Below are 56,269 nucleotides of genomic sequence, written 5' to 3'. Positions count from 1 at the left end.
ACAGCCCGGCGCAGGTCGCGAAGGTGCGGGTCGACTCGGCCGACCTGCTGACCGGCTACTACGACGCCGTGCACGAGCAGACGCTCGGAGCCCTGCGTTCCCTGGCCGCGAAGGACCTGGAGCGGGTGGTGGACGAGAACTGGGATCCGCCGGTCACGCTGGGCGTGCGGCTGGTCAGCGTCCTGTCCGACGATCTCCAGCACGTCGGACAGGCCGCCTATGTGCGCGGGCTCGTTCAGAGCGCCGCCGCGTAGCCCGGCAGGACCACGTCCTCGATCAGGGACCTGCGCTCGTCGTACGGGATGAAGGCGCTCTTGAGCGCGTTCACCGTGACCGTGCGCAGGTCCTCGACGGTCCAGCCCGCCTGCTCGACGAGGAGGGACATCTCCCGGGTCATCGTCGTGCCGGAGACCAGGCGGTTGTCGGTGTTGAGGGTGACGCGGAAGCCGAGGTCCTTCAGCGCGGTGATCGGGTGCTCGGCGATCGAAGTGGCGGCACCGGTCTGGAGGTTGGAGGACGGGCACATCTCCAGGGCGATGCGGCGGTCGCGGACCCAGCCGGCCAGGCGGCCCAGCTTGCCGGCGGCGAGGTCGGGGATGTCGTCGGTGATGCGCACGCCGTGGCCGATGCGCTGGGCGCCGCACACCTGGAGGGCCTGGTGGATGCTGGGCAGCCCGTGTGCCTCGCCCGCGTGGATGGTGAACGGCACGTTCTCGCGGCGCAGGTGCTCGAAGGCGTCCAGGTGGTCGGCGGGCGGGAAGCCGTCCTCGGCGCCCGCGATGTCGAAGCCGACGACACCGGCGTCCCGGAAGGCCACGGCGAGGTCGGCGGTGGCGCGGGTGCGGTCGAACATCCGCATCCCGCACAGCAGGGTGCCGACACGGACCGGCGTGCCCGCTGCCGCCGCCCTGGCCATGCCGGCCGCCAGGCCCTCCTGGACGGTCTCGACGACCTCGGCGAGGGTCAGACCGCCGCCGGTCATCAGCTCGGGGGCGTAGCGGACCTCGCCGTAGACGACGCCGTCCGCGGCCAGGTCGAGGACGTACTCCTCGGCGGCGCGCAGCAGGCCCTCGCGGTTCTGCAGCACGGCGAGGGTGTGCTCGAAGGTGGCTATGTAGCGCACCAGGTCGCCGGAGTTGGCGGCCTCGTAGTACCAGGCGGCCAGCTCGTCGGGGTCGGTGGTGGGCAGGGTGTGGCCGACGGACCCGGCCAGCTCCACCACGGTCGCGGGGCGCAGGCCGCCGTCGAGGTGGTCGTGCAGTACCGCCTTGGGGAGGCGGCGGAGGGTCTCGGTGTCTATGCGCGTAGATGACATGTGTGGACGTTCCTCGGCGGGTGGGTGCGGAGTGCGGGGCGGATCAGGGGGCGGCGGGCTGGAGCAGGTCCCAGCGGTTGCCGTACAGGTCCTGGAAGACGGCGACCGAGCCGTAGGGCTCGTGCCGCGGCTCCTCCAGGAAGGTCACGCCCGCGGCCTTCATACGGGCGTGGTCGCGGGCGAAGTCGTCGGTGTACAGGAAGAACCCGACGCGCCCGCCCGTCTGGTCGCCGATCCGGGAGCGCTGCGCCTCGCCCTTGGCGCGGGCCAGCAGCAGGGCGGTGCCCCGCGCCGGCGCACCGGGTTCGACGACGACCCAGCGCGAGCCGTCGGGCCGGGGGGTGTCCTCGGCGAGGCGGAAGCCGAGGGCCTCGGTGTAGAAGCGGATCGCCTCGTCGTAGTCGTCGACGACGAGGGCGACCAGGGCGATGCGTCTCATCGGGCCCTTTCGGGTGGGGCGGGGGCGATTGACCGGTGAGGTTATACGTAAAACGCCATGGACGCCAAGTCTCTCGCGCCCCGTGTCCCCGGACCCCGCGGGTCAGCCCGTCCGGGCGCGGTCGAGTCGCGCCAGTTCCCCGGCGGTGAGGCGCAGGGCACCCGCGGCCACGTTCTCGGTGAGGTGGCCGGGGTTGCCGGTGCCGGGGATGGCGAGGACGTTCGGGCCCTGGTGCAGGGTCCAGGCGATCCGGACCTGGGCGGGGCTCGCGTCGTGGGCCCGGGCGACGGCGCGGACCTCGTCGTCGTGGGCGGTGCCGGCGCCCTGGGGTCCGGCCTCGCCGGCGATGGCGTAGAACGGCACGAAGGCGATGCCCTGCGCACGGCACAGGGCGAGGAGCCCGTCGGTGGCCGGGTCGTGGAAGCCGAGGCCGTAGCGGTTCTGGACGCAGACCACGGGCGCGATGGCCTGGGCCTCGGCGAGGTGGCGGGGCTCGATGTCGGAGAGGCCGAGGTGGCGGATCAGGCCCGCCTCGCGCAGTTCGGCGAGGGCGCCGAAGTGCTCGGCGATCGAATCCTGCCGCATGCGGCGCAGGTTGACGACGTCGAGGTGGTCGCGGCCGAGCTGGCGCAGGTTCTCCTCGACGTGGGCGCGCAGGTCCTCGGGCCGGGCGGAGGTGCCCCACTCGCCCGACCAGTCGCGGTACGGGCCGACCTTGGTGACGATCACCAGGTCGTCGGCGTAGGGCGCCAGCGCGCTGTTGATCAGTTCGTTGGCGGAGCGCAGGGACGAGAAGTAGAAGGCGGCGGTGTCGATGTGGTTGACGCCGAGTTCGACCGCCCGGCGCAGCACGGCGAGGGACCGCTCCCGATCGCTCGGCGTGCCGAGGTGGAAGGCGGCGCTGCCCGTCAGCCGCATCGCACCGAAACCGACGCGGCGGACGGGCAGGTCGCCGAGGTGCCAGGTGCCCGAGGACTCAGCGGTGATCGTTTCCGAGGTCATCGGCGGAGTCTCGCACACTCCCCGGCGGTCAGCAGTAGAGGTTGCCCCCCGGGGAGACGCCGAGGATCTGGCTGAACTGCTGGTACTTGGTGACACGGCTCTGGACCTGCGCGGGGTTCCTGCCGTCGCACTCCATGGAACCGTTGATGGAGCGGATCGTCTGGCCGAAGCCGGCCCCGTTGACCATGGCGTTGTGCGGGGTCATGCTGCCCGGCCCGGACTGGGTGTTCCAGTACCACAGGGCGGTCTTCCAGGCGACGGCCGCGTCGTTCTGCACCAGCCAGGGGTTGTTCAGCAGGTTGATGCCGAGCGCGTCGCCCGCCGCCTTGTAGTTGTAGTTCCAGCTGAGCTGGATCGGTCCGCGCCCGTAGTAGGCCGCCTGGCCCGCCGGACAGCCGTAGGACTTGCTCCAGTCGCAGTAGTGTGGGTAGTTGGCGGTGTCCTGCTCGACGACGTGCACCAGCCCGCCGGTCTCGTGGCTGACGTTGGCGAGGAAGGCAGCCGCCTCCTGCTTCTTGGTGGTGTCGCTGCCGGTGGTGGCGAAGCCGGGGTAGGCGCTGAGCGCGGTGGTCAGACCGCTGTAGGTGTAGAAGGAGTTCCGGCCCGGGAACATCTGGTTGAACTGGGCCTCGGTCACCACGAAGTTGCCGACCGGCGTCTGCGGGCCGCTTTCGCAGGCGTACGGCTCCCAGTACCAGGTGCTGATGATCGGGTCGTAGCCCGGGTTCGCGTGCTCGGCGATGTAGGCCTTGCCGTCCGTGTAGCGGACGATGTCACCGGCGTTGTAGGCCTTTCCGGCCGTCCAGCTCGGATAGCTCGAGCACGCGGCGGCGGAGGCCTCGGTGGCGGGCAGGAACGCGGGCACGGCTGCCGCGAGGGCGAGTGCGGTCACCACGGCGGAGATACGGCGCCTCGACACAGGTCTGCCTCCTTCGGCGGGGCACGGCCGCTCCCGTCCAAGGGCAGGGCGGAGCGGAGCCTTGTGCGCACGTGCCGGTGGGACCGGCCACGGCGTGGGGGCGGCCGTGGTGGGGGGTGTGGAGGCACACTCAACCGCGTTGGTATGTACCAGTCAAGGGTGTAGACCAACCCAACTCCGGTCGGCTCTCGACTGGTTGAGGGCGGGGCGGCCCGCGGCGCCCGCTCCTCCGCGTCCTCGGCACCGGGGCCGCGATCACGAGCGTCACTCCAGGACCACCCCGCCCCACCCGCACGTCGCCCGGGCCCGTCGGCTCGCGGACGTCCTTCTCGCCCCGTCCGCGCGGCGTGCCGCCCGGGACGTCGTGCCCGCGAGCCGCATCGGCGCGAGGTCCGGGGAGTGTCCCTGCCGGTGCCGGGGCGGACGGCGCCGGTGCGTCAGGCGCCTCTCCCCGCACCGGCCTCGCTCCGGACCGCGAGCGGCGACGGAGCGCCGCCGTCCGGCGGCACCTGTGCCGGGTGGCGCCACAGCCCCTGGGCGGCGAGGCGCGGCAGAACGCCCTCGCCGAACCAGTACGCCTCCTCCAGATGCGGGTAACCCGAGAGGACGAACTCGTCGATCCCGAGCGCGTGGTACTCGCGGATCCGTTCGGCGACCTCGTCGTGGCTGCCGACCAGGGCGGTGCCCGCGCCGCCGCGCACCAGGCCGATGCCGGCCCACAGGTTGGGGTGGATCTCCAGGGAGTCCCGGGCGCCGCCGTGCAGGGCGAGCATGCGCCGCTGCCCCTCGGACTCGCTGCGGGCGAGGCCGGTCTGCACGGCCCGTACCGTGTCCGGGTCGAAGCCGTCGAGCAGCCGGTGCGCCTCGGCCCAGGCCTGCTCCGCGGTGTCCCGGGTGATGACGTGCAACCGGACGCCGAAGCGCAGGGTACGGCCTTCCTTCGCGGCCAGCTCCCGCATCCAGGCGATCTTGCCGGCGACCTGCGCGGGCGGCTCGCCCCAGGTGAGGTACACGTCGACGTGCCGGGCGGCGACCTCTCCGGCGACGGGGGAGGAGCCGCCGAAGTACACCTCGGGCACGGGGTCCGGGAGGTGGACGAGCCTCGCGTCCTCGACCCGGAGGTGCTCGCCGTGCAGGTCCACGGTCTTGCCGTCCCACAACTCCCGTACGACATGCAGGAATTCGCCGGTGCGCCGGTAGCGGGCGTCCTTGTCCAGGAAGTCGCCGTACGCCCGCTGCTCGCGGCTCTCGCCGCCCGTGACGACGTTGATCAGCAGCCGTCCGCCGGTCTGCCGCTGGAAGGTGGACGCCATCTGCGCGGCGAGCGTGGGTGAGACGAAGCCGGGGCGGAGGGCGACGAGGAACTTCAGCCGCTGTGTCGCCTGGGAGACCATGGCGGTGGTCAGCCACGCGTCCTCGCACCAGGCGCCGGTGGGCGTGAGCGCGGCGACGAAGCCGAGGTCCTCGGCGGCGCGGGCGATCTGGCTCAGGTAGGCGACCGTAGGCGGCCGGTGGCGCCCGGAGGAGGAAGCCGGGACGCCGTGGCCGCCGCCGACGACATCGCGGCTGTCGCCGCTGGTGGGCAGGAACCAGTGGAAGGTGAGGGGCACGGGGCAGCTCCGTTCGGGGACGTGGTCGCGGAGGGGGCCGGGACGGGAGGCCGGGCCCGGTTCAGGACGGGGCGTCGGTACTCAGCCCGCCGTGGCCAGCACGGGACCGTGGAGGCGGGCGTCGCCCAGGGCCGCCGAGAACTGGTCGACCACGTGGGCGAGGCCCTCCGCGGCGCCCGGCGCGACGGTGAGCGCGCCGTCCTCGTGTGCCGTGATGTCCCGGTCGAGGGTGAACCAGCCCTGCACGATGTGGGCCGCGCCCATGGAGTTCAGTACCGGGCGGAGCGCGTAGTCGATGGCCAGGACATGCGCGGTGGAGCCGCCGGTGGCGAGCGGCAGCACGGTCTTGCCGGTGAGGGCGTGCTGCGGGAGCAGATCGAGGAGCGCCTTCAGGACACCGGAGTAGGACGCCTTGTAGACGGGGGTTCCGACGACGACGCCGTCGGCCCGGGCGAACAGCGCGGCGGCCTCGACGATCGCGGGGTGCCCGAAGTCCGCGCCGAGCAGGGCCTCGGCGGGCAGGCCGCGCACGTCGAGCGGGATCACCTCGTGGCCCTGTGCGGCCAGTCGGACGTCGAGGTGACGCAGCAGCCGGTTGGTGCGGGAGGAGGCGGAGGGGCTGCCGGAGACGGAAAGGACAGTGGCCATGGGTCCTCTTTTCGGGAAGGCGGGGCGCGGCTCTCGTCGGCCGCTTCTCCCGTGCCGCGCGGGCGTGCGAGACATCCGCCGGTGACCAGTGCCTCGCCGGGGACACCGCGTACGGCGGCTTCAACGGACGTGCGCGGTCACCGGGTTCGGGCGGCGGGGGAAGTCGCGCGCACGGGCATGCCGGGCCGGTGCGGCGCGCGGTGGGTGATGAGGTGGCGGCGGCTCGGCGGAATCAGGCCACGACGCGACAGGAGGCGCTGGAGACCCGCGCGAGGTCGACGTGGCGTCGCCGCGTGAGGTCCAGTCCCGTTGTCATGCCGTCGATCGTGGCAGCCGCCTTCGAACACGGTCAAGGAAAACCGAGCCGGTCTCGTATGACGGACCCCGAATTCACACGGGCGTGACAAAGACTCGGATGCGTACGGCGCACCCGCGACCCGGCCCCAGCCGGGGCGCTGTCAGTCCTCGTCGCGGGCCGGAACGACCACCAGGAAGGCGTCGGACGTCAGGTCCATCACGACGGTCGCGGGCTCACCCTCGGCACGGCGGCGTGCCGCGTACTCCTCCGCCGGCCACGACCCGCGCGGCGCCCCCGCCGGAAACCGCTCCGACACCTTCGCGCCCATGACGGCCGCCTTCCCTGTCCCGCACCGTGCCGATCCGCTCCGGTCCACATCTCCGTACCGCTGCGTCTGCCCGCGATCCGCGCGCGCATGTACAGCCCGCCCACCACTACACATAAGGCCCAAATAAGGGCAGAATGGGTGTATGCGGCGCTACCGCACACCGCCTCAGAGGCGGTCGGCCCGGCAAGTCAAAGGAGACGACTCATGGCCAACGTCTCGCACACCAGAGGTGACATCACCAGCCACCCCGACGCTCCGGAAATGCAGGCGCGCTACGCCCGCATGCTCGGTGGTCGGGACGTGGCACTCGTGGACGGCCCGGTCTTCCTGCTCGGCCTCTACTGTGCCGTGTCCCCGTGGATACTCCACTTCACCACCAGCCAGCCCGCGCTCGTGGCCCACAATCTGATCGTGGGAATCGCCATCGGTCTGCTGGCCCTCGGATTCACCCGTGCCCCGGAACGCATGTACGGCCTCAGCTGGGCCATGTGCGCGATCGGAGTATGGATGATCATCTCGCCATGGATCGTCGGCACGAGCCCGGACGCCGGCGTCATCTGGAACAACATCGTCATCGGCGCCCTGGCCCTGATTCTGGGCCTGGTCTGCGCCGGTACGGCGGCGAGGAGCGCCCCGAGGCACTAGGCCCACCGGAAGGGAGCAGCACGGGCCGGTCCCGCCTCCCCGGGCCGGCCCTCTCCCGCGTCCTCTCAGGCCCCGAGTGGCTGAAATGCGAACGGACTGCGCACGCCGGCAGCGGGCATCCGCACTACAGCGGGGATCCGACGAGAAGGGGCGGAGATGGAGATCGACGGAATCATCAGTGCCATTGTCATCGGTATCGTCATCGGCGTCCTGGGCCGACTCGTGGTCCCGGGTCGTCAGCGCATCGGCATCCTGTGGACGATTCTCGTCGGCATCGTGGCCGCGCTGATCGGATCCTGGATCGCCGCGTCGTTCGACGTGGCCGACACCGGCGGCGTCGACTGGGTCGAGTGGCTCATCCAGATCGCCCTGGCGGCGCTCGGTGTGGCGGCACTGGACCGGTCGCGGGCACGCACACGCCGTTGAGGCGCGGGGACCCGGCATGCGTCGTCCACCATGGCTCATCCGGCGAGTGCGGCGCGCCTCCCCGCCGGTGAGGGCGCCCGGGAACACGGCAGCACCGAGGGACGGGTCGAGGACGCCGGGACCGACGAAGCCGGCGCTGCGGCCGAGGACCACGCGCGCCCGGCCGGCCCGGTGTGCGGCGAGGTACCGCTCGTCGTGGTCGGCACGCATCCGCCCCTTGCGGCTGGTCGCCTGCCACGGGCGCCGTCGGCCATCACCGCTCCCCCGGTCTCGCCCGTACGGGGGGCGTGTCGAGCACGACCAGCCGGGCCCCGGACATCTTGCTACGACTGGACCAGTCGTGTGGGTTACGGGCCGTAACCGATGCGAGCGTCAGTAACGCAGGTGGTGACGTTGCCGGTACCGAGTTCGCTCGTGAGCCGGTGCGCCGGGCCACCCCGTCCGACTCGTCGACCGGCAGGGCGACGGTCCCGCGGTCGAGGGAGTCGAGCGTTCGGCCGCCGGCGTGAGCACGGCCGGTGGCGCCCGGGCCGCCAAGGGTGACGCGGCCGTCGTGCGCGTCCAGGAAGCCGTCCTGGCGGCCGTCGAGGCGACCGAGAGGCATAGGCTGCCGGTGAGGATCACGTCGTCGAGGAGGGCCGTACGCCATGGTCGTGAAGCACGCCGAACTGCCGCACCTGCGCCGCTGCGTGGAGCTGGCGGCCGAGGCGCTGGAGGCCGGGGACGAGCCGTTCGGGTCGGTCCTGGTGGGCGCCGACGGCACGGTGCTGGCCGAGGATCACAACCGGGTGGCCTCGGGTGACCGCACCCGGCACCCCGAGTTCGAACTCGCACGCTGGTCCGCCGCCCACCTCACCCCCGAGGAGCGGGCCGCCGCCACGGTGTACACGTCCGGCGAGCACTGCCCGATGTGCGCCGCCGCCCACGCCTGGGTGGGCCTCGGGCGCATCGTGTACATCGCTTCCTCGGAGCAACTCGGCTCCTGGCTCACCGAGTTGGGCGTACCCGCACCGCCCGTACGCACACTGCCGATCCACGAGGTCGCGCCCGGCGTAGCGGTGGAGGGCCCGGTGCCCGAGCTGACGGAGGAGATCCGGGCGCTGCACCACCGCTTCCACGCGCGGCGCGCCTGACACGGTCACCGTCACTGGCGGCGTTCAGGCGTACGGCACGCGTCGGCCCCGCCGGTGACTGACCAGCGGGGCGCGGGCGCCGGGACCGGGTGTCCTGATCAGGCGTCCTGATGGGTGTCCTGGTCAGGCGTCCGTACGCGGACGGAAACGCCGGTAGAGCACGACGCCGCCCAGGACGAGCGCGGCGCCGCCCGCGAGAGCGGGCACTGTCGCGTCCGCACCCGTGTGCGCGAGGGACTCAACCGCCCGCGGTGGTGCCGTGTTCGCGGGCGGTTCCAGCTGTGCGCGCTCGGCGGGGACGGCGGGGGCGGCGGGCCTCGGCGCCGGTTCCCCGGGACGCCGCGGCTCGTCGACGCGGCCACCGGAGGTGTTCGTCGACTCGTTTCCGGTGGCCGCGTTGCCGACGCCGACCACGTTGACACTGTTGCCGCTCACGTTCACCGGGACGTGGACCGGCGCCTGCACGCCGTTGCCGGAGAGCACCCCCGCCGAGTCCGTCTGCCCGCCCTCGGCGACGGCGCCGCCGGACGTGCCGGTGGAGGCGCCCGCCCCCTCGCGCGCCGCACGGGAGCCCCCGGTGTTGGCGCAGCGGTTGCCGACGGCCGGGTTGAGGACCCCGGCCACGTTCACCGTGTTCCCGCACGCGTTCACCGGAACGTCCACCGGGAGCTGGACGGTGTTGCCCGAGAGCAGTCCGGGCGAGCCGGCGGCGGAGCCGTTCGCGGTGGCGCCGTCGGACGCGAACGCCGCGAACGTCGGCAGCGTCACGGCCAGCGCGCCGGAGGCGGCGACAGCGAACACACCGTTTCGGGTAGCCGTTCTCATGAGGTTCCCTGCCTTCCAGACATGGTCGCGGGCGCTCGCCCGCACCGGTTAGAACGCGGGCGCACCATCCGAGTTATGGCTTATCGGCCTTTCACTCCATCGAGTGGCCGGTTTGTCGAACGAGCGGCAAAGCATCCGTATGTGCACCGAAGCCTCCGGGAGGCCGGGAACAGCGCCCGGAGGCGAGGTGTCCGGGGCCCGCTTATGGTGATCGAGGGCGCCGAACACCGGTCCGCGACGGGGCGCCCGGGAGGCATCGATGCTGGCCAAGCTGGTGACTCGGCCCTCGGCCCGGCGTTGCGCGGTGAGCGGAGCGCTCGGGCTGGCCCTGCTGGGCGCGGGGTTGCCCGCCTCGACGGCCGACGACACGGAGCCCGGACTGTCCCGGTTCTACGACCAGAAGATCACATGGTCGGCGTGCGAGGGCATGGACGTGCCGGATGACCTGCAGTGCGGAAAGATCACCGTCCCCCTCGACTACGACCGGCCCAAGGCCGGAACACTCGACCTGGCCCTCGCCCGGTACCGGGCGACCGGTGACTCGCGGGGCTCGGTGCTGCTGAACTTCGGCGGGCCGGGCGGCTCCGGCGTCGGAGAACTCTCCTCCGGCGGCAAGGACTTCATGCACCTGACCAACGGCTACGACGTGGTGACCTTCGATCCCCGCGGCGTCGGCCGGTCCTCGCCGGTCACCTGCGGCCCGGCCACCCTGGACATCGTGGAGGCGACGAACGGGGACGAGGAGATCACCGACCCTCAGGACGTGCTCAGGCACCTGCGGGACGCCGCCGCCGAGTGCGAGAAGCACTCCGGCCCCGTGCTGTCCCACATGGGCACGGTCGACGCGGCGCGCGACATGGACGTGATGCGCCACGCGCTCGGCGACGACCGGCTCAACTACCTCGGCTTCTCCTACGGAACCCGGCTGGGCTCGGTCTACGCGGCCCAGTTCCCCGACAAGGTCGGCCGGATGGTCCTGGACGGCGTGGACACACTGACGGAACCGCTGACCGAGCAGGGGCTGGCCGGCGCGCGGGGGCAGCAGACCGCGCTGGAGAACTTCCTCGGCTGGTGTGTGGGGGACATCGCCTGCCCGTTCGGGCAGGACGTCCGCGACGCCCGTCGCCAGGTCGTGCGGCTCGTCGGCTCGCTCGACGCCGACCCGGTACCGTCGGCCTACGGCGATCCCTTCACCGGAGCGGACATGGTGGGTGCCGTCGGTCAGGCGTTGTACAGCCGGGCTCTGTGGCCCTCGCTGGAGCGGGCGCTCGCGCAGCTGATGGAGGACGGGGACACCAGCGGCCTGGAGGGCTTCGTGTCCGGCGGTGTCACCTTCCCGGTCCGTGCGACCGGGAAGGCACAGAGCCGTGAGGGCACCGGCGGCGGCCTCACCGACCCGGAGGACGTCCCCATGGACAACCTGCCGGCCGCCCTGATGGCGATCAACTGCGCGGACGACCCCGACCGGCCCACCGCCGACCAGGTCGCGGGGTCCCTGGGGCGGCTGCGCGCACGGTACGAGGAGGCCTCCGCGGTCTTCGGCCGGTACCGGCTCACCCAGGTGCTGATGTGCTACGGGCGCCCCAAGGGCACCGACTACATCCGCGAGGACGTGAAGGACCTCGACACCGCGAAGATGCTGCTGGTCGGCACCCGGGGCGACCCGGCCACGCCGTACCGCTGGACCGTGGAGACGGCCGAGCGGCTCGGCCCCTCGGCGGTCGTCCTCGACAACAGGGGCGAGGGACACACCGGCTACGCGTCCTCCGAGTGCGTGCACCGCAAGGTCGACGACTTCCTGCTGTACGGCTCCCTGCCGCCCGACGGCAGTTCCTGCGGGCCCGAGAACGGCGGCGAGGACGACGGGGGCCACTGAGAGCCCCGGACCGCTCCGCATGCCCGATATGCCCATCGGACCTATCGTGCTGACATGGAGCACGATCTGAGTCCCGCCACCCTCGCCGAGCTACGGCGCCCCCGCCCGTATCCGGCCGTGTCCGTGCTGACGCCGACGCACCGCCGCGAACCGGACAACGCCCAGGATTCGGTCCGGCTGCGCAATGTGGTCGCCGAGGCCAAGAAACAGCTGGAGCACGACCCGGCGGTCACCCGGGAACGACGCATGGAGGTGGCCCGGGAGCTCGACCGCGCACTCGCCGAGGTCGACCTGACGTACGCCGAGGAGGGCCTTGCGATCTTCGCCGCGCCGGGTGAGCACCAGGTCTGGACGCTCGCCCGTTCCGTCCCCGAGCGTGTGGTCCTCTCGGACACCTTCCTGACCCGCAACCTGGTCGCCGCGCAGGCCGCCGAGCGCCCGTTCTGGGTGCTGTCGGTCGCCTCCGACCGCGTCACGCTGTGGAGCGGCGGCGCGGGCCGGGTCGTCGAGGAGCGCATCGCGGGCTTTCCGCTCGACCGGCCGGCGGAGGACTTCGACCCCGAACGCCAGGAACAGATCGGCGACGCGCCGAGCACTTTCCGGGACGAGGGCACCCGCAGGTTCCTGCGCGACGCCGACGCCGCGATGGGCAGGGTCCTGCGCACGCATCCCCGGCCGCTGTACATCACCGGCCCCGAGCCCGCGCTGTCGCTGTTCGACGAAGCCGGCACACTCGCCGCGGACGCGGTGCTGGTCCCGCACGGGGGCCTGGCGCGCGGCACCGCCGAGGCGGTGTGGCAGGCGGTGCGGCCGGTGCTCGACGACGAGGCCCGGGGGTCCGTGGAGGCACTGGCCAGGGAGCTGGACGCGGCCCGCGGGCGCAAGGACTTCGCGGCCGGCGTCGACGAGTTGTGGGAGAGCGCCCACACCGGCCGGGTGCGGCTGCTCGCCGTCGAGGAGGGCTTCCGGGTGACCATGCGCGACGACGGCGACCATCTGATCCCGGCGGACAGCGGCGACCTCGACGCCCGCGACGACATCGTGGACGAGATCGTCGAACAGTGCCTGGAGACCGGCGCCGACGTCCGCTTCGTGCCGGACGGCGCGCTCGGGGACGCGAACGGCATCGCGGGAGTACTGCGGTACTGACGGCCGCCGCCATGACCTCCGCCGTCCGCCCGCCGGGAGACCCCCCTTGACGACCGTGAAACCCTGTTCGCGGTACACGTACCCGCCCTCGCGGGTGCGCGGCGGGCGGGAAGGAGCGGGCGGAGCGTGAGCGAACTTCTGGGTGTGGCGGTCCTGGGCGCGGGACACATGGGCGCCGACCACGTACGGCGCCTCGACGGGGTGGTGAGCGGGGCCAGGGTCGCCGCCGTGGCGGACCCCGACGCCGAGCGGGCGAAGGAGGCCGTGGGCGGGATCGGCGGGGTGGTGGTGCACACGGAGGTCGAGGCCGCGCTCGACGCGCCGGGCGTCGAGGCCGTTCTGATCGCCTCGCCCGGTGAGGCGCACGAGGAAGCGCTGCTGGCCGCCTTCGCGCGAGGGCTGCCGGTACTGTGCGAGAAGCCGATGGTGCCGGATTCCGCGGGGGCGCTCCGCGTGGTGGAGGCGGAGGCGCGGCTCGGCCGGAGGCTGGCGCAGATCGGGTTCATGCGGCGCTACGACGCCGAGTACCGGCGGTTGAAGTCCCTGCTGGACGGCGGGCGGCTGGGCCGGCCGCTGATGCTGCACTGCGTCCACCGCAACGTGTCCTCCCCACCGCACTTCACCTCCGCGATGCTGGTCAACAGCTCCGTCTCGCACGAGATCGACGCGGCCCGCTGGCTGCTGGGTCAGGAGCTGACCGCGGTGACCGTGCTGCGGCCCCGACCGTCCGCGGGCGCGCCCGCGGGGCTGTCCGACCCGCAGTTCGTGCTCTTCGAGACCGAGGGCGGTGCCGTCGTCGACGTCGAGGTCTTCGTCAACTGCGGCTTCGGCTACGAGGTCCGCTGCGAGGCCGTCTGCGAGGCGGGCAGCGCCCGGATCGGACAGGCGCACACCATGGTGGTGACGGCGGCGGGCGGTGCCCGGGAGGAGGTGCCGCAGGACTACCTCGTACGGTTCGCGGACGCCTACGACCGCGAGGTGCAGTCCTGGGTCGACGCCACCCGGCGGGGCCGGGTCACCGGCCCGGGCACCTGGGACGGGTACGCCGCCTCCGCCGTCGCCGAGGCCGGCGTCCGGGCCCTGGAGACGGGCGCCCGCACCCCCGTCGACCTGGCGCCCCGGCCGGCCCTCCCCACCTCGTCGTGGAACAAGCGTCCACGGAACACCTGAGCGACGATGTGGCCGGGCCCCGAAGGCCGTCAAGTCGCGTATCTGCCCTAAGACTTGACCGTCGGCGCGGGTACGCGGACCGCGCACCGAGGTCGCTCCCGGAAGACGGTGGCATATGCCAGGAGCACCACCGTAACGGGTGTGGCCGAATCCCTTACAGGGCGTCGCGGGCTGTGCAACAGTCGTAACGGTCCTTCCACCAGCCTCGGTTCCGCCTTGGTCGTACCGTCTGCACATCGGAGTGCGTCATGTCGTCCCCTCTCTCCGCGGACCGCCCGGCCGCCCAGCCGCCAGGACGCGGCTCGGTCGAGGCGCTGATATCGCAGGCGCGGCGGCTGAGGGGCGATGTGGACGCGGTACGGCGGGACAGCCAGGACCACGGCACCGACGCCCGCGGACGCTGGCAGCGTGCTCTCTACGACCTGGCGCTGCACCAGCTCAGCGATCTGGACGAGCACCTGGCGCAACTGCGTGACGGCCCGGCACCCGCTCCGCGGCCCGGTTCGCTGCTCAGCCGGGTCGGCAGCGCGGAGTGGAACCTGCTGACGGACGAGGCCGAGTGGTCCGGCGAGCTCTTCCGGATCCTCGGCCGCGACCCCGCCGCCGCCCCGCTCAGCCTGGACGAACTCCCGTCCCTGGTGCTCACCGAGGACCGGCCCAAGCTGACCGCGATGGTCACGGACTGCCTCGTCGACGCCCGGCCGATCGACGGGGAGTTCCGCGTCGTGCGCCCCGACGGCACCGTAAGGACCGTGCACATGATGGGCGAGCCCGTGCTCGACGCTGACGGCAGTACCGCCTCGATGTGGGCGGTACTGCGGGACGTCAGCGAACTGCGGCGCAGTCAGCGGGTGGTGAGCGAGACCCGTGACTCGCTCCACCGCCATCCGCCGGCCGCGGGCAGTGGGCGACGGGCCGCGGTCGAACCGCGGGAAGCCGTGCCGCCCCCCTGGCACGGCCTCCTGCGGTTCCCGTCCGGGGGACGGCCGGGCCTGGACCTGGCCGTCGGCTACCTGCCGACGACGGCCGACGCCCCCCGGCACGCCTGCTGGTACGACGCATGTCCCCTCCCCGACGACGGGACCCTGCTCGGCGTGGGCGTCCTCACCGGCCCCGACGCCGACATGGCGCAGGGCGCGACGATGGTGATCGGTGCGCTGCGCGGCCTGGCCATGGCCGGGACCCCGCCGGCGCGACTGCCGGGGCGGCTCGCCCACTTACTGGAGGCAGGAGCCCTGCCGTCCCTGAGCGGCGCCCTGTGCTGCGGCTACCGGCCCGGCCCCCGCACCCTGGTCTGGTCGCACACCGCGCACCCCGCCCCGCTGCTGTTCCGCAACGGGACGGGGCGCGGGCTGGACGGGCCGGCCGAGGCGACCCTCGAAATCGGCGACCTGCTGCTCCTGCACACCGGCGGGCTCCTGCCGGACCGACCCGGCCACGGCACGGACGCCACCGCGGACCGCCTCCTCTCCCTGGCGCCCCGCCTGGCCGGGGTGGGCTCGGCACAGGACGGTGTACGGATCGTGACGGGGGAACTCGGCGAACCCGGCACGTCCGGTGGCCGGGACGACGCCTGCGTGCTGGTCGCCCGGGTGATGTCGTAGCAAACGTGGTCGCTGTGAAGAAGGTCGGGGTCGCGGCAGACGATGCCGCCGATGCGGCGGTCGGCCACGTCGGGGGAAACGCACCGCGCGCTACGCCGGGGCGACGCCGCCGCTCCTCCCCCGACCACGGGACGACTTGTCCTTGGGCAGCGCCAGTTCGATCTCCTCCCGCAATTCCTGGATCTTCGGGTAGCCGGCGTACTCGGCGGTGAGCCGGTACATCTGACGCAGCCGGTCCCAGGTGCGCTGGGAGGAGTTGGACCCCATCGACACCAGGGCAAGCCGCGCGTACCGGTCCGCCTGCTCGGGGTCGTCGGCGATGAAGCAGGCCGAGGCCATCGACAGGTAGTCGAAGATCTTCGACCGCTGACGGCCGTCGATCCGCAGGGCGAGCGCCTTCTCCGCGTAGTGCTGCGCGTGCGCGGCGGCCCCCGGCTCGAACTCGGCGAGCGTCCGGTAGGCCAGGGCCTGCATGCCGTACAGGTCCTCCTCCTTGAAGGTCTGCATCCAGTCCGGCGGCGGCACGTCCGCCTTGTCGGAGACGAAGAGGTCCTCGGCGCGGCCCAGGGTGCGGCGCATCGCCTGGCTCTTGCCCATGGAGGCCTGCGCCCAGGCCTCGATGGTGTGGAGCATGGCCCTTGTTCGCGGCAGCACCTCGTCACCGGACCCGGACGTGGCGAGCTTCATCAGGTCCAGCGCCTCGTCGGGGCGGCCGAGGTGGACCATCTGGCGGGCCGCCCGGGAGAGCGCCTCGCCGGCCCGGGGCCGGTCACCGCCCTCGCGCGCGGCATGGGCGGCGATGACGAAGTACTTCTGGGCCGTGGGTTCCAGGCCGACGTCGTGCGACATCCAGCCCGCGAGGACGGCGAGGTTGGCGGCGACGCCCCACAGGCGCCGCTGGAGATGGGGCGGGTGGTGGTAGGCGAGCATGCCACCCACCTCGTTGAGCTGGCCCACCACGGCCTTGCGCTGGAGTCCGCCGCCACGGGCGGCGTCCCAGGCGCGGAACACCTCGACCGAGCGCTCCAGTTCGTCCACTTCCTCCGCCCCGACGGGGGCCGCCTCGTAGCGGTCGAACCCGGCGGGGTCGGCGTGCAGGGGTTGGTGGAGGTCGGGAGCGTCGGCAGCCAGGGCCGGGTCGGTGTGCAGCCAGTCGTACATGGCGCTGCTGAGTGCGGAGCCCGCGGCGAGCGCGGCGCCCGCGCCCACCAAGCCGCGTCGGTTGAGCATGAGGTCCATTCCCGTGAATTCGGTGAGGACCGCCGCGGTCCGCTCGGGCGCCCACGGCACTCCGTCGGGATGTTCCTCGCTCCCGCCGCGTGGCCGTTTCCCCGCACGCCCGTGCCGGACCAGACCGAGGTCCTCGATGGTCACGACACGGCCGAGACGCTCGGTGAACAGAACCGCCAGCACCCGCGGCACCGGATCGCGCGGGATCTCTCCCATGTCGATCCACCGCCGCACCCGCGAGGTGTCGGTCGCCAGCTGGGGGTGGCCCAGGGCCGCCGCCTGCCGGTTGACCAGCCTCGCGAGCTCGCCCTTGGACCAGCCGGCCAGGCCGAACAGGTCCGACAGACGGGTGTTGGGTTCTCCGCTCACGTCAAGCCCCCAGGTTCTCGGCTGAGTTGACAGTAGCCCCGTGCGGGTTGCCGGGCGACTATTCGCCACCGTTCGCCAGGGTGCGCCAGATGGTGTGCCACGGGCGGACGGGTGTCAGGTAGGAAAGCGCCATCCCGACCCGGTTGCCGCGGGGTTACTCCCCAGGGTGGCCCGGGCGGCCGGGCGGGTGGCGCGACGGCTTTCAGAAGGCGTGCCCGTCGGGACGGGCACCGCTCTTCCGGCAGGCACAGCAGGCACACGAAGGGATCTGTCTCGCCCATGTACGCAGCATCGTCCCCCGTGTCCGCTCCGCAGCGTTCGCTTCACCCCCGCCCGGCGGCGGGCGGCGGCCCCTACCTCGCCCCCGCGCGCCCGGCGGCCCCGGTGCTCGGGGCGGGCAGGGCGCGGCGCGGCGCGGGACCCGGCACCCAGCCCCTCAGCGGGCGCATCGACCTCTCCGGCCCTCAGGGCGCGCAACTGCGCACGGCGATCGCCTCCGTGCACCGGATCTGCCCGGAGTTCGCTCCGGTGCAGGTGCTGCGCCGCAACGGTCGGTCCGTGCTCCTGGTCGGTACGACCGGACGCAGCACGGCGGTCGCCAAGTGTTTACTGGACCACTCCCCCGCGTGGGCGGAGCGGATCCGGCACGAGATAGGGGCATACCGCTCGTTCGTCCGGCATCGCCCCCCGGTGCGGGTGCCGAGGCTGATCGCAGCGGATCCGGACAACTGCACGCTGGTGATCGAGCGGATGCCGGGACGGGTGGCGGCATTGCAGCGGCACCCGCTGGAGGCTCCGCCCCGGGCGGACATCAGGGCGGCGCTCGGCGCGATCCGCCGGCTCAACGCCTGGCGCCCGCCGGCCGGCACCTTCGACGCCCCGCTGGACTACGCGGCCCGGATCTCCCGGTATCACGAGCTGGGGCTGCTCACCGACCGTGACCTGGGCGACCTGCAGAAGCTGCTGCACGGCATCGCCCAGAGGGCCGGGCGCCACGGCATGGGCCAGTTCTGCCACGGCGACGCGCTGCTGTCCAACATCCTGATGTCACCGACCGGTCCGGTGCTGGTGGACTGGGAGCACGCGGGCTGGTATCTCCCCGGATACGACCTGGCGACCCTGTGGGCGGTACTCGGGGAGGCCCCGGTGGCGCGCCGCCAGATCAGCCAGATCGCCCAGTCGGACGGGCCGGCCGCGCGCGACGCGTTCCTGGTGAACCTGATGCTCGTGCTGACCCGGGAGATCCGTACGTACGAGACGGCCGTACAGCGTTCGATGCACGACACGGCCCCGACCGCGCCGGTGGCGGCCCACCCGGGTGCCGCGCCGTCCGGCGAGGAGCAGCGGCTGCTGCTGCGGCGGTTGCACGACGACTGCCAGATGGCCCGGCGGGCCGTGCGCGCGGCGGTCGGCACGCGCTGACGGACACGGACGGACAGGACGACGGTCCGCGGTGCACCCTCCAGGGGGCACCGCGGACTTTTGTGTGCCCGGGAGGGGCGCGGGGCCATTGGTGTACGCCACTGACGCCGCGCTGGCCCGTGAGCCGCCGCCACGAAACTCGCCCGACCCCTCACTGACGTGGGAAATCGCCGTGATGACGGCATGATTGACGGATCGTCGGACCGCCGGGTACCACTGACCCACGCTCGGCCCCGCACGTCCCGCCACGCCCGACCGTCACAGGAGGCCGCTTTGCGAGGATCCCCCACCGTGCCCGCGCTGGCCACGGCGGCACTGCTGCTGCCACTGCTCGGCGCGGCGCCGTCCGCCGCCGGACCGGCCGCCGCACCGCCCGCCCCGGACCGCCTCCAGCGGGCGTTCGCCGCCGCGGCGGCGGAGTACCACGTGCCGCAGAGCGTCCTGCTCGGTGTCTCCTACCTCCAGTCCCGGTGGGACGCGCACGACGGTGCGCCGAGCGTGACCGGCGGCTACGGCCCGATGCACCTCACCGACGCCCGCACGGCGCTGGCCGGGGCGTCCCACCACAGCGAGGACACCGAGGACCCGCGCGGCGACGAGGCCCGCGCCCCGCTGCGCCCGGCGCCCGTGGCCGCGCGGCCCACCGACCTGCCGGCCCGGCTGACCACGCTGACGAAGGCGGCCGAGCTGACCGGGCTGAGCCCCGCGGCACTGCGCACCGACCCGGCCGCGAACGTGTCCGGCGGCGCCGCACTGCTCGCCGCCGCCCAGCGGGCCGTGGGCGAGCCGCTCAGCGCGGACCCGGCGGACTGGTACGGGGCGGTGGCCCGCTTCTCGGGCGCGGAGGACTCCGCGACGGCGGCGGCGTACGCGAACGACGTGTACGAGGTGATCCGCGCCGGCCAGCGGCGGACCACGGACGCCGGACAGCGGGTCGCGCTGACCGCCCGCCCCGACGTGGCGCCCGACACCGCGCAATTGGGCCGCACCGGGCTGCGTGCCGCCAGGGCGGACGGTACCGAGTGCCCGACGTCGGTGTCGTGCGAGTGGATCCCGGCGCCGTACGAGGAGTTCGGGGACGGCGACTACGGCAACCACGACCGGGGGAACCGACCCGCTTCCCAGCGCATCCGGTACATCGTCGTGCACGACACGGAGGGCGCCTGGAACGGGGTCCTCAAGATGGTGCAGGACCCGACCTACGTCTCCTGGAACTACACCCTCCGCTCCACCGACGGCCACATCGCCCAGCACGTGAAGGCGAAGGACGTGGCCTGGCACGCGGGCAACTGGTACGTCAACTCGGCGTCCATCGGCCTGGAGCACGAGGGTTTCCTGGCGGAGCCGGACGCCTGGTACACCGAGGCGATGTACCGTTCGTCGGCGCGGCTGGTGAAGTACCTGGCCGGGAAGTACGACATCCCGCTGGACCGGCAGCACATCCTCGGCCACGACAACGTCCCCGGCACGAGCACCGCCACGATCCCGGGCATGCACACCGACCCGGGCCCCTACTGGGACTGGCGGCACTACTTCCAGCTGCTCGGCCGCCCCTTCGAGCCGACCGCCGGCAAGGACGCCGGCCTGGTGACGATCCGCCCCGACTACGCCGCCAACCGCCCGGAGTACACCGGCTGCGAGACGGCGGGCGAGCCGTGCGCGGCGCACGGCTCCGGTGAGGTGCGGCTGTACTCCGACCACGACGTGAACGCGCCGCTGATCAAGGACATCGGCCTGGGCACCACCCCGACGACCGGGGTGAACGACCTGTCCTCCCGGGTCTCCACGGGCCAGCAGTACGCGGTGGCGGACCGGTGGGGCGACTGGACGGCCATCTGGTACCTGGGTCAGAAGGCCTGGTTCCACAACCCGCGGAAGAACCCGGCGGCGGTGCCCGCCTCGGGCCGGGTGATCACACCGCGGAAGGGCCTGGAGAGCGTCCCGGTGTACGGACGCGCCTACCCGGAGAAGGCCGCCTATCCGGCGGGCGTGCCCGCCCAGGCCGTGTCGCCGCTGCCGTACACCCTGCCCGAGGGGCAGAAGTACGTGGTCGGTGAGCAGGTGCCGGGCGAGTACTACTACGCGGTCACCTTCGACGAGGCCTCCCACCGGGTGGTGGTCGGTGAGGACCAGTACTACGAGATCCAGTACGGCCACCGGGTGGCGTACGTGCGCGCCGCCGACGTCACGCTCACGACCGTGAGGTAGCCGCCGGGTCAGCCCTGCTGGAAAAGCTCCGCCGGGAGCGGTTTCAGCAGGGCGTACAGGTCGTCGGTGATGGGGCGGTCCCAGGCGGCGATGGTCACCAGGACGCCGTCGCTGCGGTCGAACTGCACACAGGAGATCCGGCTCTCGGAGAGCTTGAGGCGGCGCACGATCAGCAGGTTGTCGCCCTGCATCACCGGGACGTCCTCGGCGCCGACGACCGTCACCTCCTCGTCGTTCTCCAGGGCCAGCAGCAGTTGGCCCACCTCGAACGGGATCTCTCCCTCGGGGACCTCGCGGGCCGGGGAGCCCGTCGGCAGGTTGCCGATGATCATCGCGGGGCCGCGGCCGCCGAACAGGTCGTAGCGCAGGAAGACGCCCTGGCAGCTGCCGTCGGGCGCGGGCAGCAGTCCGGCGCCCAGGTTCCCGGGCCAGTCGCCCGGGTCCATGGCCAGTACGTCGAAGTCGGGCCCGGCGGGCGTTGCGCTGCGGCGGCGGAGGAACGACATGCCGCCATGGTACGTGGCCGGACGGTCCGAACGGCGTGCGGGCGGGTGCTCGGCCGGCTACGCGGTCCGCTTCCGCCGTTCGTGGTGGCGGGCCACCCGGGCCCGGTTGCCGCAGGACGGCTTGCACCACTCCTGGCGGGGGTGCTCCTTGAGGAAGTAGCGCACGCAGCGCGGTGCGTGGCAGGCCCGCAGCCGCTGCCGGTCGGGGCCCGCCAGGAAGCCGATCACGGCCTGTGCCAGGGCCGCCGTGAGGTCGGGCCCGGCGCCGTGCGCGGGCTCGGAGCGTACGGCGGGTTCGCCGGCGTCGGGCCAGTGCAGGACCGGGACGGTGGGGGTGCGCCCGGCTGCCGCGTTCAGGCGCCGCAGGGCTTCGGGGACGGGCAGCAGGCGGGCGTCGTCGGCGGGACTCGCCTCGCCGGGGCGTACGGCGCGCGCGAAGAGGGTGCGGGCGGCGGCTCGGACCTCGCGGACGGCGGCCAGGGTCTGCTCGTCGGCGGTGAGACGCTCGGCGTCCGGCACGGTGTCGGGGTGGGCCCGGACCCAGGCGCCGAGCCCCGCGAGATCGGCCAGGTCGTCGACGACCCCGCCGCGCCCGTCGTGCCGCACGGTCAGCGCGAGGTCGAGGGCGATCCGGGTGTCCCTGCTGGGCGAGTCCTGCATGGGCCCGATGATAGGCACGACGGTTCACCCGGAGCCCCGGTACGTGATGCCTCCGGCGGCCACGCACACGGGGCCGGTGCTGAGCACGACACCGCCGACCTCCGCGGGCCGGGCCCCGCCCCACACCGGCGCCCCACCCACCGACACCGCACGACGGGTTCTGCCGGAGGCCCGGGACGTCATGCCGCCGGTGGGGAGTACGACGGCGCCGGCCTCGGAGGCTCGGGCCCGCCCTGCGCCGGTGCTCCGTGTGCGGTCGCCGGCTCGGCGGTGCCACCGCGCGTGCGGCGGCCTCACTCCTCCGGCGGAGCCGGTGGTACCACCGCGATCGGGGCCGCCGCGTGCATCAGGACGGCGTGGGTGACCGAGCCCATCATGCGGGCGGGGGCCAGCAGGCGGCGGCGGTGGCGGCCGACGACGACCAGTTCCGCGTCACGGGAGGCCGCGACGAGGTGCCCGGCGGCGTCACCGGGCACGACGTGCGTTTCGGCCCGGACGTCGGGGTGGCGTCCCCGGTAGGGGGCGAGGAAGCCGTCGGCCAGGACCCGGGTCTCGGTCTCGACGGAGACCTCGTCGATCACCAGGGGCATCATCTGGCCCGCGGCGGCCCAGGTCTGCACCGGCCAGGGGTAGGTGGCGACCACCTGGAGCCGGGCGCCGCGCAGGGCGGCCTCGGTGAAGGCGAAGGACAGCGTGGCGTCGTCGGGGCTGTCCACGTGCAGGCCGACGACGACGCGGGGGCCGGGTTCGCCGGGTGCCTCACCGTGGACCTCGCGTCCGGGGCGGGGCACAACGACGACGGGACACTCGGCGTCGCGGGCGGCGGCGAGGCCGTTGGAGCCGAGCAGCAGGCTGGCGAAGCCGCCGCGCCCGCGGGAGCCGAGCACCAGCGACTGGGCGTCGGCGCCCAGTTGCGGCAGCACGGCGCCCGGCACGCCCTCCATGCCGACGTACTCCGTCGCCACCGCGAAGGACCGCCCCGTCAGGTGGGCGCGGACCTGGTCGAGCACCGGGTCGTCGCCCGTGTCCGGCGGGCCCGCGACCAGGACGTCGGCCTGTGCCCAGGCGGCGTACTGCCGCACGTGCACCACCCGCAGCGGTGCCTCGCGCCGGTGCGCGGAGTCGAGGGCCCAGTCCAGCGCGCGCAGGCTGTCGTCCGAACCGTCGACCGCCGCGACGACCGGCAGGATGCTGCTCATGGGTTCCTCACCTCCGGAGTACGACCTTTCCCGTCCTGGCGTCAGCGTCGCTCAGGCGTCGGCCCCGCAGGGGCGCTCTTGGTCGCGTGTCCGGAAAATCGGGCGGAACACCCCCGGTTCGGCCGGACGGACCGGCCAGCACACCCCGGGACCGGTCACCTCCCCGGCCGGTGGGTCACGTGAGGTCGAACTCCCCTTCCCGCGCTCCCGACACGAACGCGCCCCACTCCGCGGGGGTGAAGATCAGGGAGGGGCTCTGCGGGCTGCCGCTGTTCCGCATGGCGATGAACCCCTCGACAAAGGCGATCTGGACATCCCCCAGGCCCCGGCTGCTGGACTGCCACTGCGCGTTGCTGAGATCCAGCTCCGGCTTGTCCCAGCCCGTGAGCGGGCGCTGGTGGGTGGTGCTCTCGGCCACGTCCGTGCTCCTCCCGATTCGTCGTCCGCGGGTCAGCCTAGCGATCGGGTCCGACCGCCGACAGGCCACGTGAGGGGTGCCTTTCGGTGGACCGGCGCCGCGCTTTCCGCAGTCCCCCACGTCAGCACCGGCCCGATGGCCTCGGTTCTGCCCTCCGCCCCGGCCGAGGAAGGCTACGACACGCCGTACGAACCACTGCGGATCGTCCAGCCACGGGATAGTGCCCGGCGCCGGGCTGGACGGCGACCTGGACGAGCGGGAAGGCGTCGGCGCAGCGGCGGGCGAGTTCCGGCCGCGGGCCTCCGTCGAGTTTCCCGGCGGGGACGAGGACCGGGGCGGTGCAGCGGGCGAGGGCGGCACGGGTCGCGGGCGGGTCGCGGGCGCCCTGGGGGTTGCGGTGATCAGCGCGAGGCGGGCCAGGCGTGCCGGGTACCCGGCGGCGTACAGCATGGCGAGGCTGCCGCCGGCCGAGTGGGCGAGGAGGTCCATGTGCCCCGAGGCCGAGGTGGACGCGGAGCGCCTCCACGTCGTCCACGAGCCGGTCGCAGCGGTGCGTCGCCGGATCCGCTGGCACGGCGGAGTCACCGGTGCCCCCGCCGGTCGGCGTCCGCAACGGAGTTGCCGCTGTCACGAACCGGCGAACCGGTCCCGCAGCTCCCGCTTGAGGATCTTGCCGCTGGCGTTGCGGGGCAGCGCGTCCACGAACAGCACCCGTTTGGGCGCCTTGAACGCGGTGAGCTTCTCGCGGGCGTGGGCGATCAGTTCGTCCTCCGTGACCTCCCCGCGCGGGACGACGACCGCCGTGACGGCCTCGATCCACCGCTCGTCGGGCAGACCGACGACGGCGGCCTCGGCGACGGCCTCGTGGGTGTAGAGGGCGTCCTCCACCTGGCGGGAGGCGACCAGTACGCCACCGGAGTTGATGACGTCCTTGACCCGGTCGACGATGGTGAGGTAGCCGTCCGCGTCGCGCACGGCGAGGTCGCCGGAGTGGAACCAGCCGTCGCGGAAGGCCGCTTCGGTCTCCTCGGGCTTGTCCCAGTAGCCCTCGCACAGTTGCGGGGAGCGGTAGACGACTTCGCCGGGGGTGCCGTCGGGCGCGTCCTTGCCGTTCTCGTCGACCACCCGGGCGTCGACGAAGAGGACGGGCCGGCCGCAGGAGTCCATCCGGCCCTCGTGCTCGTCCGGGCCCAGGACGGTGGCGAGGGGGCCGATCTCGCTCTGCCCGAAGCAGTTGTAGAAGGCCAGGTGCGGCAGGCGTGCGCGCAGCCGCTCCAGGACGGGCACCGGCATGATCGACGCCCCGTAGTAGGCCTTGCGCAGGCCGCCGAGGTCGCGGGTGGTGAAGTCGGCTCGGTTCGCGAGGCCGATCCACACCGTCGGGGGCGCGAACAGGCTGTCCACCCGGCCTGCTTCGATCAGGTCGAAGAGCCGGTCGCCGTCGGGTGCGTCGAGGACGGTGTTCGTGGCGCCGACGGCGAGGTAGGGCAGCAGGAAGACGTGCATCTGCGCCGAGTGGTAGAGCGGGAGCGCGTGCACGGGGCGGTCGCCCGCGCCGAGGTCCAGGGCGGTGATGGCGCTCAGGTACTCGTGCACCAGCGCCCGGTGGGTCATCATCGCGCCCTTGGGGAGCGCGGTGGTGCCCGAGGTGTAGAGCAGCTGCGCCAGGTCCTCGCCGCCCGGCTCGGGGCCGTCGTACACGGGCGCCGTGGCCAGCAGGGCGAGCAGCGAGTCGCCGGCGTCGCGCAGGGGCAGTGTGCGGACGCCGCCGGGGAGCCGCGCGGCGAGGCCGGGGTCGGTGAGGACCAGCGTGCTGCCGGACTGGCCGACGATGTAGGCGAGGTCGTCGCCGGTCAGGTTCTGGTTGACCGGGACGTGCACCAGGCCCGCGCGGGCGCAGGCGAGGAAGGCGATCAGGTAGGCGTCGGAGTTGTGCCCGTAGGCGCCGACCCGGTCCCCCGGGGCCAGTCCCCGCGCCAGCAGGACGCTCGCGGCGCGGGAGACCGCCGTGTCGAGCTCCTCGTACGTCCAGGAGCGGTCGCGGTACTCCACCGCGACGCGCGCCGGAGTGCGTCGGGCGCTGCGCCGCAGCACCCCGTCGACCGTGCTGCCGTGTCCGGGCGTCATGACCTGATCCTCGGCCGGTCGATGGGGCGGGTCAAGGCACGTGCGCGCGGGCCCGCGGCGGGCGGCCACGGACCGCGCGCCGTGGGTCGGGCGACCGTACCGGCGACAGCGGACCGACCCGTGCGGCGCCGTGCCGGGCGGGTTCGGGCCGCCACCACCGCAGGACCACCACCCGGGGAGCACCACCGCAGGACCACCGCACGACCAGCACCGCACGACCCATTGACACGACCCGTCACTGACAGGAAAGTTTCACTCCGCACGGCGATCCGGGAAAGATACTTTCAGCTTCGGTGGCGGGGGGGCTCTTCGATGGCCGGACAGACGACGAGCGGATTCACTCGGCGGCAACTGGGCGCCGGCGCCCTGGCGCTGGGCGGTGCCCTGGCCATCGCCCCGTTCGCGGCGGGCCCCGCCGAGGCCGTCGCGGACCAGGGTCGGCGCCCCACTCTCCGGCGCGGCTCCGCCGAGCGTGCCGGACTGCTCGCCGGACATCTGCGGCAGCTCGTCACCGACGCGGAGGCGTTCCTCGGCCCCTCCCCCAGGCACCCGTGGTACGCGGGTGCCGTGCTGCTCGCCGGCCGGGGCGGCACGGTGGCGCTGCACGAGCCGATCGGCATGGCGGTGCGCTACCGGGCCTACGACGAGGAGACCGACACCGGAGTCGAGTTCCCGGCCGGGGAGCAGATTCCGATGGCCGAGGACACGGTGTTCGACCTGGCGTCGATCTCCAAGCTGTTCACCTCGATCCTCGCCGTGCAGCAGCTCGAACGGGGCGCGCTGGAGCTGGCGGCGCCGGTCGCCTCGTACCTGCCGGACTTCGGCCGTGCCGGCAAGCAGGGCGTGACGGTCCGCCACCTGCTGACGCACACCTCGGGGTTCCGGGCGTGGATCCCGCTGTACAGCGCGCCGACCCACGCGGAGAAGGTCCAACTCGTCTTCGACGAGACGCCGGTCAGCCCGCCCGGCACCGCGTACCTCTACTCGGACCTGAACATGATCTCGCTCCAGCTGGTGCTGGAGCAGGTCACGGGCCGCCCCCTGGACGTCCTGCTCCGCGACGAGATCACCGCCCCGCTCGGCCTGGACCGCACCCGCTACAACCCGCCCGCCTCCTGGAGACCGCGGATCGCGGCCACGGAGGACGCGCGCAAGCCGTGGTCCGGTCTCGACCGCGGGCTGGTGTGGGGCGAGGTGCACGACGAGAACGCCTTCAGCCTCGGCGGCGTCGCGGGCCACGCGGGGGTGTTCTCCTGCGCCTGGGACCTGGCGGTGCTCGGCCGTGCGCTGCTCAACGGCGGTTCCTACGGCCGGGCGCGCATCCTGCGGCCGGAGTCGGTGGAGCTGATGTTCACCGACTTCAACACCGACTTCCCCGGCGACGAGCACGGCCTCGGCTTCGAGCTGTACCAGCACTGGTACATGGGCGCCATGGCCACCCCGCGCACGGCCGGGCACACCGGCTTCACGGGTACGTCGCTGGTGCTCGACCCGACGACCGACTCGTTCCTCGTCGTCCTGGGCAACTCCGTCCATCCGGTGCGCGGCTGGCGCTCCGGATCGGCACCCCGGGTCGCGGCCGGCACCGCCATGGCGCGCGCCGTTCCGGTCCGCCCCGCGCACGGGCGCACCGCGTGGTTCTCCGGAACGGCGAGTTCGGCGACGGCGACGCTCACCCTGCCCGCGCTGAACACGTCCGCCGGCGGGGCGCGGCTGGGCTGCGCGCTGTGGTGGGACACCGAGCCCGGGTCGGACGCGCTCGTCCTGGAGGCCACGACCGACGGCGGCGCCACCTGGCGGCCCGTCCCGTTCACGACCACGCGCCGCGGCGAGGCACCGCGGGAGCATCCGGCGGGCTCGGCCACCGGCTGGTCCGGCCGGGTCTGGCACCGGCTGGCGGCGGACCTCCCGGCCGCCCGCGGGCTCACGCTGCGCTGGCGGTACACGACCGACCGGCTGTACGTGGGCCGCGGGGCCTACGTGAACGGGTTGCGCGCCGAGTCGGCCGACGGCGTCCTCTTCCACGACGCGCGCCCCGCGGACGCGGCGCGGATCGAGGCGGTGGGGTGGACGGCGTCGGCCGACTAGGCGGTTGCAGGCGGGTGGGGGCCTCCTGTGCCGCCGGTCCGTGCAGTGCCGCTACCCCTTGAAGACGGCCTTCTGCACCTCGTTCGGCCCGTCGAAGCTGTTCTCCTTGAGACCGTCGAGGCGGCTCACGACCTTGTCGTCGGCCTTGTTCTTGCGGGCGCAGTCGACGAGCGACTTCTTGTCCGCCGGGTAGTCCATGCCGCTGAGCGCCTTCTGCAGGTCGATGGGGCTGAGGTCCGCCATGACAGGCTCCTTGTCGTGCTGGTCGCATGTACGGAATTTCCGTTATGTCGCGGTACCCAGCCCCGTACGACGCATGCGTCCGTCAGTACTCCGTCTGCTCCAGCACCGCCATCGCCGCGTTGTGCCCCGGCACCCCGCTCACCCCTCCCCCACGCACCGCTCCCGCCCCGCACAGCAGGACGTTCGCCCATCCGGTCTCCACGCCCCAGCGGCCGGTGCCCTCCTGGGCGTGGGGCCAGGACAGCTCGCGGTGGAAGATGTTGCCGCCGGGCAGGCGCAGGTCGCGTTCCAGGTCGAGCGGCGACCTGGCCTCGACGCAGGGCCGCCCGTCGGCGTCGGTCGCCAGGCAGTCCGCGAGGGGCTCGGCCAGGTGGGCGTCGAGCTGGGCGAGGGTGGACGCGAGCAGTTCCTCGCGTACCGCGTCGTTGTCCCCGGCGAAGAGGCGGGCGGGCGTGTGCAGGCCGAACAGGGTGAGTGTGTGCATTCCCCGGCCGGCGAGGGCGGGGGCGAGGATCGTGGGGTCGGTCAGCGAGTGGCAGTAGATCTCAGAGGGCGGGGCGGTGGGCAGTTCACCGGCCGCGGCCCGGGCGTGCGCGGTGGCGAGCTGCTCGTATCCCTCCGCGATGTGGAAGGTGCCGGCGAAGGCCTCACGCGGGTCGGCGGCGGGGTCGCGCAGCGCCGGCAGCCGCGTCAGCAGCATGTTGACCTTGAGCTGGGCGCCCTCGGCGGGCGGAGGTGGCGGCGCGCCGGTCAGTGTCGCCAGTTCCCGCGGGGAGGCGTTCACCAGGACGTGTCGCGCGGCGGCGACGCCCTCGCCGTCGGCCGAGCGGTGGGTGACCTCGGCCGTTCGCCCGTCCGTCTCGATCCGCACCGCCTCGTGGCCGGTGGCGAGCACGGCTCCCGCCGCGCGTGCGGCGTCGGCCAGGGCGTCGGTGAGGGCGCCCATGCCGCCGACCGGCACGTCCCAGGCGCCGGTGCCGCCGCCGATCACGTGGTACAGGAAGCAGCGGTTCTGGCTCAGGGACGGGTCGTGGGCGTCGGCGAAGGTGCCGATCAGCGCGTCGGTGAGGGCCACGCCCCGGACCAGGTCGTCCGCGAAGTGCTCCTCGATCGTGACACCGATCGGCTCCTCGAACAGGGCCCGCCAGGCCGCCTCGTCGTCGATCCTGCGGCGCAGCTCCTCCCGGGTGGGCAGCGGCTCGGTGAGGGTCGGGAAGACCCGCTGGGCGACGTGGCCGGTCATGCCGTAGAACCGCTGCCAGGCCGCGTACTCCCGCTGCGAGCCGGTGAGCCGGGCGAACGACTCCCGGGTGCGCCGCTCGTCCCCGCCGACGAGGAGACCGGTGGGCCGGCCGTCCCGTTCGACGGGTGTGTAGGAGGAGACGGTGCGCCCGCGCACCCGGAAGTCCAGGTCCAGGTCGCGCACGATCTTCTTCGGCAACAGACTGACCAGGTACGAGTACCGTGACAGCCGTGCGTCGACGCCGGCGAACGGTCGCGTGGACACGGCCGCGCCCCCGGTGTGGTCCAGCCGTTCCAGCACCAGCACCGAGCGGCCGGCGCGGGCCAGGTAGGCGGCGGCGACCAGGCCGTTGTGGCCGCCGCCGACGATGACGGCGTCGTAGGTGCGGGATGCGGGGGGCGCGGCGGGCGGCATCATGGCTCTTGGTAACACAGTGCGATCCGGGGCGGCCAGCCCACTGCGACGCCCTTCCGGGACCGGTGCCGAGGCCCCGGCCGCCCCGTGACGGACCCCGAGCCCGGCACGGCGTCCGGCGAGCGCGCCGGGCTCCGAGCCCACCGGCGCGGACGCCCGCCCGGACGGCACCCGACGGGGAGCTGAACCCGACCCGACACAAGCTCGGCTCGGCACAGGCCCGACCCGCACCAACTCCTCTCGGCACGGGCCCGTCCCGGCACAAGCTCGGCTCGGCACGGGCCCGACCCGGCACGAACTCCTCTCGGCACAAGCGCGGCTCGGCACGGGCCCGACCCGGCGCAGGCCCGACCCGGCACGGGGCCGCACCTCGCCCCCAGCCCAGCACGAGCGCGGCCCGGCACGGGCCCGGGTCGCGCGGGCCGCACCTCGCCCGCAGCCCGGTACGGGCTCGGCCCGGCCCGGCCCCGGTTCAGCGTGCCGCTGCTCTGCGGAGTACTGCCATCCTGCGGTACAGCTCCACGGCTTCGGCGCCGCGGCCGAGTTGTTCCAGGCAGTGGGCCTCGTCGTCGCGGCTGGCGAGGGTGTCGGGATGATCCGGGCCCAGGACGCGTTCCCGGGCGGCTGCGACCCGGCGGTACTCGGTGAGGGCGGCGGCCCAGCGGCCCAGCCAGCCCAGGCCGACGGCGACCTCGCGGCGGCTGACCAGGGTGTCCGGGTGGTCGCAGCCCAGGACGCGTTCACGGATCGCGCACACCTCGCGGGACTCGGCGAGCGCCTCCGCCCAGCGGCCGAGCCGCCCCAGGTTGACGCCCAGGCCGTGCCGGGCGCGCAGCGTCTCGGGGTGCTCGGGGCCCTGGACGCGGGTGCGGTCGCCGATCAGCTCGTCGTACAGCGTCAGCGCTTCGGCGCTGCGGCCGAGGCGGCCCAGGCTGATGCCGATCTCGTGGCGGGCTGCGAGGGTGTCGGGGTGGTCCGGGCCGAGCGCCCGCTCCCGGGCCTCGGCGACCTCGCGGTAGGTGGCGAGGGCCTCCTGCCAGCGGCCCAGCCGGCCGAGCTCGTAGGCCACCTCGTAACGGGTGACCAGGGTGTCGGGATGGTCGGGCCCGAGTACACGGGCCCGTGCGGCGGCCACCTCTCGGGCCATGCGGTGGGCGTCCTCGGGGCGGCCGAGCCGGCCGAGGTTGAAGGCGAGGTTGTGCCGGCAGCGCAGGGTGTCGGGATGGTCGGCGCCCATCGTGCGCTCGCGGGCGGCGAGGACCGACGCGTAGACCTGGTGGGCGTCGGCGTGCCGGCCCAGCCGGCCCAGGGCGTACGCCATCTCCTGGCGGACGGCCAGCGTGTCGGCGTGGTCGGCGCCGAGCACCCTGATCCTGGCCTCGGCGACGCGCTTGTACGCGCGCAGCGCGTCGGCGGCGTGTCCGGTGCGGCTGAGGGCGAAGGCGGCCTCGTAGCGGCTGGCGAGCGTGTCCGGGTGCTCGGGTCCGAGCAGGCGCTCGCGTTCGTCGGCCACCGCGCGGTGCACCTCCCCCGCCTCCGCCCAGCGGCCGAGCCGTCCCAGGCTCAGCCCCGCGTTGTGCCGCCCGGCCAGCGAGGTGACCGCCTCCGGCTCCGGGCCGGCCCGCTCGTCGGGCGCGGACCCCGCGGCCTCGTCGCCGGAGGGCCGCGGGATCCACGCGCCGCACAGGGCCGCCCCCGGCGCCGGGGGCGTGGAGCGCGGCCCGGTGCCGGTCGCCTTCGGGCCGGTGGTCATGCCGTGGGTCCAGGAGGGCAGCGCGGCCCGCCCCTCGACCGTCCCGGGCGTCCGCGGTCGGGGCGCCGGCACGGTCGGCGCGCACCCCGGTGCCGTGCGGCCGGCGGTGATGCGCCGGACCAGTTCGCGGGCGTCGTCCGGACGCTGCTCGGGCCGCTTGGCCAGCAGGTCCAGGATCATCCGGTCCAGGTACCCGGGCAGCTCGGCGCGGTGGGTGCGCGGCGGCTCGGGCGCGGTGTCACGGTGCCCGACGAGGATCGCCCAGGCGTCGTCGAGGTCGAACGGCGGGACGCCGGTCGCGATCTCGTACAGCACGCAGCCCAGCGAGTACAGGTCGCTGCGCCGGTCGACCTCGTCGCCGCCGATCTGCTCCGGCGACATGTAGTGCGGGGTGCCCATGGCTATGCCGGTGCCGGTCAGACGGGCGGTGAACCCGACGTCGTGGCCGAGCCGGGCGATGCCGAAGTCGCAGATCTTCACGGTGCCGTCGGCGAGCCGCACGATGTTCGCGGGCTTCAGGTCGCGGTGCACGATGCCCTGGTCGTGGGTGTAGGCGAGCGCGGCGGCGACCTGTTCGGCGATGTCGACGACGTCGGCGACCGGCAGCGGGTGGTGCTTGTTGTCCTCCAGCAGCCGGCTCAGGTCGCGACCCTCCAGCAGCTCCATCACCAGGAAGAGCACGCCGTCCCACTCGCCGAAGTCGTGCACGACGGTCACCCCGCGGTGCTGGAGCGCGGCGGCCACCCGCGCCTCGCGCCGGAACCGCTCCCGCAGCACGCGGGTGAAGGCGTGGTCGTCCTGCGCGCCCAGCGGCTTGAGGCACTTGACGGCGACGAGCCGGCCCAGTGATTCGTCCCGCGCCCGCCACACCTCGCCCATGCCGCCGCGTCCGATGCGCTCGAGCAGCCGGTACCGGCCCTGGATCAGCGTGCTGTCCCCCATGACTGCGCCCGCCCCCGTGGTTCTGTCCGCCCTGCCCTCCCCTGCCCGGTCCAGTATGGCGGCCTATGGTCCGAGTTTGTACGGTGCCGGGCGCGCGCCCGGACCGAGCCGTGCCATGGCGCGCAGGATGTGTTTGGGCGGCAGCTGCCAGCGCAGACGTGCGGGAATCGCGCGCAGGAGGGCACCGGTGCCCCGCAGCCGCCGGGTGACGGTGGCGGGTGCGGGGGCCGGTCTGCCGTAGAGCTCGTGCGCGTACGGCGGTAGGGAGGCGTACGCCAGATGTGCCACCCGGCGCCACAGCAACTCGCGTGCCGGGACCAGGAGGGGGTGGACCGGGGGGCGGAGCAGGAAGTCGTCCACCTGGCGTGCCTCGTCGCCCGCGGCCAGCTCGGGCCGTACCCGCGCGAAGTAGGCGGCCAGCTCGGCGCGGTTCGCGGGTACGGCGTCGGGGTCGAGGCCGACCAGGCGGGCGCTGTGCCGGTGTTCGGCGAGGTAGCGGTCGGCGTGGGCGTCCGTGAGCGGGAGTCCGGAGCGGCGCAGGACGTGCAGGTAGGAGTCGATCTCGGCGCAGTGCACCCACAGCAGCAGCCCGGGTTCGTCGACGCCGTACCGCTCCCCCGTCTCGGGGTCCGTCGCCCCGAGCATGCGGTGGATCTTCCGTACCCGGGCGCCGGCCCGCTCGGCGGCCTCGGTGGTGCCGTACGTCGTCGTGCCGACGAAGGCGGCGGTGCGCAGCAGTCTGCCCCAGGCGTCGCTGCGGAAGTCACTGTTCTGCATCACACCGCGCACGGCGCGCGGGTGGAGGGCCTGAAGATACAGCGCGCGGATTCCCGCGACCCACATCATCGGGTCACCGTGCGCCTGCCAGGTCACCGAGCCGGGTCCGAACAACCCCGGATCACCCGTCCGCGTCGCCGTCATACCGGCAGGCTAACGCCCCGCGCCCGGCGGCCCCAGGGCCTCAGCGCAGGGTGGCGAGGAACTCTCCGCAGGCCCGGGCACAGGTGCGGCAGGCCTTCGCGCCCTCCTCGGCGCCCGGGTGCGCGTCGAACACGTGCGCGCTCTCCAGACACACCTGCCGGCACCACTCCAGCTGGACGCGGATCACGGCCTCGTCCACCTGGTTCTGTTCGGACAGCACCCGGCAGGTCGCGTCGCAGACCTCCGCGCACATGATGCCCTGTCGGCGTACGAGCTCCTGGTTCTCGGTCCCGTCCGGGTCCACGAGGCTCGCCCGCAGGGCGCACGCCCGCGCGCACTCGGTGCACGCCTGCGCACAGGCGAAGCGGTCCTCCAGGAAGCGGAACAGTTCCTGCTGGGAAGTCGTCGATGTCACACCGCGCGGGTTGCCCCTGCGGGCGTCGCCAAACCGCCGCACCCTGTGTTCCCAAGGGTTCCGGCCCGTTTTCCGGGTGGGCCGCCGGGCACCCGTGCACTCTCCCGAAGCCGGCGACGGCGACGAGCGCGACGACGCACGGAGGTGCACGACAATGCCCGGACGACAGGAACTGCCGTCGACCCTGGAGCGCTCCCCCAGGGACGCCCAGCGCACCTGGATCAAGGCCCACGACTCGGCCGTGGAGGAGTACGGCGAGGGCGAGCGGGCCCACCGGGTGGCGTACGGGGCGCTGAAGCACAAGTACGAGAAGGTCGGCGACCACTGGGAGCGCAAGGAGGGTGGCCGAAAGGGCCCGTCCGACCCGCAGTCGGGGCGGCCCCGCGGACAGGGCGGACGCAGCGGCGAGGGCGTCGACGAGAAGGCCTCCAAGGAGCACCTGTACGGCCTCGCCCGGGAGCTCGGCGTCGAGGGCCGGTCGCGGATGTCGAAGGCGGAGCTGCTGTCGGCGATCCGGAAGGCCAACCGTTCGCAGACGCGAGCGGCCCGGTCGAGCTGAGCAGGTTGGTGACGCGGTCCGGGGGTACCCGCCGCTCATGACCAACGCATGGATGGACGTGGCCGCGGGCTCGGGCGCGCTCGGCATCGGCCTGATCGTCGCGGCCTTCGTGGTCGTGGCCGTGCTGATCGGCGCGTTCGCGTTCGGTAGCCGGCAAAAGCGCCGGGAGTCGCCGCCACCGCGACCGGAGGAGCAGCCCCGCATGCCCGACGAGGGGCCCGTCCGCGAGGTGAGGGAGCGGCGGGAGCCCGACGAGATGCCCCGGAGCGACGAGCGGACGCTGCCGCACGACATGGGGCACCAGGGCAGCCGTACCGCCTCCGGGCAGGAGCGGCCCCGCTGGGACGAGGGCAGCAGTGGTTCGTTCGGCAGCGGCGGCCCGGGCGGGCGCTGACCCGAGGATGTCGTACAGAGGGAAGTGAGAACGATGGCCGACCCCGCGCGCAACAGCCTGCCGTTGCCCGACTACGACCATCTGCCGATCGGTGGGCTGCAGAGCCGGATCCGGTCGCTGGGCGCGGACGAGGTGGAGGAACTGCTGGCTTACGAGCGGTCGCACGCCGACCGCCGCCCGGCCACGGAGGTGCTGGGGAGCCGGCTGGAGCAGTTGCGGTCCGGTGCGGAGCCGTCCTCGGGGGACCCGGGTGCGGTACGCCCGGAGCAGGGCCGGGGCCGCACGGGCTCCCCCGTGACGCCCGCGACCTCCCCGCAGCCGTCCTCCCCGCCGCCGCACGGCACCCCGGACCAACGGGGCAAGCCGAAGGGTGATCGTACGTAGACGGGGTGTAGTTTCCGGCACGGGTGCCGGGGAACCCATGCGCCGTGCTGTTGAAGAGGACGAGGGCCCGCGCGGGCGCGCGGGCCCGCCACGCGGGCGAACACACCGTCACCTGGGCCGACGGCCGGCTTCCCGTCTCCGAGGGCGGGGGGCTGCTGCGCAAGGCCTTCCCGGAACACTGGTCTTTCCTCCTGGGCGAGATCGCCCTCTACAGCCTCGCCGTACTGCTGTTGACCGGTGTCTGGCTGACCCTGTTCTTCAAGCCCTCGATGACGGAGGTCGTCTACGGCGGCTCCTACGAACCCCTGCTCGGGGTGAGCATGTCGGAGGCGTACCGCTCGACGCTGGACATCAGTTTCGACGTGCGCGGCGGGCTGCTGATCCGGCAGGTGCACCACTGGGCGGCCCTGGTGTTCCTGTCGGCCATCGGGGTGCATCTGCTGCGGATTTTCTTCACCGGGGCGTTCCGCCGACCGCGTGAGGTCAACTGGCTGATCGGCCTGACACTGTTCGTGCTGGCGCTCGCCGAGGGCTTCGCGGGCTACTCGCTCCCCGACGACCTGCTGTCCGGGACGGGGATGCGCATCGCGCAGGGGATCATGCTGTCCATCCCGGTGGTGGGGACGTACGTCAGCATGTTCGCGTTCGGCGGCGAGTATCCCGGCGAGGACCTGATCCCGCGGCTGTACTCGCTGCACATCCTGCTGCTGCCCGGGCTGCTGCTGGCGCTGCTCACGCTCCATCTGATCCTGGTGTTCTACCTGAAGCACACCCAGTGGGCGGGGCGCGGCCGCACCCGGCACAACGCGGTGGGCAAGCCGATGTTCCCGCAGTTCATGACCAACTCCACCGGCCTGTCCTTCATGGTCTTCGGTGTCCTGACGGTGCTCGCGGCGGTGGCGCAGATCAACCCGGTCTGGGCGTACGGCCCCTATCGTCCCGACATCGTCTCCACGGGCTCGCAGCCGGACTGGTACGTCGGCTTCCTGGAGGGGTCGCTGCGGTTGATGCCACCGCTCGAGACGGCGGTGGCGGGCCACACCCTCATGTGGAACGTGCTGGTGCCCGCGGTCCTGCTGCCGGGCGCCCTGTTCGCGGTGCTGTACGCCTACCCGTTCTTCGAACGCTGGGTGACGGGGGACCACGACGAACACCATCTGTGCGACCGGCCGCGGGACAAGCCCGTGCGGACCGGGCTGGGCGTCGCCGCGATCTGCTTCTACGCGGTTCTCCTGCTGGCGGGCGCCAACGACATTCTCGCCTTCACCTTCGACGTCTCGCTGAACCTGTTGACCTGGGTCTTCCGGATCTGTCTGGTGCTGGTGCCGCCGATCGCCTTCCTGGTGACCAAGCGCGTCTGCCTCGCGCTGCAGGAGCGGGACCGGGGGCGGCTGGCCGAGGGCGAGGAGACGGGCGAGCTGCGGCAGACGCTCGCGGGCGGCTACGTGGAGAGCCACGAGCCGCTCGACGCCGAGGAGCGGTACGTGCTGCGCTCGCGGAAGGAGCCCGAGCCGCTCGCGCCGACGGCGCCCGACGCCGACGCACCGCACGTGGGGCGGCTGCGGGCGACGCTCAGCGAGTGGTACTACGGCGACCGGGTCGACGTGGAGGAGACGGGGCCCGAGCCCGAGGCGGAGTCCCCTTCGCGCGAGGTGGAGCGCTGAGCGCCCCGGTCGGCGTACTGGAAGACCAGGCCGAAGACGGAGAGGGCGAGCACGCCGAAGCCGATCAGGGCGAGCCACAGGCCGTAGACGATGCCGAGCGCGAGGACGAGGGCGCCCAGCGCGGCCGTGATGGGCCAGGGGCTGTGCGGGGGGAAGAAGTCCAGCGGGCCCGCGGCGTCCGCGACCTCGGCGTCACCGATGTCCTGTGCCCGCAGGCCGCGCTTGCGGTGCTGCACGCGCAGGAAGAAGGCGACGAGGGAGGCCATGAGGAAGGAGACGGCCAGGGCCACGGTGCCGGCGGGCTCGGCGGAGAACCAGCCGTAGCCGGCCGCGGTGACGGCGAAGAAGGCCGCCACGCCGGTGAACAGACGCGCTTCGGTCCTCACTGCACATGCCTCTGGTCGTGCCGGCTGATGTCGGGGTGGTGCAGGTCGAACGCCGGGGACTCGGAGCGGACCCGGGGCAGTGACGTGAAGTTGTGCCGAGGGGGCGGGCAGGAGGTGGCCCATTCGAGGGAACGGCCGTAGCCCCAGGGGTCGTCGTTCTCGACGCGTGCTCCGTACTGGCGGGTGCGCCACACGTTGTAGAGGAACGGCAGTGTGGACAGGCCGAGCAGGAAGGCGCCGATGGAGCTGATGGTGTTCAGGATGGTGAAGCCGTCCGCGGCCAGGTAGTCGGCGTAACGGCGCGGCATGCCTTCCTCGCCCAGCCAGTGCTGGACGAGGAACGTGGTCTGGAAGCCGACGAAGAGCGTCCAGAAGTGGATCCTGCCCAGGCGTTCGTCGAGCAGTTTTCCGGTGAACTTCGGCCACCAGAAGTAGAAGCCGGCGAACATCGCGAAGACGACCGTGCCGAACAGCACGTAGTGCAGATGGGCGACGATGAAGTACGAGTCCGTCAGATGGAAGTCCAGCGGCGGGGAGGCGATGAGGACACCGCTCATGCCGCCGAGCAGGAACGTCACCAGGAACCCGCACGACCAGAGCATGGGTGTCTCGAAGGACAGCGAACCGTGCAGCATCGTGCCGATCCAGTTGAAGAACTTCACCCCGGTCGGCACGGCGATGAGGAACGACATGAGGGAGAAGAAGGGCAGCAGCACGGCCCCGGTGGCGAACATGTGGTGGGCCCACACCACGGCGGACAGCATCGTGATCGCGATGGTGGCGCCGACCAGGCTGACGTAGCCGAAGATCGGCTTGCGGCTGAAGACCGGGATGATCTCGGAGACGATGCCGAAGAACGGCAGCGCCACGATGTACACCTCGGGGTGGCCGAAGAACCAGAACAGGTGCTGCCACAGAAGCGCCCCGCCGTTCGGGGCGTCGAAGACGTGCGCGCCGAACTTGCGGTCGGCCTCCAGCGCGAACAGGGCGGCGGTGAGCACGGGGAAGGCGGGCAGCACCAGGATGGAGGTGAAGAGCACGTTCCAGGTGAAGATCGGCATTCGGAACATGGTCAGGCCGGGGGCGCGCAGGCACAGGATGGTGGTGATGAAGTTGACAGCGCCGAGCGTGGTCGACACACCGGTGACCACGAGACCCATGGTCCACAGGTCGCCGCCCGCGCCGGGGCTGAACACCGCGCTGTTCAGCGGCGCGTAGGCGAACCAGCCGAAGGCGGCCGCTCCTTCCGGCGTCAGGAACCCGGCCACCACCATCAGGCCGCCGAAGAGGTACAGCCAGTAGGAGAGCGCGTTGAGCCGGGGGAACGCCACGTCCGGGGCGCCGATCTGCAACGGCATGATGGCGTTGGTGAACCCGGCGAACAGCGGGGTCGCGAACAGCAGCATCATGATCGTGCCGTGCACGGTGAAGAGCTGGTTGTACTGCTGGGCGCTGAACAGTTGGAGCCCCGGGCGGGCCAGTTCGCTGCGCATCAGCAGGGCGAGGACGCCGCCGAAGAGGAAGAACCCGAAGGACGTCGTCATGTAGAGGTTGCCGATCACCTTGTGATCGGTCGTCGTCGCCCAGCGCGCCAGGGCCCGCCCGAGCGTGCGGTTCGTCCGCGACCGCGCCGGTTCGCGGCGCGGCGGTTCGGTCCTCCTGTCCACCGCCATGCGCCGGAGGGTACCCAGGCGCCCTCCGCCCAGTCGTACGGCCACGCCGGGACCGGCGTCAGGCGTCCGGCGTCTTCTTCGGGCGGAAGCCGCCCTCTGGTTGTTCGCCCAGCTCAGGCGGTGCGAGCCGGGAGCAGGCCGCAGGACCGTCGAGACGCGTCGGATGGGCCACCTGGCGGGTACCGCCGACGTCCGCCACGGCCACACGCACGCGGGTCAGGACCGGACGGGTTCGGTCCTGACCCGCGTGCGGGGTTCGGGCTACGACGCGTCGAGCACGGTGCCGGTCAGCACCGGGCCCTGCGGCTCACCCTCGTCGTCGATGCTCTGGAAACCGATGTGCTCCGCGGGCTCGGTGACCTCGTCGCGGATCGTGGGCACCGCCACCTCGGCGCTGGTCTCGCCGGGCGGGATCGAGGCCCACAGCGCGAAGTACTCCAGCCGGGAGAGCGGAACCTCCCCGTCGGGGACCTCCCCCATCGTCTCCAGCAGCCAGTCCTGGTCGACGTCCTTGGTGGACAGCTCGGCACGGGTGTCGTCCGGCACCGGCACCAGCAACGTGTTCACGTCCACGTCGGCGGGCTCCGACAGCGAGACCCGCCAGCGCAGCGGCTGTCCCTCGGTGACCGTGTCGGCGACCGGCGTCACGCTGACCTCGGGCATCGGGTCGTCGTTCTCGGCCGTGACGCCGCCGACGTAGGAACCGACCACCGAGCCTCGTACCGCCTTCACCAGCACGTCGTGGGAGGCGTCCCAGCCGTACCGCTTGTTGCCCGTCACCTTCACGGTGACGTCGATGCCGGGGCCGCCGGGACGGACGGTCACGAGGCGGTCCTGCGAGGTTCCGGTGGCCGGGTCCGTGACGTACATCCGGACCGTGCCGCCGTTCCCGCCCGAGATGCGCACCGGCACCTGGTAGGTACGCACCCCCGAGTCGCCCTCCTCGACCGTGGTCCGGCCGACGTCGACACGGGTCAGCGGGGCCGGCCGCACCTGGGGGGTGCCCGCCTGCCACGCGTAGGCGTCCATCAGCCACGCCTTGCCGGCGCGGTTGCGCGGCGTCAGTTCCAGCGAGGTGACGTGGCGCAGGTCGACTCCGGCGCGGTCGGCGGCGGTGAGCGGTACGCGCAGTTCCTGCGCCCAGTAGGAGGCGGTGCGTTCGCTGCCCGGCAGTCCGTCGGCGCCGACGCGGCCGAGGGTGGCCCGCCGGCCCGTGGCGTCGGTGACCGAGACGTCGAACCGGGTGCCGGTGCTGTTCGGCGGCACGATGACGCGCAGGGCGAGGCTCTTCGCGCCCTTCAGGGAGACGGGTGCGCCGGGACGGATCCGGGTCGCGGTGCCGGGTGCGGACCAGTCCAGGGCGATCGCGCTGCGGCCGACCTCGCGTCCCGGCTGCCAGTACGCGAAGTGCGGTGAGGCACCGCCCGCGTCCTCGCCGAGGCAGGTGGCACCCGGGTCGGGGTCGACGGCCGAGCACAGGCGGCCGCCGGTCACCTCGACCCCGCCGTCCGGCAGGAATCCGGCGCCGCGCCCGGCACCCACCGCGTGCGTCAGCACCCGCGCGGGGTCGGCCGAGGGGGCCCGGCGGCCCGTGCCGTCGATCAGCTCGCGCACCCGGTCGTCACCGGCGACGAACAGTCGTGCGGCGGCGGCGATGTAGGTCGCGCCGGCCCGGTGCTGCTGGTCGGCGGTGAGCCGGGTGGGGCTGCCCACGGAGCAGACGGGGTCGCGCTCCTCCGGGTCGTCCCAGAAGTCGTCGTTGGCGGGCGCCTGCGCCTGACCGGGCGTCCACTCGCTGTTGAAGTAGTTGTGGTTGGCGCCCGTGATGTGGACCGCGCTGTGCAGCGCCCGGCCCCGGCTCACCCCGCGGGTGCCGTCGACGTACAGCTGCCCCTGGAGGTCGGAGACGTCGCCGTCGCAGCCCGGCAGGATCGTCAGCGACGGCACGTCGGGCACCGGGTTCTGACCGAAGGCGGTGGGGCCGATGAGTACGGTGCCGCGGATGTTCCAGCGGCTGCGCCCCGGGTGGCCGTCCTGGCTCGCGGGAGGGGCGTAGAGGCTGTCCATGGCGGCGCGGTCGACGCCTTCGCCGCCGCGCGAGTGGCCGACGAGCAGGACGCGGGACAGGTCGGCCGTCGGCCCACCGCGTACGGCGGCCGGTGCGGTGGAGGGTCTGGCGGCCCAGTCCGCCCAGCGGGCCAGGTGCGAGCGCACCAGCGACGAGCGGGCCTGGGCGCCGCCGTCCTCGACGTCGCCGTCCTGGCCGTTGATGCCGTTGGCGGAGATCGAGACGGTCACATAGCCCTGGGAGGCCAGCAGCTTCTGGTCCTGGAGGTAGCCGCGGTGGCTGGGGATGGGCCGGGCGTCGTCGGCGCAGGGCCAGTCGATCGTGACGGCGTCCTCGCCCTGGCCGGGGACGTAGCAGGTGGCGTGGCGGCCGTGCAGGAAGAGCGCGAGCGGGCGCTTGCCGGTCGCTCCCCGCGGGGCGACGACCAGGCCGCGCATCTCGACCGGGGCGGGCAGGCCGGGCAGTCGGACCGGGTCGAGTGTGTACTCGTCGGTGGTCGTGGCGAACCGGCCCGGTGTGCCCGGGTCGACGGTGCCGGCGGGGAGCCGGGGCGGGAGTTTCGCCGGGGGTGAGCCGACGTCGCGGCGCTGCCGGCCGTTGGCGCCGGGTTCCTCGTCCAGCCGGCGTCCGCCGGACACGACCTGGAGGTCCGTCGGCCGGTTCAGTGCGGCCGGTGCGGTGTCGTCCAGGGGTAAACGGAAGGTCCGGCCGTCCTCGCCCGGCTTCGGCACGCCGAGCAGGCTGCCGTCGGTCCGGAACTCCACCCGTGCGTCACCGGGTGGGACGGCGCGCGGGGAGCGCCATTCCAGGGCCTTCGCCCCACCGGTGCCGGTGATCCGCCAGCCGGGGGGCAGGTCGGCGGCGGCGTTCGGTGCCGTCTGGGCGGACGTGGCGCCGGGCGGCTGCGGCCGGGCCTGGGCCGCGGCGGGCGCCACGCCCACGACCGTCAGCACCGCTATCGCGGCGGCCCATGTCTTTCGAGCACGTATCAAGAACCCGCTCCTCAATACCTCGGGTCGGGGCCCCGCCCGTGCGGACGCCCCTCGTGGGAGGAGGAGGGAAAGAAGATCCTTCGGGTTGCCTGTGAGCCGTCGGCCTCTGCCGGTCCCGCGGGTCGCTCGACGGTCACCTGCGCGCCGACCTGCGTGGTCCGGGTCGAGGAGCGCATCGGGATCTCGCCGCAGGACGTCGCGACCGAGGACATGTGGCGGCCAGCAGGGACGACGTGACGTCCCACCGGACGCTGACCGGCCACGAGCTCGGGCACTTCCTCGGCCACGGGCCCGTGGGGTGCCCCGGCCCGGGGCGTCCCGCGCACGTCGGTCGAGCGGCTCAGGCGGTGGTCCGCTCCACGGGGATCCACAGCTCCGCGTCCGCCCGCTGCCCGTCCTCGGACAGGCGCACCCGCAGGATCTCGGGCGCGGGCCTGCTCCGGTACGGGTTCGAGGGGAACCACTGCGTGAACACGTCCCGCCACAGGTACTGCAGTGCCTTCGGGAACGGACCGGAGTTCTCGAACACGGCCCACGTCCCCGCCGGCACATGGAGGGCGTCCATGTCCGCGGGCGCCTCGGCGCGGGTCACCACGCCGTGGTAGTAGTCGAGCTCGGTGCCCTCCGCCCGGCTGGGGTCGATCCGGTCGCTCACCCCGACGATCCCCTTCGGCTCCTGGTCGGACAGTGCCTCGACACGTTCCAGGGTCTCGGGGCCGATGCCCCGGATGAAGTCGGCGATCGCCGGGTTGGCCCCCTCGTGGACCAGAGGGACGCGGGCCTTCCTGCCGACGACACGGAACTCCTCCTTGTCCTGGATCCTGTAGCGCAGACTGCTGCTCCCTTCGACGACGAGTCGGAAGGACATCCGGGGCTGGGAGTGCAGAGCCGCACCGGTGCGCCGGGCCTCGCCCGGACCCACGCCGTGCATGGCACGGAACGCCCGGGCGAAGGCCTCCCCCGAGCCGTAGCCGTAGCGGGTCGCGATGTCCAGCAGCGTCCGGTCACCGGCGAGCACCTCGGCGCCCGCCACCGTCAGCCGCCTGCGACGGATGTACTCCGACAGCGGTATGCCGGACAGCGCGGAGAACATGCGCCGCAGGTGGTACTCCGACGTCATCGCGGAGCGCGCGAGTTCGGCCACGTCGACCTGCTCGTCGAGATGCGACTCGATGTGCTCCATGGCCTGGTTCAGCCGTTCCAGCACCCCGGCCTCCTTCCGTTTCGTTCACTCGTTCACTCGGGTCGGGGAGCCCGTCGCCTTCCGGACCCGCCGTCCCGTGCCTGCGGCGGCCGGGTGGCCGCCGCTGCGCCGCCGCAGGTCAGCCCAGGTGCGGCGGGGTCCAGTCGGCGTGCCGCAGGATGGTGCGGACGGTCGCGCGGGAGGGGGCCAGCCGGAGCGCGGTGTTGCGCAGGGCGACGGCCGGCGCGCTGGTCAGCTGCTGCCCCATCCGGCCGGCCTGGCGGGCGGCGCGGGCCACGGACTGGCTGCGCGGGCGGCGCTCGGCATCGTAGCGGGTCAGTGCCGTCTCCAGGCCGGGTTCGGTGGCGAGCGCGGCGACGAGGGTGGCCGCGTCCTCCAGTGCCTGGCAGGCGCCTTGGCCGAGGTTCGGCGTCATGGCGTGCGCCGCGTCACCGAGCAGGACGACCGGGCCGGCGCTGAAGGACGGCAGCGGGGTCACCAGTTCGTGGATGTCGTGGTGGAGCACGGCGTCGGGGCGGGTCGCGTCCAGCAGTGCGGGGATCGGGTCGTGCCAGCCGCCGAAGCGTTGCCGCATCACTGCGAGGGCGTCGGGATGCCGCAGGCCGGGCGGGGAGTTGAGTACGGCGTGCCATTCGGCCCGGCCGTCGGCGAACGCGATGTGGCCGAACTCGGCGCCCCTGCCCCAGGTCAGCTCGAAGTCGGTGTCCAGCGCGACGGGGTGCTCCGTGATGGCGCGCAGCACCGTCGACCCGCTGTAGGCGGGGCCGGGGTGGTCCGGGAACAACTGGGCGCGGAGCCCGCTGCGCACGCCGTCGGCGGCCACGACCAGGTCCGCCTCCAGCACCTCGTCCCCGACGGGCACCCGCACCCGGCCGCCACCGGTGCGGTCGACGGACCTCACCTCGGCGCCGACGACGAGGCACGTGGACGGCAGCGCCGACCGCAGCAGCCGGTGCAGCTCGGCGCGGGGGATGCCGACGATCGGCGTGCCCAGCTCCCGTTCGAGCGCGGCTCCGTCCATCCGGGCCAGCCAGCCGCCGCCGGGGACGCGAGTGCCTCCGGTGTACTGGGGCCGCGCCGCCGCACGTACGGCCGTGCCGACACCGAGGGCGTCCAGGGCGCGGATGCCGTTGGCGTGCAGGGAGATGCCCGCGCCCACGTCGGCGAGGACGGGAGCGCGTTCGACGACCGTCACCTCCCCGCCGATCCGGCGCAGTCCGACCGCGGCGGCGAGCCCGCCGATCCCGCCGCCGACCACCACCGCGCTGCCGCCGTCCATCCCGGTCCTCCTCAGTCAGCCCTGCCGCGAGCGCTTCTACAGATGTAGAAGCCCATGCGCCGGAGCGTACTCCCTTTCTCTACAGGTGTAGAAAGGGGGGATGCCCACCGATCGACGCACCCTCCTCGCCGACGCGGCCATCGGCGTGCTCGCCGAGTCCGGGCTGCGCGGACTGACCCACCGCGCGGTGGACCGGGCGGCGGAGCTGCCGCCCGGTACCACGTCCGCGTACTACCGCACCCGCCAGGCACTGCTCACGGCACTGGTCCGGCGCCTGGTCGCGCTCGACCAGGCGGAACTGCACACGATGGGGCGTGGGACGCCGGCGCCGCGGGACGCCGGGGAGCTGGTGGCCAGGATCAGCGCGCTCGTCGAACGGCGCCTCACCGGGGACGGGCGACGACGCTCCCTCGCGCGCTACGCCTGCGCCATCGAGAGCGTGCACCACTCCGAGCTGCGGGAGATCCTCCGCCCACGCGAGAACGCGGCCCGCCACGCGGTACGCGATTTCCTCGCGGCCCAAGGTCTCACGGATGCCGAGGAGCGCACCGTGACACTGCTGACCTGCGTGGACGGACTGGTCTTCGACCGCCTCGTGAACGGGGGAAGCGTGTCCGGCGCGGAGATCGGCAGGCTGGTGGCGGGGTCCCTGCACTGAACGGCACCGCGCCCGGCTTCCCGTGGTCCAGGGGCCCTCACCTTTCCTCGGTCTGAGGGCGGGGGCGCAGCGCCTCGGCCGTCACGCCGTTGGCCTTGGCGGCGTCGGCGAGGGCCTGGGCAGCGGCTTCCGCGGCCTGGGCCGTGTCGTTGGCGGCCTGGGCAATGCCGTCGTCGGAGGGCTTCTCGCGGGTGGCGGGCGACTGGGGCAGCGCTTCGGTGAAGGCGCGGGACACCCCCTGGAGTGCGGAGGTGACCTCGCTGGGGATGACCCAGAAGGTGCTGCCCGACCCCTGGGCGAGCTGGGGCAGTACCTGGAGGTACTGGTAGGCGAGGAGCTTCGGGTCGGGGTCGTTGCGGTGCACGGCCTGGAAGACCTCGTCGATGGCCCGGGACTGCCCCTCGGCCTTGAGGATCTCGGCGGTACGGTTGCCCTCCGCCCGCAGGACGGCGGCCTGCTTGTCACCCTCGGCGGTGAGGATCTGCGACTGGCGCTGCCCTTCCGCGCCGAGAATCGCGGCCCGCTTGTCCCGTTCGGCCCGCATCTGCTTCTGCATCGCGTCCTTGATGGACTGCGGGGGGTCGATGGCCTTGATCTCCACCCGGTTCACGCGCAGTCCCCATTTGCCGGTGGCCTCGTCGAGTACGCCGCGGAGCTGGCTGTTGATGGTGTCGCGTGACGTGAGTGTCTTCTCCAGATCCATGGACCCCACGACATTGCGCAGCGTGGTGACGGTGAGCTGCTCGACCGCCTGGAGGAAATTCGCGATCTCGTAGAAGGCCGCGCGGGGATCGGTGACCTGGAAATACAGCACGGTGTCGATCTCGACGACCAGATTGTCCTCGGTGATCACCGGCTGCGGTTTGAAGGAGACGACCTGTTCCCGTAGATCGATCACCGGATAGACGCGGTCGATGTACGGAATGACGAGGCTCAGTCCGGGTTTCAGGGTGCGGTGGTAGCGGCCGAGTCGTTCGACGTTGCGGGCACGGGCCTGGGGCACGATGCGAACCGCCCGCACCACGGTGAAAACCGCGAGAAGCGCGACGATCACACCGGCGACGAGGAACGCCGTGACTTCCATGGTCACTCCCGGGGGTAGACGAGGGCGGTCGAGCCGCTGATCTCCATGACGTCGACGGTCGTTCCCTGAGGAATCACCAGGGTCTCGTCGTAGGAACGGGCCGTCCATTCCTCCCCGCCGATACGGACCCTGCCCTCCATGCCCGTCACTTCGGAGACGACGTAGGCGGCCTTGCCGACCAACGCGTCCACGCCGAATCGCTCCGTTTGAGGCTGGAGGAGATGGCGCAGCGCGATGGGGCGCACGAAGAGGAGGGTGACCGTGGTGACGACGGTGAACACCAGGAATTGGAAAGGCGGTGCCAGTCCGGCCGCGGCGGTTCCGGCCGTGATCAGCGCGGCCGCACCCAGCATTCCGAGGGCCGCGGTGAGAGTGAAGATCTCCGCCATGACAAAAATCGCCGCGACGATCAACCAGATCAGCCATGGATCCATTACGACCCCCTCCCGGAGGGTGCGGGTGCGCGAATGGCTGGACCTCTACCTCTGTTTTACCTTCTTACAGGAAAACAGAACCCATTCGGTGCTGTCACCGGTCTGTCGGCGAGAAACGGTTCCCGGGACCGCACGTCCTGGTCGGCAACACCCTACGACGGCCCCTTGCGCCGCCCGGTGCCGTGCAGTGGGCTGTCCCCCATGAAGCCGGCCCCCATGAAGAAGAGAAGCCTCACGGCACTGACCGCTGCCCTGCTCGTCGCCCCCCTCTTGGCGGCGGGCGCACCGGGGCAGCGCGCGCAGGCCGCCGCATCGGTTGCCGACGGTCCGCCGCCGCCCGCCGACGCGCCGCTGATCCGCGGAGTGGACCTCGACACGGTGACCATCCCCGAACTGCAGGCGCGCATGGAGCGCGGGTCGCTGACCCCGTCGGCGCTGACGCGGGCGTACCTGCGACGGATCGAGGCCATCGACCCGAAGATCAACGCGGTGCTGCGCACCAACCCGGCGGCCCTGCGCCAGGCCGCTGCCAGCGACGTCAGGCATCGTCACGGCAAGGTCCTGGGTCCGCTCGACGGCATCCCCGTGCTGCTCAAGGACAATGTGAACACCCGCGACATGCCGACCACGGCCGGGTCGTCGGCCCTGGCCGGCCGCCCGCCGGAGACGGACGCGGCCCTGGTCAAGAGGCTTCGGGCGGCAGGCGCGGTGATCCTCGGCAAGGCCAACCTGTCCGAATGGGCCAATTTCCGCGCGGCGAGGCCGACCTCGGGGTGGTCGGCGGTGGGCGGGCAGACGCACAACCCGTACGTCCTGGACCGCAACCCCTGCGGGTCGTCCTCCGGTTCGGCCGCCGCGCTCGCCGCGTCACTGGCGCAGGTGGCGATCGGCACCGAGACGGACGGCTCCATCGTCTGCCCGGCCGGGATGAACGGGGTGGTCGGCCACAAGCCCAGCCTCGGACTGGTCAGTCAGTCGGGCGTCGTCCCGATCTCCGCCGAGCAGGACACGGCCGGCCCCATGGCGCGCAACGTGATCGATACGGCGCTCACCCTTGCGGTGCTCAGTGGTCGCGACCACGTACGCACCGGCAGCGCTCTCGGCCTCACCGACGTGGGCACGCGTCCGGGCGGTCTGCGCGGCAAGCGGATCGGCCTGTGGCGGCTTCCCTCGCTCGGCACGGAGGTGGACGCCCTGATGACCCGCACAGCGGCACAACTGCGCGCCGCGGGGGCCCAGGTCGTCGAGGTGGCCCCGCCCTACCAGGAGCGTCTGGCCGCGCTCGAGTTCCCGGCCCTGCTGAGTGAGTTCCACCGGGACATCGACGCCTACCTCGCCACCCGTGGCGGACCCCGAAACCTCGCCGAGCTGATCGAGTTCAACCGCACGCACCCGGCCGAGCAGGCGTGCTTCGCCGGTCAGGAGCTGTTCGAGCAGGCTCTGGTCGCGCCTGCGACCACCGACCCCCGGTACCGGGCCATGCGCGCGGAGTTGAAGGACCTCTCCCGGCGGTCCATCGACGAGACCATGGCCGCGCACCACCTGGACGCCATCGCCTCCCCGACGAATCCGCCGGCGTGGACGACCGACTGCGCGCGGGGCGACAACGACGTGATCCCGTCCTCCACCCCGGCCGCGGTCGCCGGGTACCCGTCGTTGTCCGTGCCCGCCGGGTCCGTGGGCGAACTGCCGGTCGGCCTGCTCCTGATGGCCGGCGACCGCCAGGACGCCGAACTGCTGTCGCTGGGGGCAGCGGTGGAGCGCCGGCTGGACGCCTGGCGAGCACCCCGGTACCTGCCTACGTCGCCGTCCCGCACGTCCGGGTCGACCGGCCGCTGACGGGAGGGGCCCAGGCCCCCCGGCCGTGCAGGCCCCGAGGTCTTCCCAGACACCCCACTCACCGGTGGTACCGGGCTCCTCGCCCGTCACCCACCACTTGGCACGCCAGTTGTGGCCGCCGAAGGAGACGGTGTCACCACCGGTGTAGACACTCCCGGCGTTCCACAGCGGAGCGGTACAGGCGCCCGGCTCACCGTCGCCGCCGCCGTCGCCGCCGCCGTCTCCGCCCCCGTCACCTCCGCCGTCACCGCCACCGCCGACGTTGACGTCGATGCACGAGTAGAAGGCGTTGCCGGTGTCCGCCACGTTCCAGACGGCGAGCACCTTCTGACGGCCGGTGAAGCCGCCGAAGTTCACCTGATGGCTGACGTCCGGGGCGGGCTGGGCGCCATGCCCGTCGAATTCGGCGATCTTCTGGTTGCCGATGAAGTACTGCCAGGTGTCGGTGGCGTGCCGTGCCGTGTGGTGCCACGTGAAGGTGTGCGCGGTACCGACCGGCGTGACCCGCCAGCCCTTGCTGTCGTCGTCGAGCTCGGCGAACTGGCTGTTTCCACCACTGCAGCTGCGCAGGCCCTTCGGCCCCTCGACGCTCTGCGGCTCGTACTTGATCTGGCCGCAGTCGACGATGCCCGCGGCGCACTGGTCCTGCCGGCTCCCGGGCGAGGTCACCCAGCCATGGGCGTTCGCCGTGCTCGCCGGAAGGCTGACGGCGAGCACGGGGGCGACCAGCGCCCCGACCGCGAAAGCCACGCGTCTTTTCATGTTCATGCCATACCCTTTCCTTCGATGCGGCGTGCCGCACCCGTGAGGCTTGTCGTCACCGGGCGGGCCCGGCGTCCTGGGACCGAGGACGGAGGCCGGTACAGGTCTAGACCTACCGGCACTAGGTCTAGACCATAGCCACGGACGGGCTCCGGTCAAGGGTCTGGACGAAGCGAACCGGCGAGCGATGGCACCGGCTTGGGGCAACCAGCAGGTCCGCGGCGTGGGTTGGCGGCGATTCGACCGGAATCCCCGGCCCGGCGGTCCCCCACCGGGAGGGTCCGCCGGGCACGGCCGACACGGCGTCAGCCCGGGTGGAAGTCGCCGGGTCCCGGCACGATCCGGCCGGAGCGGCAGCGGGCCGTGGTCCCCGGGTACGTCGGCTGCGCGTCGTCAGGGCCGGTGCCGGTGCGGCCGGTCTACGATCGCGTCGTGCCGAGGGTGACCGAAATGCTGAAGCGCCTGGTCATCGGACGGGCCATGCGCAGCGAGGAACTGAGCGGGACGCTGCTGCCGAAGCGGCTCGCCCTGCCGATCTTCGCGTCCGACCCGTTGTCGTCCGTGGCCTACGCCACGCAGGAGATCCTGCTGGTCCTCACCCTCGGTGGGCTGGCCTATCTGCACTTCACGCCGTGGATCGGGGCGGCGGTGGTCGCCCTGCTGACGGTGGTGGTGCTGTCGTATCGCCAGGTCGTCCACGCCTATCCGAGCGGGGGTGGCTCGTACACGGTCGTCTCAACCAATCTCGGACCGTCGGCGGGGCTGGTGGTGGGGGCCTCGTTGCTGGTCGACTACGTGATGACCGTGACGGTCTCGGTCGCCTCAGGAGTGGACAACATCATCTCGGCGCTGCCCTCGCTGGCCGACTACCGCGTCCTGATGGCCCTGGGCTTCGTGGCCCTGCTGACGGCGATGAACCTGCGAGGTGTGCGCGAGTCCGGCCGCCTGTTCGCCGCTCCCACGTACCTGTTCGTCGGTGGAGTGCTGATCATGATCGGCACGGGGCTGCTCCGCTACCTGCTGGGCGACACCCCCGTCGCCGAGAGCGCGCGCTACGGCATCACTCCGGAACGGGGCGACACGGACCTGGCCGGGCCGGCCCTGGTCATGCTGGTGCTGCGCGCGTTCTCCAGCGGCTGCACGGCGCTGACGGGCGTGGAGGCGATCTCCAACGGCGTACCGGCCTTCCGCAGGCCCAAACCGAAGAACGCCGCGAGCACCCTGGCCGTCATGGGCGTCATCGCGATCACCCTGTTCGCCGGCGTCACCACGCTCGCGATCGTCACCGAGGTGCACATCGCCGGCGACGCCTGCCGGCTCACCGGACTGACCGACTGCGGCGCGCACGCCCAGCGCACCGTCATCGCGCAGCTCGCCGCGGCTGTCTTCGGCGGGAACACCAGCCTCGGGTTCTACTACGTCCAGGCGGCGACGGCCCTGATCCTCATCCTCGCCGCGAACACCGCCTTCAACGGCTTCCCGCTGCTCGCCTCGATTCTCGCCGAGCACCGCTACCTCCCGCGTCAGCTCCACAACCGCGGCGACCGGCTCGTCTTCTCCAACGGCGTCATCGCCCTGGCGGTCGTCGCCGGACTCCTGCTCTACGGGTTCGAGGCGAGAGTCACCAGCCTGATCCACCTCTACATCCTTGGTGTCTTCACCTCCTTCACCCTGTCCCAGACCGGCATGATCCGGCATTGGAACCGCGCACTGCGCACCGAGACCGACCCCACGTCGCGCCGCCTCCACCAACTGGCCCGCGCCATCAACACGACCGGTGCCGTCGTCACCGGCCTGGTCCTGGTGATCGTGCTGGCCACCAAGTTCACCGAGGGCGCCTGGCTGGCCGTACTCGCCGCGGTCGTTCTGTGGCTGACGATGCGAGGCATCCGCCGCTACTACGACCGTGTTTCCGCGGAACTCGCGGTGACCGACCCTCGTCCGGAGAGCACGCCGCCGTCCCGGGTCTTCGCGATCGTGCTCGTCTCCACGCTGCACAAGCCGACCCTGCGGGCCCTCGCCTACGCTCGCGCGTTCCGGCCCGACAGCCTGGAAGCGCTCACCGTCGCGGTCGACCAGGCGTCACTGGCGACCTTGCGCAAGCAGTGGGACGACTTCGACATCCAGGTGCCGTTGAAGGTCCTTCGGTCCCCCTACCGCGAGATCACCAGACCGGCGGTGGAATACGTACGCTCCGTGGGCCGAACCAGCCCGCACGACGTCGTCGCCGTCTTCATCCCCGAATACGTCGCGGGTCACTGGTGGGAGAACTTCCTCCACAACCAGTCCGCCCTCTGGCTCAAGAGCCGCCTGCTGTTCACCCCGGGCGTCACCGTGACCAGCGTGCCCTGGCAGCTGTCCTCCGCTGCCCACGCCCCACGACCGATCGGCCGCGCACCCGGTTCCACCCGCCGCGGCGAACCCCCCAACACGCCCTGACACGAGCGGACTCCCCTCCGGCCCGGTCAGTGACCCGCGACAGCGCGAGGCGGCCGGGACAACCTTGTGAGCGGGTTGTGAGTCTTCTGATCGATCACACCGTGATCGGACCCACAAGGAGACCATCATCAGCGCCATACGCAAGACCCTGACCGCTACCGCCGTAGCCGGTGCCGTCCTCGCGGGCTCCGCCGCCTGCGGAACGGCGGAGCAGCTCTCCGCCGGCAGTAAGCTCGACAAGGCCTTCGACCAGCTCGGCAAGAAGAAGACGCTCTCCTTCGAGCTCGACCTGGACACCGATGTCGCGTCTTTGAAGGCGCTGGACGCCAAGTCCGAGCCGGCGCCCGGTGACGAGATCCCGGACGAGGCCGCCGAGCTGATCAGCGACGCGACGATCACGGTTTCCGTGCAGTCGAAGAAGCCGATCGAGGAGTCCGGCGAGAAGGACTTCGTCGGCATGGCCATGAAGATCAGCAATGCGGACGGCGATCTCGCCGAGTACCGCATGATCGGCGATTACGCCTACGTCCGTGCCGACTTCGACACCATCGGCCGGATGGCGGGCAGCCCTGCCCCGGCCGCCGAGGACCTGCCTCCGGAGGCCGGGGCCCTCAAGAGCGTCCTTGAAGGCAAGTGGGTGAAGTTCAACACCAAGGAGATGCGGGAGGCCGCCGCCGCGGGCGAGGAGGCCGAGGGCGGTCCCGCACCCGAGCCGACCCTCGACGCCAAGACGCAGAAGAAGCTCGCGGACGCCGTCCGCGCGATCATCGCCCGTGAGGTGGACTTCAAGACGGCCGACGGCGAGGACGGCACCGAGCACATCACCGCCACGGCTCCCTTCCGCACGCTGATCACCAAGCTGTTCGGCGAGATCCGTCCGCTGACGAAGGACCTGCCGCCGGGCATGGAGCTGCCGACGGACAAGGACCTGAAGGACGCCCCCGACACCAAGGTGACGGCGGACTTCACGCTCAAGAACGGCGAGCTGACCGAGGTGGACGTGGATCTCGCCGCGTTGGCCGAGAACGCCCAGGTCAAGAAGCTGGGTCTGACCCTGCGGATGAGCGACGGCACCAAGCCCACCGCCCCGGCCGATGCCACCGAGCTGAACCCGATGGAGCTCATGGAGGGCTTCTTCGGCGCTGCGATGACGGACGACGCCGAGTTTTCCGAGAGCGACCTCGCCGACCTGGACCTCGCGGAGGACGAGCTCTGATCGCACCGAGCTCGTACGCAACGGGCGCCGCGCTCGTCCGGTGACCAACCCGACGAGCGCGGTCCGCTCGTGCCGGCGGTGGCGGGCGCCGGCCCGACCGGGGTCACCTGTCGGCGGCGTCCTCTGCCCGGACGTCGGCGAACTCCCACCAGGCGAGCGGCAGCCAGTCCCCGCCGACGAAACCGTCGACGGATCCCCCGGTGCCCCGAATGGCCACGCGGGTCCCCTCCGGGTAAGTCGTCCCGGACAGCCCCGGGACCGGGACGAGCAGCCTACCGATGCGTCGTGACAAAGTTGCGGACCCTTCCGGAACGGGTGGACAGGGCCCCGGCGGCCCTGGTGCAAATTGTCTCATCATGTACCAGTCTGGAGTATGAGGTACAGCACAGAAGACCGGTCCGGCACTGCTGTTCCGAGTGTGAGCGATCAAGCACACACAAGCGATCAAGCACACCCAGTGGAGGTGCTCGAGCATGAGGGCCGTCGTGTACAAGGGACCGTTCGAAGTGGCGGTCGAGCAAGTGGAGGATCCCCGGATCCAGCACCCCAACGACGTGATCGTGCGCGTCACGTCCACCGCCATCTGCGGCTCCGACCTGCATATGTACGAGGGACGCACCGCCGCCGAGCCGGGCATCGTGTTCGGCCACGAGAACCTGGGAGTCGTGGAGGAGACCGGGGAGGGTGTGACGTCGCTCAGCCGGGGAGACCGGGTCGTCATGCCGTTCAACGTCGCCTGCGGCTTCTGCAAGAACTGCACGACGGGTTTCACGGGTTTCTGTCTGACGGTGAACCCGGGCTTCGCCGGCGGAGCCTACGGCTATGTCGCGATGGGGCCGTTCACGGGCGGCCAGGCCGAGTACGTGCGGGTGCCGTATGCCGACTTCAACTGCCTGAAGCTCCCCGAGGGCACCGAGAAGGAGACCGACTTCGTCCTGCTCGCCGACATCTTCCCGACCGGCTATCACGGCAACGAGCTGGCCGACGTGCGGCCCGGTGAGAGCGTCGCCGTCTACGGCGGTGGCCCGGTCGGTCTGATGGCGGCCTACTCGGCGATGCTGCGCGGCGCGAGCAAGGTGTTCGTGGTGGACCGGGTGGCGGAGCGGCTGCGGAAGGCCGAGGAGATCGGGGCCGTCCCCATCGATTTCACCGCGGGCAACGCGGCGGAGCAGATCAAGGAGCAGACCGGGGGCGAGGGCACGGACAAGGGCATCGACGCGGTCGGTTACCAGGCGCAGGCCGAGGCGCCCGGCAAGGATCGCGAGGAGCCGGCGACCGTCCTGAACTCGCTGGTCGAGACGGTCCGGCCGACGGGCGCTCTCGGGGTGCCGGGGCTGTACGTCCCGAGCGATCCCGGCGGACCGGACGAACAGGCCAAGCACGGCATGCTCATGGTCGCGATCGGGCGTCTCTTCGAGAAGGGACTGCGCATGGGCACCGGGCAGTGCAACGTCAAGCGTTACAACCGCCGGCTACGGGACATGATCATCGAGGGCCGCGCGACGCCCGGCTTCGTCGTATCGCACGAGCTGCCCCTCGAGCAGGCTCCGACCGCGTACGACAAGTTCGACAAGCGGGTCGAGGGCTACACGAAGGTCGTACTCCACCCGCAGGCCTGAAGACGCCTCGCGGCACTCGGGGGCCCTTCGGGGCGGCGGCGCCATCCGGGTGGTCCCTGGCCGTGTCGGGCGATCGGCCCGAACCCGGTTGGCCATGCTGGCCCGGAGTGACACCCTTCCTGGCGACAAGGAGCACAGTATGCCGACGGACCCGGTCGGACGTTTCCTGGCGGCTCTGGACCCGGACCACCGGGAGGCCGTCGGCGCCAAGCCGCGAAAGGAACAGGAACGGCTCGCGGCGACCTGGGAACAAGAACTGGAAACGGACACCGAGCTCGACACTCTCGACGAGCTGTCCCCGTCTGCGGCCGAGGCCGAGGCCGCCCGCCGCGTCCTGGACCGCGGAACCGGCTAGGCCGGCCTTCACGCCGGTCGGGTAACGAGGAGCATGCCCTCGTCGACGACCGCCTCGGCCTCCAGCAGGTCGGCGGCAACCTGGTCGAAGTGCTCCGCGGAGGAGAAGTGCGGCGGCGGCCCGAAGACGGGCAGGGCGTGCGCCACCATGGTCCGCCAACTGGCATATCGGGTGTCGCGCTCCGCCCAGAAGGGGGAGTTGGCCGACAGCGCGACCAGCACCTGCGACCACGGACGCAGATGGCTGCCGACCAGGACCGCCTCCTCGGCAAGGTAGCGGGGATCGCCGCGAAGCGTCGTGGAGCCCGGCGCACCCAGTACGGGAGTGCCGGAAGCGTGGCCCCGGACCCCTGGCATTCCATGAGCTCGCCGGAGAACCGATCACCCGGCAGGGCCATGGCTCCCGGAAGGATCTGCGAGGACCATCGGCCACGGCGCGACCGTCGGCGGCGGTCAGGAAAGCTCCTCCTCCACCCCGAGGGTCGGCCGAACCCCGTTCGTCACTGTCATGCGCCCACCGTTCCCGCCACCGACCGGGACCGCCATGTGAAGGCCGCGCCTGCGCAGATGCGTGATCCCCCGATCGGCCGCATCCTGGTAGCGGCCCGCCCAGGTGCCACAGACCGACCCGCCGGGAGGTGCTGTGATCCTGTTCGCCCTGCTCGTGCCCGTGGTGATGATGGGTCTTCTCTTCGGTATGACCGCCTTCGAAGAGCACTTGTTTCCACAGCCGGAAGTCACGGACGACGCCGGCCCGCCGCACCACGGCCGGGAAGGGCAGCACCGGCACCCGGCCGGTTGACGGGGGTGGTGGGCTCACGCTGGGCAATCTCCGTGCCGTGGAGATTGCCCAGCGCTGCTTTTCAGAGACGCGGGAGCAGAATCGCCCATTCGAGTGAGAGCATGGCCGGGGGGAAATGGGTAAGCACATGACTGGGGCGGCTACAACTGCTCTCAGAAGATGTGGGCGCGACTCTCCGGGGAGGGAGGGCAAATGCCCTGCGGTCGCACCTCGGACTTTCTGTCTGATTGTCAGTTTTTCCTTGTAGTGGCTGATCCCTCTGTATGCCGCGGTCGGGCAATCGCGTGTTTATCGCGGCCGATTCCGGCAGCGGCTGGTTCACCGGAAGACCACCCGTGCGGGGACCGGCTACGTTCACGGCAGTCGGCACACCCGGCGCCGACCTGACCGGGAGACATTCCCCATCCGGGGATCTGCGTGGCCGTGCAGGCGCGGCGCGTTCATTCATCACGGAGACGGCCCCGGATATTGTGAATCCGGGCTGCGGAAGCATTCGGTCCGGCTGGTCTGTGTGGCCTGTCGTACAGGGAAGGTGACTCTGACTCCAATGAGGACTGACCATTCTTTTGTGGTGGAACCGTACAGCGAGAATTGCCGGGCGGTGTACGGGCGGCGGGAGCATGTCGTTGTCGGGGTGAGTCCCGGGAACAGTTATTTCCGGGTCGGCCTGCTGGCCGACCTGCTCGGCTGGCTACGTGCGGAGTTCAAACAGATCGATGTGGTGATTCCGGACTCCGCCCTGGTGCATACCTATGTGGCCTTGGGATATCCGGCCGAGAAGGCATCGAAGAAGGCACACGCGGAGACGAGCGTGCTGCGCAACCGTGTACTTCGGGCCTGGGAGATGTCCGGAAACCCGAGGGACGTCGACGGGGTGCACCGTATGTCGGAGCTGAGCTCCCACAGCTGCTACC

General features: G+C 72.4%; 53 protein-coding genes and 3 pseudogenes (2 of these 56 cut by a window edge). 23 read left to right on the top strand and 33 right to left on the bottom strand.

Annotation, left to right across the window (positions count from 1 at the left end; genetic code table 11):
• Window positions 1–254, top strand: the final stretch of a protein-coding gene (locus RM812_RS16820) for a mycothiol transferase (protein WP_311573364.1). Its footprint begins 262 nt before the window's first position; 254 of the gene's 516 nt are visible here — the last part of the coding sequence; the start codon falls outside the window, past its left edge; it ends in the stop codon at window positions 252–254.
• Here RM812_RS16820 and RM812_RS16815 read toward each other — a convergent pair.
• The 8 genes from RM812_RS16815 to RM812_RS16785 all read right to left on the bottom strand — a co-directional run bounded on the left by RM812_RS16815 (window position 236) and on the right by RM812_RS16785 (window position 6,559).
• On the bottom strand, window positions 236–1,315 hold the full coding sequence (locus RM812_RS16815; protein ID WP_311573363.1) for an adenosine deaminase: 1,080 nt from the start codon (window positions 1,313–1,315) through the stop codon (window positions 236–238). The genes RM812_RS16820 and RM812_RS16815 overlap by 19 nt on opposite strands.
• A gap of 43 nt (window positions 1,316–1,358) precedes the next feature.
• Entirely contained in the window at window positions 1,359–1,754 is a 396-nt protein-coding gene (locus tag RM812_RS16810) for a VOC family protein (protein ID WP_311573362.1), read from the bottom strand.
• A 102-nt stretch (window positions 1,755–1,856) separates the two neighbouring features.
• The gene (locus RM812_RS16805) at window positions 1,857–2,756 is read right to left on the bottom strand and encodes an oxidoreductase (protein WP_311573361.1); all 900 of its coding nucleotides are present in this window, start codon (window positions 2,754–2,756) and stop codon (window positions 1,857–1,859) included.
• A gap of 28 nt (window positions 2,757–2,784) precedes the next feature.
• Window positions 2,785–3,675, bottom strand: a complete 891-nt coding sequence (locus RM812_RS16800; RefSeq protein ID WP_311573360.1) for a glycoside hydrolase family 19 protein — start codon at window positions 3,673–3,675, stop codon at window positions 2,785–2,787.
• Between the two features lie 437 nt (window positions 3,676–4,112).
• Window positions 4,113–5,285: an LLM class flavin-dependent oxidoreductase gene (locus RM812_RS16795; protein WP_311573359.1), complete on the bottom strand. Its 1,173-nt coding sequence runs from the start codon at window positions 5,283–5,285 to the stop codon at window positions 4,113–4,115.
• Between the two features lie 81 nt (window positions 5,286–5,366).
• Complete coding sequence (ssuE, locus tag RM812_RS16790; protein WP_311573358.1) at window positions 5,367–5,933, bottom strand: NADPH-dependent FMN reductase; 567 nt, start codon at window positions 5,931–5,933, stop codon at window positions 5,367–5,369.
• Between the two features lie 232 nt (window positions 5,934–6,165).
• Entirely contained in the window at window positions 6,166–6,249 is an 84-nt protein-coding gene (locus tag RM812_RS43040) for a putative leader peptide (RefSeq protein ID WP_394816464.1), read from the bottom strand.
• A 142-nt stretch (window positions 6,250–6,391) separates the two neighbouring features.
• Window positions 6,392–6,559, bottom strand: a complete 168-nt coding sequence (locus tag RM812_RS16785; RefSeq protein ID WP_311573357.1) for a hypothetical protein — start codon at window positions 6,557–6,559, stop codon at window positions 6,392–6,394.
• Window positions 6,560–6,763: 204 nt separating this feature from the next.
• On the opposite strand from RM812_RS16785, the gene RM812_RS16780 reads away from it, so the two are divergent.
• Window positions 6,764–7,204, top strand: coding sequence for an SPW repeat protein (locus RM812_RS16780; RefSeq protein ID WP_311573356.1), 441 nt, complete (start codon window positions 6,764–6,766; stop codon window positions 7,202–7,204).
• 156 nt (window positions 7,205–7,360) lie between these two features.
• On the top strand, window positions 7,361–7,630 hold the full coding sequence (locus tag RM812_RS16775; protein ID WP_311573355.1) for a GlsB/YeaQ/YmgE family stress response membrane protein: 270 nt from the start codon (window positions 7,361–7,363) through the stop codon (window positions 7,628–7,630).
• 57 nt (window positions 7,631–7,687) lie between these two features.
• Here RM812_RS16775 and RM812_RS16770 read toward each other — a convergent pair.
• Window positions 7,688–7,955, bottom strand: a pseudogene (locus tag RM812_RS16770) (epimerase); the annotation flags it as partial.
• A 322-nt stretch (window positions 7,956–8,277) separates the two neighbouring features.
• Between RM812_RS16770 and RM812_RS16760 the strand changes: the two are divergent.
• Window positions 8,278–8,763, top strand: coding sequence for a nucleoside deaminase (locus RM812_RS16760; RefSeq protein ID WP_311573354.1), 486 nt, complete (start codon window positions 8,278–8,280; stop codon window positions 8,761–8,763).
• A 123-nt stretch (window positions 8,764–8,886) separates the two neighbouring features.
• Here the strand turns inward: RM812_RS16760 and RM812_RS16755 are convergent, their stop codons facing one another.
• On the bottom strand, window positions 8,887–9,588 hold the full coding sequence (locus RM812_RS16755) for a chaplin (protein ID WP_311573353.1): 702 nt from the start codon (window positions 9,586–9,588) through the stop codon (window positions 8,887–8,889).
• A gap of 259 nt (window positions 9,589–9,847) precedes the next feature.
• Between RM812_RS16755 and RM812_RS16750 the strand changes: the two genes are divergently transcribed.
• The 4 genes from RM812_RS16750 (at window position 9,848) to RM812_RS16735 (ending at window position 15,387) form a co-directional block, all read left to right on the top strand.
• Window positions 9,848–11,464: an alpha/beta hydrolase gene (locus RM812_RS16750; RefSeq protein WP_311573352.1), complete on the top strand. Its 1,617-nt coding sequence runs from the start codon at window positions 9,848–9,850 to the stop codon at window positions 11,462–11,464.
• A gap of 54 nt (window positions 11,465–11,518) precedes the next feature.
• Window positions 11,519–12,613 carry a baeRF3 domain-containing protein gene (locus RM812_RS16745; RefSeq protein ID WP_311573351.1) on the top strand — a complete coding sequence of 365 codons (1,095 nt, stop codon included), beginning with the start codon at window positions 11,519–11,521 and terminating at the stop codon, window positions 12,611–12,613.
• 126 nt (window positions 12,614–12,739) lie between these two features.
• Window positions 12,740–13,783 carry a Gfo/Idh/MocA family protein gene (locus tag RM812_RS16740; RefSeq protein ID WP_311573350.1) on the top strand — a complete coding sequence of 348 codons (1,044 nt, stop codon included), beginning with the start codon at window positions 12,740–12,742 and terminating at the stop codon, window positions 13,781–13,783.
• A gap of 248 nt (window positions 13,784–14,031) precedes the next feature.
• Entirely contained in the window at window positions 14,032–15,387 is a 1,356-nt protein-coding gene (locus tag RM812_RS16735) for a SpoIIE family protein phosphatase (RefSeq protein ID WP_311573349.1), read from the top strand.
• 90 nt (window positions 15,388–15,477) lie between these two features.
• Here RM812_RS16735 and RM812_RS16730 read toward each other — a convergent pair whose 3' ends face one another.
• Entirely contained in the window at window positions 15,478–16,986 is a 1,509-nt protein-coding gene (locus tag RM812_RS16730) for a DNA-binding protein NsdB (protein ID WP_311573348.1), read from the bottom strand.
• 279 nt (window positions 16,987–17,265) lie between these two features.
• Between RM812_RS16730 and RM812_RS16725 the strand changes: the two genes are divergently transcribed.
• Window positions 17,266–18,408 carry an aminoglycoside phosphotransferase family protein gene (locus tag RM812_RS16725; protein WP_311573347.1) on the top strand — a complete coding sequence of 381 codons (1,143 nt, stop codon included), beginning with the start codon at window positions 17,266–17,268 and terminating at the stop codon, window positions 18,406–18,408.
• A gap of 291 nt (window positions 18,409–18,699) precedes the next feature.
• The gene (locus tag RM812_RS16720; protein ID WP_311573433.1) at window positions 18,700–20,616 is read left to right on the top strand and encodes an N-acetylmuramoyl-L-alanine amidase; all 1,917 of its coding nucleotides are present in this window, start codon (window positions 18,700–18,702) and stop codon (window positions 20,614–20,616) included.
• Window positions 20,617–20,624: 8 nt separating this feature from the next.
• On the opposite strand, the gene RM812_RS16715 is transcribed toward RM812_RS16720, so the two are convergent.
• The 6 genes and pseudogenes from RM812_RS16715 to RM812_RS16690 form a co-directional block, all read right to left on the bottom strand.
• Window positions 20,625–21,122, bottom strand: a complete 498-nt coding sequence (locus RM812_RS16715) for a glycosyltransferase family protein (RefSeq protein ID WP_217140026.1) — start codon at window positions 21,120–21,122, stop codon at window positions 20,625–20,627.
• 57 nt (window positions 21,123–21,179) lie between these two features.
• Complete coding sequence (locus tag RM812_RS16710) at window positions 21,180–21,782, bottom strand: CGNR zinc finger domain-containing protein (protein ID WP_311573346.1); 603 nt, start codon at window positions 21,780–21,782, stop codon at window positions 21,180–21,182.
• Between the two features lie 293 nt (window positions 21,783–22,075).
• Window positions 22,076–22,981: a universal stress protein gene (locus RM812_RS16705; RefSeq protein WP_311573345.1), complete on the bottom strand. Its 906-nt coding sequence runs from the start codon at window positions 22,979–22,981 to the stop codon at window positions 22,076–22,078.
• Window positions 22,982–23,156: 175 nt separating this feature from the next.
• Window positions 23,157–23,399, bottom strand: a complete 243-nt coding sequence (locus tag RM812_RS16700; protein ID WP_311573432.1) for a DUF397 domain-containing protein — start codon at window positions 23,397–23,399, stop codon at window positions 23,157–23,159.
• Window positions 23,400–23,561: 162 nt separating this feature from the next.
• Window positions 23,562–23,991, bottom strand: a pseudogene (locus tag RM812_RS16695) (alpha/beta fold hydrolase); the annotation flags it as partial.
• Between the two features lie 35 nt (window positions 23,992–24,026).
• Window positions 24,027–25,526, bottom strand: coding sequence for an acyl-CoA synthetase (locus RM812_RS16690; protein WP_311573344.1), 1,500 nt, complete (start codon window positions 25,524–25,526; stop codon window positions 24,027–24,029).
• Between the two features lie 312 nt (window positions 25,527–25,838).
• On the opposite strand from RM812_RS16690, the gene RM812_RS16685 reads away from it, so the two are divergent.
• Window positions 25,839–27,614 carry a serine hydrolase gene (locus tag RM812_RS16685; protein ID WP_311573343.1) on the top strand — a complete coding sequence of 592 codons (1,776 nt, stop codon included), beginning with the start codon at window positions 25,839–25,841 and terminating at the stop codon, window positions 27,612–27,614.
• Between the two features lie 51 nt (window positions 27,615–27,665).
• Here RM812_RS16685 and RM812_RS16680 read toward each other — a convergent pair whose 3' ends face one another.
• The 5 genes from RM812_RS16680 to RM812_RS16660 all read right to left on the bottom strand — a co-directional run bounded on the left by RM812_RS16680 (window position 27,666) and on the right by RM812_RS16660 (window position 33,545).
• Entirely contained in the window at window positions 27,666–27,857 is a 192-nt protein-coding gene (locus tag RM812_RS16680) for a DUF2795 domain-containing protein (protein ID WP_311573342.1), read from the bottom strand.
• An 82-nt stretch (window positions 27,858–27,939) separates the two neighbouring features.
• On the bottom strand, window positions 27,940–29,517 hold the full coding sequence (locus RM812_RS16675; RefSeq protein WP_311573341.1) for a phytoene desaturase family protein: 1,578 nt from the start codon (window positions 29,515–29,517) through the stop codon (window positions 27,940–27,942).
• A 469-nt stretch (window positions 29,518–29,986) separates the two neighbouring features.
• A complete protein-coding gene (locus tag RM812_RS16670; protein WP_311573340.1) occupies window positions 29,987–32,209 on the bottom strand; it encodes a serine/threonine-protein kinase in 2,223 nt (740 codons plus the stop codon).
• 63 nt (window positions 32,210–32,272) lie between these two features.
• Window positions 32,273–33,130 carry an oxygenase MpaB family protein gene (locus RM812_RS16665; RefSeq protein WP_311573339.1) on the bottom strand — a complete coding sequence of 286 codons (858 nt, stop codon included), beginning with the start codon at window positions 33,128–33,130 and terminating at the stop codon, window positions 32,273–32,275.
• Between the two features lie 40 nt (window positions 33,131–33,170).
• A complete protein-coding gene (locus tag RM812_RS16660; protein ID WP_311573338.1) occupies window positions 33,171–33,545 on the bottom strand; it encodes a ferredoxin in 375 nt (124 codons plus the stop codon).
• A 154-nt stretch (window positions 33,546–33,699) separates the two neighbouring features.
• Between RM812_RS16660 and RM812_RS16655 the strand changes: the two genes are divergently transcribed.
• The 4 genes from RM812_RS16655 to qcrB are packed head-to-tail and all read left to right on the top strand — an operon-like array spanning window position 33,700 to window position 36,546.
• A complete protein-coding gene (locus tag RM812_RS16655) occupies window positions 33,700–34,104 on the top strand; it encodes a ChaB family protein (RefSeq protein ID WP_311573337.1) in 405 nt (134 codons plus the stop codon).
• Window positions 34,105–34,141: 37 nt separating this feature from the next.
• Window positions 34,142–34,498, top strand: coding sequence for a DUF6479 family protein (locus RM812_RS16650; protein ID WP_311573336.1), 357 nt, complete (start codon window positions 34,142–34,144; stop codon window positions 34,496–34,498).
• Window positions 34,499–34,531: 33 nt separating this feature from the next.
• Window positions 34,532–34,882 carry a hypothetical protein gene (locus RM812_RS16645; RefSeq protein ID WP_311573335.1) on the top strand — a complete coding sequence of 117 codons (351 nt, stop codon included), beginning with the start codon at window positions 34,532–34,534 and terminating at the stop codon, window positions 34,880–34,882.
• A 44-nt stretch (window positions 34,883–34,926) separates the two neighbouring features.
• Window positions 34,927–36,546, top strand: a complete 1,620-nt coding sequence (qcrB, locus tag RM812_RS16640; protein WP_311573334.1) for a cytochrome bc1 complex cytochrome b subunit — start codon at window positions 34,927–34,929, stop codon at window positions 36,544–36,546.
• On the opposite strand, the gene ctaF is transcribed toward qcrB, so the two are convergent.
• The 6 genes from ctaF to RM812_RS16610 all read right to left on the bottom strand — a co-directional run bounded on the left by ctaF (window position 36,468) and on the right by RM812_RS16610 (window position 44,148).
• On the bottom strand, window positions 36,468–36,932 hold the full coding sequence (gene ctaF, locus RM812_RS16635; RefSeq protein WP_311573333.1) for an aa3-type cytochrome oxidase subunit IV: 465 nt from the start codon (window positions 36,930–36,932) through the stop codon (window positions 36,468–36,470). The two genes, qcrB and ctaF, sit on opposite strands and share 79 nt — an antisense overlap.
• Window positions 36,929–38,605 carry an aa3-type cytochrome oxidase subunit I gene (ctaD, locus tag RM812_RS16630; protein WP_311573332.1) on the bottom strand — a complete coding sequence of 559 codons (1,677 nt, stop codon included), beginning with the start codon at window positions 38,603–38,605 and terminating at the stop codon, window positions 36,929–36,931. Before ctaD ends, ctaF begins: the two co-directional genes overlap by 4 nt.
• Before the next feature lie 58 nt (window positions 38,606–38,663).
• The gene (locus RM812_RS16625) at window positions 38,664–38,816 is read right to left on the bottom strand and encodes a hypothetical protein (protein WP_311573331.1); all 153 of its coding nucleotides are present in this window, start codon (window positions 38,814–38,816) and stop codon (window positions 38,664–38,666) included.
• A 50-nt stretch (window positions 38,817–38,866) separates the two neighbouring features.
• Entirely contained in the window at window positions 38,867–41,665 is a 2,799-nt protein-coding gene (locus RM812_RS16620) for an alpha/beta hydrolase (RefSeq protein ID WP_311573330.1), read from the bottom strand.
• A gap of 340 nt (window positions 41,666–42,005) precedes the next feature.
• A complete protein-coding gene (locus tag RM812_RS16615; protein ID WP_311573329.1) occupies window positions 42,006–42,872 on the bottom strand; it encodes an AraC family transcriptional regulator in 867 nt (288 codons plus the stop codon).
• Between the two features lie 115 nt (window positions 42,873–42,987).
• Window positions 42,988–44,148 carry an FAD-dependent monooxygenase gene (locus RM812_RS16610; RefSeq protein WP_311573328.1) on the bottom strand — a complete coding sequence of 387 codons (1,161 nt, stop codon included), beginning with the start codon at window positions 44,146–44,148 and terminating at the stop codon, window positions 42,988–42,990.
• Between the two features lie 100 nt (window positions 44,149–44,248).
• On the opposite strand from RM812_RS16610, the gene RM812_RS16605 reads away from it, so the two are divergent.
• Window positions 44,249–44,806, top strand: coding sequence for a TetR/AcrR family transcriptional regulator (locus RM812_RS16605; protein ID WP_311573327.1), 558 nt, complete (start codon window positions 44,249–44,251; stop codon window positions 44,804–44,806).
• 37 nt (window positions 44,807–44,843) lie between these two features.
• On the opposite strand, the gene RM812_RS16600 is transcribed toward RM812_RS16605, so the two are convergent.
• Entirely contained in the window at window positions 44,844–45,890 is a 1,047-nt protein-coding gene (locus RM812_RS16600) for an SPFH domain-containing protein (protein ID WP_311573326.1), read from the bottom strand.
• 2 nt (window positions 45,891–45,892) lie between these two features.
• Window positions 45,893–46,324: an NfeD family protein gene (locus RM812_RS16595; RefSeq protein WP_311573325.1), complete on the bottom strand. Its 432-nt coding sequence runs from the start codon at window positions 46,322–46,324 to the stop codon at window positions 45,893–45,895.
• A 216-nt stretch (window positions 46,325–46,540) separates the two neighbouring features.
• Here RM812_RS16595 and RM812_RS16590 point away from each other — a divergent pair, with 216 nt between their 5' ends.
• The gene (locus RM812_RS16590; RefSeq protein WP_311573324.1) at window positions 46,541–48,163 is read left to right on the top strand and encodes an amidase; all 1,623 of its coding nucleotides are present in this window, start codon (window positions 46,541–46,543) and stop codon (window positions 48,161–48,163) included.
• 21 nt (window positions 48,164–48,184) lie between these two features.
• Here the strand turns inward: RM812_RS16590 and RM812_RS16585 are convergent.
• Window positions 48,185–48,931: pseudogene (locus tag RM812_RS16585) on the bottom strand (lytic polysaccharide monooxygenase); the annotation flags it as partial.
• 444 nt (window positions 48,932–49,375) lie between these two features.
• Between RM812_RS16585 and RM812_RS16580 the strand changes: the two are divergent.
• Window positions 49,376–51,364 carry an APC family permease gene (locus tag RM812_RS16580; RefSeq protein ID WP_311573431.1) on the top strand — a complete coding sequence of 663 codons (1,989 nt, stop codon included), beginning with the start codon at window positions 49,376–49,378 and terminating at the stop codon, window positions 51,362–51,364.
• 148 nt (window positions 51,365–51,512) lie between these two features.
• Window positions 51,513–52,580, top strand: coding sequence for a hypothetical protein (locus RM812_RS16575; RefSeq protein ID WP_311573430.1), 1,068 nt, complete (start codon window positions 51,513–51,515; stop codon window positions 52,578–52,580).
• Window positions 52,581–52,683: 103 nt separating this feature from the next.
• On the opposite strand, the gene RM812_RS16570 is transcribed toward RM812_RS16575, so the two are convergent.
• Window positions 52,684–52,872, bottom strand: coding sequence for a hypothetical protein (locus RM812_RS16570; protein ID WP_311573323.1), 189 nt, complete (start codon window positions 52,870–52,872; stop codon window positions 52,684–52,686).
• 181 nt (window positions 52,873–53,053) lie between these two features.
• On the opposite strand from RM812_RS16570, the gene RM812_RS16565 reads away from it, so the two are divergent.
• Window positions 53,054–54,199: a glutathione-independent formaldehyde dehydrogenase gene (locus tag RM812_RS16565; protein ID WP_311573322.1), complete on the top strand. Its 1,146-nt coding sequence runs from the start codon at window positions 53,054–53,056 to the stop codon at window positions 54,197–54,199.
• A gap of 139 nt (window positions 54,200–54,338) precedes the next feature.
• Complete coding sequence (locus RM812_RS16560) at window positions 54,339–54,554, top strand: hypothetical protein (RefSeq protein WP_311573321.1); 216 nt, start codon at window positions 54,339–54,341, stop codon at window positions 54,552–54,554.
• Window positions 54,555–54,562: 8 nt separating this feature from the next.
• On the opposite strand, the gene RM812_RS16555 is transcribed toward RM812_RS16560, so the two are convergent.
• Window positions 54,563–54,910: a glutamate-cysteine ligase family protein gene (locus RM812_RS16555; protein ID WP_311573320.1), complete on the bottom strand. Its 348-nt coding sequence runs from the start codon at window positions 54,908–54,910 to the stop codon at window positions 54,563–54,565.
• 286 nt (window positions 54,911–55,196) lie between these two features.
• On the opposite strand from RM812_RS16555, the gene RM812_RS16550 reads away from it, so the two are divergent.
• Window positions 55,197–55,355 (top strand): hypothetical protein, encoded by a 159-nt coding sequence (locus tag RM812_RS16550; protein ID WP_311573319.1) that lies wholly within the window; start codon window positions 55,197–55,199, stop codon window positions 55,353–55,355.
• 547 nt (window positions 55,356–55,902) lie between these two features.
• A protein-coding gene (locus RM812_RS16545) for a tRNA-dependent cyclodipeptide synthase (protein ID WP_311573318.1) crosses the window boundary here: on the top strand, window positions 55,903–56,269 show its 5' portion. The gene runs 350 nt beyond the window's last position; only the first 367 of its 717 coding nucleotides appear in the window; it begins with the start codon at window positions 55,903–55,905; its stop codon lies beyond the right edge, outside the window.

The sequence above is a fragment of the Streptomyces lancefieldiae genome, assembly GCF_031845825.1.
Classification (GTDB): Bacteria; Actinomycetota; Actinomycetes; order Streptomycetales; family Streptomycetaceae; genus Streptomyces; species Streptomyces lancefieldiae.
The sequence above is the reverse complement of the archived record's forward strand: the minus strand, read 5'-3'. Positions and strand labels throughout refer to the sequence as shown.

Coding starts and splice junctions, on each gene's coding strand:
- RM812_RS16780 (WP_311573356.1), top strand. CDS start 6,764: ATGGCCAACGTCTCGCACACCAGAGGTGACATCACCAGCCACCCCGAC.
- RM812_RS16785 (WP_311573357.1), bottom strand. CDS start 6,559: ATGGGCGCGAAGGTGTCGGAGCGGTTTCCGGCGGGGGCGCCGCGCGGG.
- RM812_RS16705 (WP_311573345.1), bottom strand. CDS start 22,981: ATGAGCAGCATCCTGCCGGTCGTCGCGGCGGTCGACGGTTCGGACGAC.
- RM812_RS16685 (WP_311573343.1), top strand. CDS start 25,839: ATGGCCGGACAGACGACGAGCGGATTCACTCGGCGGCAACTGGGCGCC.
- ssuE (WP_311573358.1), bottom strand. CDS start 5,933: ATGGCCACTGTCCTTTCCGTCTCCGGCAGCCCCTCCGCCTCCTCCCGC.
- RM812_RS16675 (WP_311573341.1), bottom strand. CDS start 29,517: ATGATGCCGCCCGCCGCGCCCCCCGCATCCCGCACCTACGACGCCGTC.
- RM812_RS16710 (WP_311573346.1), bottom strand. CDS start 21,782: ATGCAGGACTCGCCCAGCAGGGACACCCGGATCGCCCTCGACCTCGCG.
- RM812_RS16595 (WP_311573325.1), bottom strand. CDS start 46,324: ATGGATCCATGGCTGATCTGGTTGATCGTCGCGGCGATTTTTGTCATG.
- RM812_RS16745 (WP_311573351.1), top strand. CDS start 11,519: ATGGAGCACGATCTGAGTCCCGCCACCCTCGCCGAGCTACGGCGCCCC.
- RM812_RS16750 (WP_311573352.1), top strand. CDS start 9,848: ATGCTGGCCAAGCTGGTGACTCGGCCCTCGGCCCGGCGTTGCGCGGTG.
- RM812_RS16670 (WP_311573340.1), bottom strand. CDS start 32,209: ATGGGGGACAGCACGCTGATCCAGGGCCGGTACCGGCTGCTCGAGCGC.
- RM812_RS43040 (WP_394816464.1), bottom strand. CDS start 6,249: ATGACAACGGGACTGGACCTCACGCGGCGACGCCACGTCGACCTCGCG.
- RM812_RS16680 (WP_311573342.1), bottom strand. CDS start 27,857: ATGGCGGACCTCAGCCCCATCGACCTGCAGAAGGCGCTCAGCGGCATG.
- RM812_RS16655 (WP_311573337.1), top strand. CDS start 33,700: ATGCCCGGACGACAGGAACTGCCGTCGACCCTGGAGCGCTCCCCCAGG.
- ctaD (WP_311573332.1), bottom strand. CDS start 38,605: ATGGCGGTGGACAGGAGGACCGAACCGCCGCGCCGCGAACCGGCGCGG.
- RM812_RS16610 (WP_311573328.1), bottom strand. CDS start 44,148: ATGGACGGCGGCAGCGCGGTGGTGGTCGGCGGCGGGATCGGCGGGCTC.
- RM812_RS16760 (WP_311573354.1), top strand. CDS start 8,278: ATGGTCGTGAAGCACGCCGAACTGCCGCACCTGCGCCGCTGCGTGGAG.
- RM812_RS16600 (WP_311573326.1), bottom strand. CDS start 45,890: ATGGAAGTCACGGCGTTCCTCGTCGCCGGTGTGATCGTCGCGCTTCTC.
- RM812_RS16645 (WP_311573335.1), top strand. CDS start 34,532: ATGGCCGACCCCGCGCGCAACAGCCTGCCGTTGCCCGACTACGACCAT.
- RM812_RS16650 (WP_311573336.1), top strand. CDS start 34,142: ATGACCAACGCATGGATGGACGTGGCCGCGGGCTCGGGCGCGCTCGGC.
- RM812_RS16775 (WP_311573355.1), top strand. CDS start 7,361: ATGGAGATCGACGGAATCATCAGTGCCATTGTCATCGGTATCGTCATC.
- RM812_RS16605 (WP_311573327.1), top strand. CDS start 44,249: ATGCCCACCGATCGACGCACCCTCCTCGCCGACGCGGCCATCGGCGTG.
- RM812_RS16690 (WP_311573344.1), bottom strand. CDS start 25,526: ATGACGCCCGGACACGGCAGCACGGTCGACGGGGTGCTGCGGCGCAGC.
- RM812_RS16580 (WP_311573431.1), top strand. CDS start 49,376: ATGCTGAAGCGCCTGGTCATCGGACGGGCCATGCGCAGCGAGGAACTG.
- RM812_RS16665 (WP_311573339.1), bottom strand. CDS start 33,130: ATGACGGCGACGCGGACGGGTGATCCGGGGTTGTTCGGACCCGGCTCG.
- RM812_RS16590 (WP_311573324.1), top strand. CDS start 46,541: ATGAAGAAGAGAAGCCTCACGGCACTGACCGCTGCCCTGCTCGTCGCC.
- RM812_RS16555 (WP_311573320.1), bottom strand. CDS start 54,910: ATGCCAGGGGTCCGGGGCCACGCTTCCGGCACTCCCGTACTGGGTGCG.
- RM812_RS16805 (WP_311573361.1), bottom strand. CDS start 2,756: ATGACCTCGGAAACGATCACCGCTGAGTCCTCGGGCACCTGGCACCTC.
- RM812_RS16735 (WP_311573349.1), top strand. CDS start 14,032: ATGTCGTCCCCTCTCTCCGCGGACCGCCCGGCCGCCCAGCCGCCAGGA.
- RM812_RS16810 (WP_311573362.1), bottom strand. CDS start 1,754: ATGAGACGCATCGCCCTGGTCGCCCTCGTCGTCGACGACTACGACGAG.
- RM812_RS16715 (WP_217140026.1), bottom strand. CDS start 21,122: ATGTCGTTCCTCCGCCGCCGCAGCGCAACGCCCGCCGGGCCCGACTTC.
- RM812_RS16815 (WP_311573363.1), bottom strand. CDS start 1,315: ATGTCATCTACGCGCATAGACACCGAGACCCTCCGCCGCCTCCCCAAG.
- RM812_RS16755 (WP_311573353.1), bottom strand. CDS start 9,588: ATGAGAACGGCTACCCGAAACGGTGTGTTCGCTGTCGCCGCCTCCGGC.
- RM812_RS16560 (WP_311573321.1), top strand. CDS start 54,339: ATGCCGACGGACCCGGTCGGACGTTTCCTGGCGGCTCTGGACCCGGAC.
- RM812_RS16565 (WP_311573322.1), top strand. CDS start 53,054: ATGAGGGCCGTCGTGTACAAGGGACCGTTCGAAGTGGCGGTCGAGCAA.
- RM812_RS16725 (WP_311573347.1), top strand. CDS start 17,266: ATGTACGCAGCATCGTCCCCCGTGTCCGCTCCGCAGCGTTCGCTTCAC.